Source organism: Paracoccus onchidii (assembly GCF_028294535.1).
In the GTDB taxonomy this organism is placed as follows: domain Bacteria; phylum Pseudomonadota; class Alphaproteobacteria; order Rhodobacterales; family Rhodobacteraceae; genus Paracoccus; species Paracoccus onchidii.
Genome location: NZ_JAQBIE010000015.1, coordinates 1 through 57,671 on the forward strand (window position 1 = coordinate 1; position 57,671 = coordinate 57,671).

Annotated in this window: 50 protein-coding genes and 1 riboswitch (1 of these 51 running past the window's edge); of the genes, 23 read left to right on the forward strand and 27 right to left on the reverse strand. The window is 59.4% G+C overall.

Going from position 1 to position 57,671, the window contains the following annotated elements:
- Positions 1-80 precede the first annotated feature (80 nt).
- Positions 81-326 carry a hypothetical protein gene (locus PAF17_RS12410; RefSeq protein WP_271889421.1) on the reverse strand — a complete coding sequence of 82 codons (246 nt, stop codon included), beginning with the start codon at positions 324-326 and terminating at the stop codon, positions 81-83.
- 669 nt (positions 327-995) lie between these two features.
- Here PAF17_RS12410 and PAF17_RS12415 point away from each other — a divergent pair.
- On the forward strand, positions 996-1,871 hold the full coding sequence (locus PAF17_RS12415; RefSeq protein ID WP_271889422.1) for a glycosyltransferase family A protein: 876 nt from the start codon (positions 996-998) through the stop codon (positions 1,869-1,871).
- An 874-nt stretch (positions 1,872-2,745) separates the two neighbouring features.
- On the opposite strand, the gene PAF17_RS12420 is transcribed toward PAF17_RS12415, so the two are convergent.
- From PAF17_RS12420 to nrdH, 4 genes are all read right to left on the reverse strand, one after another.
- The gene (locus PAF17_RS12420; protein WP_271889423.1) at positions 2,746-2,919 is read right to left on the reverse strand and encodes a BrnA antitoxin family protein; all 174 of its coding nucleotides are present in this window, start codon (positions 2,917-2,919) and stop codon (positions 2,746-2,748) included.
- A gap of 369 nt (positions 2,920-3,288) precedes the next feature.
- Complete coding sequence (nrdE, locus tag PAF17_RS12430) at positions 3,289-5,412, reverse strand: class 1b ribonucleoside-diphosphate reductase subunit alpha (RefSeq protein ID WP_271889425.1); 2,124 nt, start codon at positions 5,410-5,412, stop codon at positions 3,289-3,291.
- Entirely contained in the window at positions 5,397-5,810 is a 414-nt protein-coding gene (gene nrdI, locus PAF17_RS12435) for a class Ib ribonucleoside-diphosphate reductase assembly flavoprotein NrdI (RefSeq protein WP_271889426.1), read from the reverse strand. The genes nrdE and nrdI overlap by 16 nt, the downstream gene beginning before the upstream one ends.
- Positions 5,811-5,819: 9 nt before the next feature.
- Positions 5,820-6,041, reverse strand: a complete 222-nt coding sequence (gene nrdH / locus PAF17_RS12440; RefSeq protein ID WP_271889427.1) for a glutaredoxin-like protein NrdH — start codon at positions 6,039-6,041, stop codon at positions 5,820-5,822.
- Between the two features lie 89 nt (positions 6,042-6,130).
- Positions 6,131-6,314: riboswitch (cobalamin riboswitch) on the reverse strand.
- Positions 6,315-6,530: 216 nt separating this feature from the next.
- Here nrdH and PAF17_RS12445 point away from each other — a divergent pair.
- Positions 6,531-7,820, forward strand: coding sequence for a PQQ-dependent sugar dehydrogenase (locus tag PAF17_RS12445; RefSeq protein WP_271889428.1), 1,290 nt, complete (start codon positions 6,531-6,533; stop codon positions 7,818-7,820).
- Here PAF17_RS12445 and PAF17_RS12450 read toward each other — a convergent pair.
- A complete protein-coding gene (locus PAF17_RS12450; RefSeq protein ID WP_271889429.1) occupies positions 7,807-9,972 on the reverse strand; it encodes a heavy metal translocating P-type ATPase in 2,166 nt (721 codons plus the stop codon). The two genes, PAF17_RS12445 and PAF17_RS12450, sit on opposite strands and share 14 nt — an antisense overlap.
- Positions 9,973-10,135: 163 nt before the next feature.
- Between PAF17_RS12450 and PAF17_RS12455 the strand changes: the two genes are divergently transcribed.
- Together PAF17_RS12455 and iolG are read left to right on the forward strand one after the other, a co-directional pair.
- A complete protein-coding gene (locus PAF17_RS12455; RefSeq protein WP_271889430.1) occupies positions 10,136-12,595 on the forward strand; it encodes a heavy metal translocating P-type ATPase in 2,460 nt (819 codons plus the stop codon).
- Positions 12,596-12,804: 209 nt separating this feature from the next.
- A complete protein-coding gene (iolG, locus tag PAF17_RS12460; protein WP_271889431.1) occupies positions 12,805-13,791 on the forward strand; it encodes an inositol 2-dehydrogenase in 987 nt (328 codons plus the stop codon).
- Between the two features lie 12 nt (positions 13,792-13,803).
- Here the strand turns inward: iolG and PAF17_RS12465 are convergent, their stop codons facing one another.
- Complete coding sequence (locus tag PAF17_RS12465) at positions 13,804-14,706, reverse strand: LysR family transcriptional regulator (protein ID WP_271889432.1); 903 nt, start codon at positions 14,704-14,706, stop codon at positions 13,804-13,806.
- The gene (locus PAF17_RS12470) at positions 14,703-15,755 is read right to left on the reverse strand and encodes a YeiH family protein (RefSeq protein ID WP_271889433.1); all 1,053 of its coding nucleotides are present in this window, start codon (positions 15,753-15,755) and stop codon (positions 14,703-14,705) included. The genes PAF17_RS12465 and PAF17_RS12470 overlap by 4 nt, the downstream gene beginning before the upstream one ends.
- A gap of 172 nt (positions 15,756-15,927) precedes the next feature.
- On the opposite strand from PAF17_RS12470, the gene PAF17_RS12475 reads away from it, so the two are divergent.
- Both PAF17_RS12475 and PAF17_RS12480 read left to right on the forward strand, forming a co-directional pair.
- Complete coding sequence (locus tag PAF17_RS12475) at positions 15,928-16,347, forward strand: MerR family transcriptional regulator (protein ID WP_271889434.1); 420 nt, start codon at positions 15,928-15,930, stop codon at positions 16,345-16,347.
- 34 nt (positions 16,348-16,381) lie between these two features.
- A complete protein-coding gene (locus PAF17_RS12480; RefSeq protein ID WP_271889435.1) occupies positions 16,382-17,329 on the forward strand; it encodes a GlxA family transcriptional regulator in 948 nt (315 codons plus the stop codon).
- Positions 17,330-17,391: 62 nt separating this feature from the next.
- Here PAF17_RS12480 and PAF17_RS12485 read toward each other — a convergent pair whose 3' ends face one another.
- The 4 genes from PAF17_RS12485 to PAF17_RS12500 all read right to left on the reverse strand — a co-directional run bounded on the left by PAF17_RS12485 (position 17,392) and on the right by PAF17_RS12500 (position 22,186).
- Positions 17,392-19,188: an IlvD/Edd family dehydratase gene (locus PAF17_RS12485; RefSeq protein ID WP_271889436.1), complete on the reverse strand. Its 1,797-nt coding sequence runs from the start codon at positions 19,186-19,188 to the stop codon at positions 17,392-17,394.
- Between the two features lie 15 nt (positions 19,189-19,203).
- The gene (locus tag PAF17_RS12490) at positions 19,204-20,520 is read right to left on the reverse strand and encodes a TRAP transporter large permease (RefSeq protein ID WP_271889437.1); all 1,317 of its coding nucleotides are present in this window, start codon (positions 20,518-20,520) and stop codon (positions 19,204-19,206) included.
- A complete protein-coding gene (locus PAF17_RS12495; RefSeq protein WP_271889438.1) occupies positions 20,520-21,083 on the reverse strand; it encodes a TRAP transporter small permease subunit in 564 nt (187 codons plus the stop codon). Before PAF17_RS12495 ends, PAF17_RS12490 begins: the two co-directional genes overlap by 1 nt.
- Before the next feature lie 74 nt (positions 21,084-21,157).
- Positions 21,158-22,186, reverse strand: a complete 1,029-nt coding sequence (locus PAF17_RS12500; RefSeq protein ID WP_271889439.1) for a TRAP transporter substrate-binding protein — start codon at positions 22,184-22,186, stop codon at positions 21,158-21,160.
- A gap of 271 nt (positions 22,187-22,457) precedes the next feature.
- Between PAF17_RS12500 and PAF17_RS12505 the strand changes: the two genes are divergently transcribed.
- The gene (locus PAF17_RS12505) at positions 22,458-23,489 is read left to right on the forward strand and encodes a LacI family DNA-binding transcriptional regulator (RefSeq protein WP_271889440.1); all 1,032 of its coding nucleotides are present in this window, start codon (positions 22,458-22,460) and stop codon (positions 23,487-23,489) included.
- Here PAF17_RS12505 and PAF17_RS12510 read toward each other — a convergent pair.
- The 5 genes from PAF17_RS12510 to PAF17_RS12530 form a co-directional block, all read right to left on the reverse strand.
- Positions 23,486-24,484: a LacI family DNA-binding transcriptional regulator gene (locus tag PAF17_RS12510; protein WP_271889441.1), complete on the reverse strand. Its 999-nt coding sequence runs from the start codon at positions 24,482-24,484 to the stop codon at positions 23,486-23,488. The two genes, PAF17_RS12505 and PAF17_RS12510, sit on opposite strands and share 4 nt — an antisense overlap.
- Positions 24,485-24,814: 330 nt before the next feature.
- The gene (locus PAF17_RS12515) at positions 24,815-25,345 is read right to left on the reverse strand and encodes a hypothetical protein (protein ID WP_271889442.1); all 531 of its coding nucleotides are present in this window, start codon (positions 25,343-25,345) and stop codon (positions 24,815-24,817) included.
- Entirely contained in the window at positions 25,342-26,109 is a 768-nt protein-coding gene (locus PAF17_RS12520; protein ID WP_271889443.1) for a DUF2092 domain-containing protein, read from the reverse strand. The genes PAF17_RS12515 and PAF17_RS12520 overlap by 4 nt, the downstream gene beginning before the upstream one ends.
- A gap of 189 nt (positions 26,110-26,298) precedes the next feature.
- Positions 26,299-27,384 carry an ABC transporter ATP-binding protein gene (locus PAF17_RS12525; protein ID WP_271889444.1) on the reverse strand — a complete coding sequence of 362 codons (1,086 nt, stop codon included), beginning with the start codon at positions 27,382-27,384 and terminating at the stop codon, positions 26,299-26,301.
- Entirely contained in the window at positions 27,381-28,184 is an 804-nt protein-coding gene (locus PAF17_RS12530) for an IclR family transcriptional regulator (protein ID WP_271889445.1), read from the reverse strand. The genes PAF17_RS12525 and PAF17_RS12530 overlap by 4 nt, the downstream gene beginning before the upstream one ends.
- 106 nt (positions 28,185-28,290) lie before the next feature.
- Between PAF17_RS12530 and PAF17_RS12535 the strand changes: the two genes are divergently transcribed.
- The 9 genes from PAF17_RS12535 (at position 28,291) to PAF17_RS12575 (ending at position 38,596) form a co-directional block, all read left to right on the forward strand.
- Complete coding sequence (locus PAF17_RS12535) at positions 28,291-29,535, forward strand: ABC transporter substrate-binding protein (RefSeq protein ID WP_271889446.1); 1,245 nt, start codon at positions 28,291-28,293, stop codon at positions 29,533-29,535.
- A 70-nt stretch (positions 29,536-29,605) separates the two neighbouring features.
- Complete coding sequence (locus PAF17_RS12540; protein WP_271889447.1) at positions 29,606-30,496, forward strand: carbohydrate ABC transporter permease; 891 nt, start codon at positions 29,606-29,608, stop codon at positions 30,494-30,496.
- 3 nt (positions 30,497-30,499) lie between these two features.
- Positions 30,500-31,345, forward strand: a complete 846-nt coding sequence (locus tag PAF17_RS12545; protein WP_271889448.1) for a carbohydrate ABC transporter permease — start codon at positions 30,500-30,502, stop codon at positions 31,343-31,345.
- Positions 31,342-33,423, forward strand: a complete 2,082-nt coding sequence (locus PAF17_RS12550) for an alpha-galactosidase (RefSeq protein WP_271889449.1) — start codon at positions 31,342-31,344, stop codon at positions 33,421-33,423. Before PAF17_RS12545 ends, PAF17_RS12550 begins: the two co-directional genes overlap by 4 nt.
- An 84-nt stretch (positions 33,424-33,507) precedes the next feature.
- Positions 33,508-34,278: an SDR family NAD(P)-dependent oxidoreductase gene (locus PAF17_RS12555; protein ID WP_271889511.1), complete on the forward strand. Its 771-nt coding sequence runs from the start codon at positions 33,508-33,510 to the stop codon at positions 34,276-34,278.
- Positions 34,275-35,216: a 2-dehydro-3-deoxygalactonokinase gene (locus PAF17_RS12560; protein WP_408636419.1), complete on the forward strand. Its 942-nt coding sequence runs from the start codon at positions 34,275-34,277 to the stop codon at positions 35,214-35,216. Before PAF17_RS12555 ends, PAF17_RS12560 begins: the two co-directional genes overlap by 4 nt.
- On the forward strand, positions 35,206-35,814 hold the full coding sequence (locus PAF17_RS12565; protein WP_271889451.1) for a 2-dehydro-3-deoxy-6-phosphogalactonate aldolase: 609 nt from the start codon (positions 35,206-35,208) through the stop codon (positions 35,812-35,814). The genes PAF17_RS12560 and PAF17_RS12565 overlap by 11 nt, the downstream gene beginning before the upstream one ends.
- Positions 35,811-36,659: an SMP-30/gluconolactonase/LRE family protein gene (locus PAF17_RS12570; RefSeq protein WP_271889452.1), complete on the forward strand. Its 849-nt coding sequence runs from the start codon at positions 35,811-35,813 to the stop codon at positions 36,657-36,659. The genes PAF17_RS12565 and PAF17_RS12570 overlap by 4 nt, the downstream gene beginning before the upstream one ends.
- Positions 36,660-36,664: 5 nt before the next feature.
- Entirely contained in the window at positions 36,665-38,596 is a 1,932-nt protein-coding gene (locus PAF17_RS12575) for a beta-galactosidase (RefSeq protein WP_271889512.1), read from the forward strand.
- Positions 38,597-38,616: 20 nt separating this feature from the next.
- Here the strand turns inward: PAF17_RS12575 and PAF17_RS12580 are convergent, their stop codons facing one another.
- Positions 38,617-39,606, reverse strand: coding sequence for a Fic family protein (locus PAF17_RS12580; RefSeq protein WP_271889453.1), 990 nt, complete (start codon positions 39,604-39,606; stop codon positions 38,617-38,619).
- Between the two features lie 99 nt (positions 39,607-39,705).
- Positions 39,706-40,725, reverse strand: coding sequence for a LacI family DNA-binding transcriptional regulator (locus PAF17_RS12585; protein WP_271889454.1), 1,020 nt, complete (start codon positions 40,723-40,725; stop codon positions 39,706-39,708).
- A gap of 204 nt (positions 40,726-40,929) precedes the next feature.
- Between PAF17_RS12585 and PAF17_RS12590 the strand changes: the two genes are divergently transcribed.
- The 7 genes from PAF17_RS12590 (at position 40,930) to PAF17_RS12620 (ending at position 48,290) form a co-directional block, all read left to right on the forward strand.
- The gene (locus tag PAF17_RS12590; RefSeq protein WP_271889455.1) at positions 40,930-42,195 is read left to right on the forward strand and encodes an ABC transporter substrate-binding protein; all 1,266 of its coding nucleotides are present in this window, start codon (positions 40,930-40,932) and stop codon (positions 42,193-42,195) included.
- Between the two features lie 79 nt (positions 42,196-42,274).
- Positions 42,275-43,117: a carbohydrate ABC transporter permease gene (locus PAF17_RS12595; protein WP_271889456.1), complete on the forward strand. Its 843-nt coding sequence runs from the start codon at positions 42,275-42,277 to the stop codon at positions 43,115-43,117.
- Complete coding sequence (locus tag PAF17_RS12600; RefSeq protein ID WP_271889457.1) at positions 43,114-43,947, forward strand: carbohydrate ABC transporter permease; 834 nt, start codon at positions 43,114-43,116, stop codon at positions 43,945-43,947. The genes PAF17_RS12595 and PAF17_RS12600 overlap by 4 nt, the downstream gene beginning before the upstream one ends.
- 9 nt (positions 43,948-43,956) lie before the next feature.
- A complete protein-coding gene (locus PAF17_RS12605) occupies positions 43,957-45,003 on the forward strand; it encodes an ABC transporter ATP-binding protein (RefSeq protein ID WP_271889458.1) in 1,047 nt (348 codons plus the stop codon).
- A gap of 11 nt (positions 45,004-45,014) precedes the next feature.
- Positions 45,015-46,301 (forward strand): MGH1-like glycoside hydrolase domain-containing protein, encoded by a 1,287-nt coding sequence (locus tag PAF17_RS12610; protein ID WP_271889459.1) that lies wholly within the window; start codon positions 45,015-45,017, stop codon positions 46,299-46,301.
- The gene (locus PAF17_RS12615) at positions 46,298-46,984 is read left to right on the forward strand and encodes a D-lyxose/D-mannose family sugar isomerase (protein WP_271889460.1); all 687 of its coding nucleotides are present in this window, start codon (positions 46,298-46,300) and stop codon (positions 46,982-46,984) included. The genes PAF17_RS12610 and PAF17_RS12615 overlap by 4 nt, the downstream gene beginning before the upstream one ends.
- 4 nt (positions 46,985-46,988) lie before the next feature.
- Positions 46,989-48,290 (forward strand): glycerate kinase type-2 family protein, encoded by a 1,302-nt coding sequence (locus tag PAF17_RS12620; protein ID WP_271889461.1) that lies wholly within the window; start codon positions 46,989-46,991, stop codon positions 48,288-48,290.
- Here PAF17_RS12620 and PAF17_RS12625 read toward each other — a convergent pair.
- The 8 genes from PAF17_RS12625 to PAF17_RS12660 all read right to left on the reverse strand — a co-directional run.
- Positions 48,287-50,668: an aldehyde dehydrogenase family protein gene (locus PAF17_RS12625; RefSeq protein WP_271889462.1), complete on the reverse strand. Its 2,382-nt coding sequence runs from the start codon at positions 50,666-50,668 to the stop codon at positions 48,287-48,289. The genes PAF17_RS12620 and PAF17_RS12625 overlap by 4 nt on opposite strands.
- 10 nt (positions 50,669-50,678) lie before the next feature.
- Positions 50,679-51,638 (reverse strand): deoxyribose-phosphate aldolase, encoded by a 960-nt coding sequence (deoC, locus tag PAF17_RS12630; RefSeq protein WP_271889463.1) that lies wholly within the window; start codon positions 51,636-51,638, stop codon positions 50,679-50,681.
- A gap of 10 nt (positions 51,639-51,648) precedes the next feature.
- On the reverse strand, positions 51,649-52,599 hold the full coding sequence (gene rbsK, locus PAF17_RS12635) for a ribokinase (protein WP_271889464.1): 951 nt from the start codon (positions 52,597-52,599) through the stop codon (positions 51,649-51,651).
- Positions 52,599-53,711 carry an aldose 1-epimerase family protein gene (locus tag PAF17_RS12640; protein WP_271889465.1) on the reverse strand — a complete coding sequence of 371 codons (1,113 nt, stop codon included), beginning with the start codon at positions 53,709-53,711 and terminating at the stop codon, positions 52,599-52,601. The genes rbsK and PAF17_RS12640 overlap by 1 nt, the downstream gene beginning before the upstream one ends.
- The gene (locus PAF17_RS12645; RefSeq protein ID WP_271889466.1) at positions 53,708-54,718 is read right to left on the reverse strand and encodes an ABC transporter permease; all 1,011 of its coding nucleotides are present in this window, start codon (positions 54,716-54,718) and stop codon (positions 53,708-53,710) included. The genes PAF17_RS12640 and PAF17_RS12645 overlap by 4 nt, the downstream gene beginning before the upstream one ends.
- A 14-nt stretch (positions 54,719-54,732) precedes the next feature.
- Entirely contained in the window at positions 54,733-55,710 is a 978-nt protein-coding gene (locus PAF17_RS12650) for an ABC transporter permease (protein ID WP_271889467.1), read from the reverse strand.
- A 10-nt stretch (positions 55,711-55,720) separates the two neighbouring features.
- Positions 55,721-57,217 carry a sugar ABC transporter ATP-binding protein gene (locus PAF17_RS12655; RefSeq protein WP_271889468.1) on the reverse strand — a complete coding sequence of 499 codons (1,497 nt, stop codon included), beginning with the start codon at positions 57,215-57,217 and terminating at the stop codon, positions 55,721-55,723.
- Between the two features lie 91 nt (positions 57,218-57,308).
- On the reverse strand, positions 57,309-57,671 hold the end of the coding sequence (locus tag PAF17_RS12660) for an autoinducer 2 ABC transporter substrate-binding protein (RefSeq protein ID WP_271889469.1). Its footprint extends 684 nt past the window's final position; the window shows 363 of its 1,047 coding nt (coding positions 685-1,047); its start codon lies beyond the right edge, outside the window; it ends in the stop codon at positions 57,309-57,311.

Below are 57,671 nucleotides of genomic sequence, written 5' to 3' on the forward strand. Positions count from 1 at the left end.
TCACGGACTTCGGATAATGTACGCCCTTGAACTCGATCACGCCAACCGCCTTTTTCCAACTCCCTGACAACGCTGACATATCATGCGCGCCCAGAAAGTCGAAAGTTTGCGACAAAACCGCCAATTACTGCGATGACGCGGAATTGCTGGCTCATATCGAAATCGATACCACGCATGGTACCGCCCTGGACTTCAGCGTCGACGCGGCTACCGCGGACAAGATTGCCAACGCCGCACGAGTCGACGCCGATATCGTGCGGTCGTTGACCTTTCCGACAATGACGCCAGAAGAAGCCTTGTTGACGGCCCAGATTCAATTCCAGCATTGCCCGCTGTGCTCTCGACAGGGTCTTTCGCTCAAGCATTGGAGGCGGGCTTGGGCATTTGACTGTCAGGTTTGCCGGACGAGACTTGTGCAGACCCATGGCAAACCCGGAGAGGAACAAATATCCGAAAAACTGATGTACCGAGCGCGCCGCGGGGCAGGGATGTTGGAACACGCTGTGCGACAACGCTGCCCAAGGCGACTTCGGCGCGCTATGCGAGCTGTTACATTTGCCATGTCACTGAAGACCATCCGCGGGGATCCGTCATTCGCACTACAAAACCTCAGATCGGAAGTGAGGCTGTTTTGTCTCGCCGCGATCGCTGCCGTTCACTCTCGCCCATTGGCTAAGGCAGCCATCGTGAGCCAAAGTATCGACGACTATGCAAGGGTTGCTCTCTTGCGCGCCTTCGAGAACGAGCCTCGAGTGCTTGCCGCGGTTGATCACATCGCGCAAAGGCGCGCGACCAGCGCAGGACTAATGACGGTCAAATCTCACAATTAAGGACAAAACATGTCGCTGAACGCGTCCTATCTCAGATTTAAGGGCAACGCGACACAAAGCCATCACAGCTCGACAATGTTAGCTTTGAGGTCTCGAAAAAACCTTTCATATTCACATCGAATCATCGAGACAGTCGATGCAAGCCAAATCGCGCCAGGAGTCTGAATGACAGGGCTAGTTATCTCCCTGACGACCATACCACCACGGTTGAACAGGATTCACCCCACCTTAAGGGATCTACTCAATCAAACTGCCCCGATAGACGAAATTCGCCTCTATCTACCGCGCCGGCATCGTAGGTTCCCTTTGCTTGAGGCAAAAATCCCCGAACTTCCCAACGGGATCAAATTGATCTTGATCGACGACGACTGGGGTCCAGCGACCAAAGTTCTTCCCGCCGCGCAGGATCTGCGCGGGCAAGATGTCGAACTGATATTCTGTGATGACGATCAGAAATATGATCCGGATTGGGCCATGCGGTTTCTGGAGGCACGAAAGCAGCTCCCCGACGCCTGCCTGGTTCAGAAGGGGTATAACCTTGAGGATCGACCAAACGGTACGAAGTATTTTCCACTGCACGACGCGTCACAGTATCCCCGCGCACAACGGTTCCGTCGCGATATGTGGTATCGCTTGCGACGCGCCGCAAGCTTTGGATCGTGGCGTCCTGCCCAGCCCTTTTCCTGCGGTGGCTATGTCGATATTCTTGAAGGCTATCGGGGCGCAATGATCCGCCCGGACTTCTTGCCCCAAGAGGCGTGGAACATTCCAGACGTATTGTGGACCGTCGACGATCCGTGGCTGTCAGGGCATCTGTTGCGAAACAATCATCCCATCTGGTTGATTTCCGATTGTCCGCCGCCAATCGCCACTCACGACGCACATCACGTGAGTGGGTTGCGGGATTTCGTCTATCAAGGGCATGGTCGTCGCGAGGCAGATACTTTGGCTATCGAATACTTTCGTAAGCATCATCGACTTTGGCCGGACAGGCTGCCGCCGCAGCAACGTGTTCGGCCTATCCCTCCCGATATGGCTTAGCGTCCGCTGAGGATTGCCAACTTGGTCGCGGTGTGTTGGTTGGCTAAGCCTTGAGCGTGAACATGCCTTCCATTTTGCCCCCCTGAAAAGGATCCCGTTGTCCAGTCAGATAGTGGCGGATGCCATCTGGACCTGCCATCGCTTCTCTTTCGGCGGCGCAAGTGCTGAGGGCCTTCTGGTTGAGAGGGGTAGGATGGGCAGCTGGAAAACTGTGCGGCAATGGGTATGAGGTACACCCCATCTCGTAGACAGGAACTGACGTCATCTAGGTTTTGTCAACTTCATTCGCTGTGCGCGACGAGATGGCCGGTGTTTGGGCGTCAGATGCTTGCGGCCTCCTTCCAGGCGTCGAAGGCGTCCTTTCTGTGATAGCGTGTTGCGTTTGCAAAAAAGCGCCGCCCGGTCTGCCCATGGCCGGGCGGTGGTACTGGTCTTGTTGCTTCGACGATTTCGATGCCGTGCCCTGCATTGCCCTGCCGGGATATTCGCGGAAAGGTTTCCGCCTGCCGCCGTAACCCGGCCACAACCGCCGCGGCCCCCGCAGCTTGTTCAGGCGCAGATTCTTGCGACAAAGCCGCCCTTGCCCCGTGAGAACTTCAACCTGCCCTAACTTCGTGACAATCTCTTCTGGCGTTGGTCGCTTGTTTGCCATGTGTTTGCTCCGTTCTCTAAACATAGCGGAGGGCCACTTCAGTGGGGGAAGATCACCAGCCTACTGAGAACGTTGACATATCAGTCGAAAGCGAGGAACGGGAAAGTTTGCGACATTACCGATACGCGCCATTTCGCAAAGATGCCTTGTTAATGTGACAACGTCAAAGCCGGTCAGTCTGCTCTTTTAAATCAGTTCAGCCCTGCAGCCTTTCGCAACGCTTCATTCATGCGCGTCTGCCAGCCCGGCCCCCTCGGATTTGAAGCGGGACACCACTTCAGGATCAAGGCGCAAAGATACGGCGACCTTCGGGTTCTCGGCCTTCGGACGACCACCCGCATTCTTGCGCATTTTCTCGGCCAGCGCCGGAAACGCCTTGGCGAAGGGCTTCGCCAAGGCGAGCTGTGTGTCAGTAGCCTCCGGTGCATCCGGGTCGCTGGCGATTGAACCCCACCGGGTTTGCCGGAGGCTCCAACTCCTGAGTAGGATGGAGCATCATGAGCAAGACGACGAACAAGTTTTCCCCTGAGGTTCGCGAGCGCGCGGTGCGGCTGGTTCTCGATACGGGCGGTGCAACGCAGGTTGTCGCGTTACAGGCTGGAATGCCTGCATGAGCTGAAAGGCAGAACACGACCTGACCGCGGTACGCGCTAGCTGCCCGAGGCCCTTATCTTCGAGCTGCAACTCAAGATGCTTTCCCCAATTCTTTAAATCTGTCTTGAATGCACAGGCCCGTTTGTAGAAACGAACGGGCCCCGGCCTTGTTTACAAGGTGCAGGACACGCAGCCCTCGACCTCGGTCCCTTCCAGTGCGGCTTGGCGCAGCCGGATGTAGTAGATCGTCTTGATCCCCTTCTTCCACGCATAGATCTGGGCGCGGTTGATGTCGCGGGTCGTGGCCTCGGCGGGGAAGAACAATGTCAGCGACAGGCCCTGGTCGACATGCTCGGTCGCCGCGGCATAGGTGTCGATGATCGCCTCGGGGCCGATCTCATAGGCGTCGCGATAATAATGCAGGTTCTCGTTCGTCATGAACGCCGCCGGATAATAGACGCGACCGATCTTGCCTTCCTTGCGGATCTCGATCTTGCTGACGATCGGGTGGATGGAGCTGGTCGAGTTGTTGATATAGCTGATCGATCCGGTCGGCGGCACGGCCTGCAGATTGCGGTTATACAGCCCGTGTTCCATCACCTGCGCCTTCAGCGCGGACCAGTCGTCGCGCGTGGGCAGGGTGATCCCGTCAAAGACGCGCGCGACATCGGGCAGCGCGGGCAGCCAGTCGCGTTCGGTATATTTGTCAAAGAAGCTGCCATCGGCATAGGTCGATTTCTCGAACCCTTTGAAGGTCGCACCCTTTTCACGGGCCAGCAGCATGGATGCGCGGATCGCGTGATAGGCGATTGCGGCGAAATAGACGCTGGTGAATTCGACGCCTTCCGGGCTGCCATAGTGGATATGCTCGCGCGCCAGGAACCCGTGCAGGTTCATCTGACCCAGACCGACGGCATGCGCCTCGTCATTGCCCTTGCGGATCGAGGGCACGGAATCAATCGCCGACATTTCCGACACGGCAGTCAATGCGCGGATCGCGGCCTCGACCGTGGCGCCGAAATCGGGGCCGTCCATGGTCTTGGCGATGTTCAGCGACCCCAGATTGCAGGAAATATCTGTACCCATATGGGCATAGCCAAGGTCGTCGTTGAATGTTGACGCCTCGTTCACCTGCAGGATTTCCGAACACAGGTTCGACATGGTGATGCGCCCGTCGATCGGGTTGGCGCGGTTCACCGTGTCTTCGAACATGATATAGGGATAGCCGCTTTCGAACTGGATCTCGGCCAGCGTCTGGAAGAAGGCGCGGGCATTGATCTTTTTCTTGCGGATGCGCTTGTCATCGACCATCTCGGCATATTTCTCGGTCACCGAGATTTCCGAGAAGGGCACCCCATAGACACGTTCGATATCATGGGGCGAAAACAGGTACATATCCTCGTTCCGCTTGGCCAGATCGAAGGTGATATCGGGGATCACCACGCCAAGCGACAGCGTCTTGATGCGGATCTTCTCATCCGCGTTTTCGCGCTTGGTATCCAGAAAACGCAGGATGTCGGGATGGTGCGCGTTCAGATAGACCGCGCCCGCGCCCTGCCGTGCGCCCAGCTGGTTGGCATAGCTGAAGCTGTCCTCCAGCAGTTTCATGATCGGAATGACGCCCGAGGACTGGTTCTCGATGCCTTTGATCGGCGCGCCGGATTCGCGGATATTGGTCAGCATCAGGGCGACGCCGCCGCCGCGCTTGGACAGTTGCAGCGACGAATTGATCGCCCGACCGATCGATTCCATGTTGTCTTCAAGACGCAGCAGGAAACAGGAGATCAGCTCGCCGCGCGATTTCTTGCCCGCGTTCAGGAAGGTCGGCGTCGCCGGCTGGAACCGGCCCGACAGGATTTCATCCATGAAGCTCATCGCCAGATCCTGATCGCCGCGCGCCAGCGCCAGCGCGACCATGACCACCCGATCCTCGTAACGTTCCAGGAAACGCTGCCCGTCGCGGGTCTTCAGCGTGTAGCTGGTGTAATATTTGAACGCGCCAAGAAAGGTCGGAAAGCGGAACTTCTTGGCGAAGGCCGCAGCCCAGATCCTGTGCAGGAAGTCGCGCGGATAGGCGTCCAGAACCTGCGGTTCGTAATAGCCTTCGTCGACAAGGTAATCCAGCTTCTCGTCGAGGCTGTGGAAGAACACCGTGTTCTGGTTCACATGCTGCAGGAAATACTGCCGCGCGGCCATGCGGTCGGCGTCAAAACGGATATGACCCTTATCGTCATAAAGGTTCAGCATCGCGTTCAGCGCGTGGTAGTCGAGGTCGGGCTTCACACTGTCAAGCATTCCATTTCCTGCAGCTTGTTCAGCCCGTCACGAACACGGGCAATATCGGTTGGGGTTCCCGCCAGCTCGAATCGATACAGCACGGGAACGCGGCATTTATCGGCAATGACGCGGGCCGCCAAGGCAAAGGTCTGGCCAAAGTTGCGATTGCCCGCGCCTATCACGCCCCGCAGCCCGGCGCGGCGTGATTCAACATTCAGAAACCGGATGACCTGTTTGGGTACAGCCCCACGCCCCTCGCCATCGGCATAGGTCGGGCAGATCATCACATAGGGCTGGTCGGGTTCCGGCATGGGCTGGTCCATACGTACCGGGATGCGTTGCGCGGGCATATCCAGCCCGGCGACAAAACGGGCTGTGTTGCCCGAACCCGATGAATAATAGATCAGCCCGACCATCGGAACGGATCAGGCCAGCTGGCCGATCATGTCGGGACGGAAACCGGCCCAATGGCTTTCGCCGGCGATCACGACCGGGGCCTGACGATAACCAAGCGAGGTAACATGTTCCATGGCCTCGGCATCTTGTGTCAGGTCGATGATGCTATAGTCCAGACCACGGGCGTCCAGGGCGCGGGTGGTTGCAGTGCATTGGACACAGGCGGGTTTGGAATAGACGGTTATGGTCATGTGCTCGGCTCCTGGTTTCTGGTCCGGAAGCGGGCACAGGGTTGATCGCTGGCAACACCAGCAACCACGCCGCCGGACCCGCCGTCCGATGTCGTTTCTGTGCTATGGCAGGTCTCCTGGCTTGCAGCTTCTTACGACTGGCCTTCCCGGATTTCCCCAGTGGCATATCAGCCGATCTGACCGCTTACAGTTGCGGGGGCAGCGCCGGCATTGCACCGGCTTCCCTTTTCACCTTAGACGCGAGTCACCGGCACCATAGCCACATCACTTAGCCATCTAAACCATGTTAGTGTCAATATCTGGTGGTCGGGCCGAGGGGAACTTTCTTTGCTTGACAGCGTTGCGCCCTGCAATCGCGACGCCTTTCCATGCATGTGTCCGATCGGATCTGCGACAAAGCGATACCTTTGGCGGGGGTGCGTTTCAACGGGCGTTGTTGTGCATATCTGTTAGTCGTTAGGATCATGGCAGTCAGGCAAAAGGTGAGACATGGAACTTATCGCAAAGGCGACGGCCCTTATTGGCGGCACGGTGGCATTGATGCGGCGTCTGGGTGCGCCCCAACATCAGGCCGTTGGCGCAAGCCCACAAATCCCCGAGGCCAGAAAGCAAGGCATCATGACGTTGAAAATGCCGGTGGCAGAAGGCTGGAAAGACGGGCATCTGCCGACCTGTGCGCAGGGCTTGAAGGTCAATGCCTTTGCGACCGGACTGGATCACCCGAGGTGGATCGAGGTGCTTCCCAATGGTGATGTCCTCGTTGCCGAATCAAAGGAGCAGGCGGCGCCACCCAAGACATTAATGGATCACGCTGCTCAGGCGACCATGCGCCGGGTGAAAGCGATCGGCGAGAGCGCCAATCGCGTCACCTTGTGGCGGGATCAGGATGGGGATGGTGTGGCCGAAATCCGCGAGGTTTTCGTGCAGGATCAGAACCAGCCGTTCGGAATGGCGTTGGCCGGTGACAGGTTCTTCCTGGGGAATACCGATGGGATCGTCGAATTCGACTATCAGCCGGGCGCGACATCTCTTGCAGGGGTGAGGCGCAAGCTGGTCGAGTTCAAGCCGCATGGCCATTGGACCCGCAGTCTGATCCTGTCACCTGACGGATCGAAGCTATATGCAGGTGTCGGTTCACTGACCAATATTGCTGATCAGGGCATGGAGGTCGAGGAAGGCCGGGCCGCCATCTGGGAACTGGATCTGGCTTCGGGCGCTGCGCGTATCTATGCGTCTGGCCTGCGAAACGCTGTCGGCATGGCGTGGGAGCCAGAAAGGTCCGTGCTGTGGACCGTGGTCAACGAACGCGACGGGCTGGGCGATGAAACACCGCCGGACTATCTGACATCGGTCAGGGATGGCGGGTTTTACGGATGGCCCTATTCCTATTGGGGCGGAACCGTGGATGACCGTGTGCCCCAGGACCCCGATCAGGTAGCGCGTGCAATAGCGCCGGATTACGCCTTGGGTGGGCATACCGCGTCCCTTGGGCTGTGCTGGATGCCGGCAGGCACACTTCCCGGGTTCGGCGATGGCATGGTCATCGGGCAGCATGGATCATGGAATCGTTCGAAATTAAGTGGTTACAGGCTGATCTTCGTTCCGTTTGACAAAGGCGAACCCAGCGGGCCGCCGCGCGACATTCTTAGCGGTTTTCTGTCTGATGATGAAAAGCTGGCCTATGGCCGGCCCGTTGGCGTGACGATCGGGCCGGACCGGAAATCCTTGTTGATGGCGGATGACGTCGGTGACGTGATCTGGCGCGTTACGGGTGCCTGACCTCTCTTGTCTGGCTTGCGGGTGCCTGGCCGATGCCGGTGCGCCTGTTGGCCAGCAGGCGCATCGAGTTCAGTGTAACCAGCACGGTGGCCCCCGTGTCGGCCAGAATTGCTGGCCAAAGCCCGGTTAGCCCGGCAATGGTGGTCACCAGAAAGACCAGCTTCAGCCCCAATGCCATGGCGACATTCTGACGGATCACGTCCATTGTGCGTCGGGCTTTGGTAATCATGCGCGGCACGTCACTGATCCGGTCGCTCATCAAGACCGCATCCGCTGCCTCCATCGCGACATCCGTGCCAGAGCCGATGGCCACCCCGACCTGTGCTGCCGCCAGCGCCGGTGCGTCATTCACGCCGTCACCGACCATGATCACAGTGCCAGCCCCCGCCAATGCGGCCACGGTTTCAGCCTTTTCCTCGGGCAGCATATTCGCCTTGAAATCAATGCCCAATTTGGTGGCAATGGCTGTGGCCGTACCCGAATTGTCGCCTGTCAGCATCAGCGCGCCAAGCCCAAGTCTGCGGATTTCCTGCATGGCTGTGGCGGATTCGGGCCTTGGCTCATCGCGCAAGGCAACCAATCCGATCAGTTCTTGCCCCAGACAAATGGTGGAAACCGTCTTCCCCTGTGCTTCCATCGCGCTGATCTGCGCTGAAATCCGAAGGTCTTCGCGCAGATGTTCAGGTGCGGCACTGGTCTTGCCGACATAGACCTTTGCGCCGTCAATGGTCCCTTCCATGCCGATGCCGGGCAAGACGCGAATGTCGCGTGGCTGATAGCGCCGCGTCGAGGCCGTTTCGCCATAGGAAATCAGCGCGCTGGCCAAAGGATGTGCGCTTTCGCGTTCCAGCGCCACCGCAAGGCCGAGCGTGTCATGCCGTCCCTGAGCGAGATCGATGAAATCGGTCACATGTGGACGCCCGGCGGTCAATGTTCCGGTCTTGTCCAACACAACGCGTTGACCATGCGCAAGCGTTTCCAGAACAGCACCGCCCTTGATCAGCACGCCATCACGGGCCAGAGCAGCCAGACTTGAGGCAATCGCGGCGGGCACCGAAATCACCAACGCGCAGGGACAACCGATCAACAACAAGGCCAACCCGCGATAGATCCAGTCCTGCCAGTCTTGGCCCAACAGCACGGGCGGCACGATGGCGACCAGCGTGGCGATGGCGATCACGATTGGCATATAGGCAAGTGAGAACCGGTCGATGAAACGTTCGGTCGGGGCCTTGGCCCCCTGAGCGTCCTCGACCAGTGTGATGATGCGCGAGATCGTGTTGTCGGAACTGTCACGATCAACGGCGACCCGCAGCGTTGCTTCATGATTGATTGAACCCGCGCTGACGCGATCTCCGGGCGTTTTCGCCACGGGGATACTTTCGCCGGTAAGGGTCGATTCATCGACCGCACTTGCGCCCGACGTGATGATCCCGTCGGCGGCGATACGGTCACCTGCGCGGATCACGATCTGGTCCCCGATAGCAAGATCGCGCGTCGCGACCGGCCGCAATTGCCCGTCACGGTCTTCGACAAGGGCATGGTCTGGCAACAGCGCGGCCAGGGCGCGAATCCCGGATTGGGCCTTTCTGGCCGCCAGACCTTCCAGCATTTCACCCAGAATGAACAACAGGATCACGAATATGGCTTCGGTCTGTTCGCCGATAATGACCGCACCCAGCGCTGCGATCGTCATCAACATCTGGATTGTGAAGACAGCACCCATACGGGCTGCTGCCACCGCACGACGGGCAATCGGCGCAAGCGTCAACAGGGCCGCTATTGAAAATGCCCATGCCCCGAATTCGGGTCTCACGGCGGCAAGCGCATATGCACCAGCAACCGACAGGACCGCCAGGGCAAGATGCGCCGCCTTTTGTGATCGCCACGGTGCAGGTCCCGGGGCCGGCTGAGTTTCCGTGACGCGCTCTGCCACATATCCAAGCCGTTTCATGATGCGCTGGACATCGGCGGGTGTCGTCGCCGATGGCGACAGCTCCAACCGCATTTCCTGGCGGGGGACGGAGATGTCGATTTCCCTGATCCCTTGCATGCCTTCAAGTGCCGTGCGGATCGTGGCGGCACATCCACCACAATCCATGCCCTGGACTTTGAAAAGAAATTGGTGCTGTGGGTCTGAAACATTGGTCACGGCGCGATCTCCTGCGGATTCGCCAGTATAGATAAGACCTCTAGCCGCTATAGGTTCAAGGGGTTTCTCGCCGGTAAGTATTTTTTTGATGGGACGTTGACCCTCTAGCTACTGGAAGCATTAAGTGAAGCGCTGAACAGCAAGGCGGGAAAGGAATGTCACCATGCAGCCGCGTCAGGTAATCAAGGTCGGTATTGACGGTATGAACTGCGCGTCCTGTGTCGGACGTGTGGAAAGAGCGCTTGGTTCCCGGCCGGCCGTTCGGGGCGCAGATGTCAATCTGGCTACGGCAACCGCCACGATTACCCATGACGGCAACCTGACAATAAGCGATGTCGAAACATTGTTGCGGGATGCCGGGTATCCGGCCCGGCTGAACACTTCGGTCTTTGATATTGAAGGAATGTCTTGCGCGTCATGTGTCGCCCGAGTCGAGGCCGCCCTGATGGCCGCGCCGGAAATCGCCAGTGCTCAGGTCAATTTTGCCGCCGGATCCGCAAAGGTCAGACATGCTGAACAGATGGGCACGGGTCAGATTGCAGAACTCATTGAAAGATCGGGCTACAAGGCAAGCCCGCATCAGGCGGGGCAGGCCGAGCCAGGGGGGGATCGGACAAGCGTTCTGAAGCGCGATACCGTTCTGGCGTTTCTGCTGGCATTGCCGGTATTCCTGCTTGAGATGGGGGGGCATGTCGTCCCCGCATTTCGTGATCTGATCGTCGGGGCGCTTGGCACGCAGAACCTGAGGTTGCTTCAGTTCGTGTTGACGACGCTGATCCTTATGGGGCCGGGCCGTCAGTTCTTTCGCAGCGGCGTTCCTGCATTGCTGAAAGCAGCGCCTGATATGAACTCTCTTGTCGCGTTGGGGACGGCGGCAGCCTATGGGTATTCGACGGTCGTCACCTTTTGGGGTTCGGCGCTGCCGGAAGACAGCCGGCATGTATATTTCGAAGCGGCTGCGGTGATTGTCGCCCTGCTGCTGCTTGGGCGCTACCTCGAGGCGCGGGCCAAGGGACGTACGGGAGAGGCGATCCGCAAGCTGGCCGGGCTGCGCGCCAGATCGGCCCGGATCGAACGTGATGGGTCTGTAGTCGAATTGTCGATCGAGCAAATCAGGGTCGATGACGTGGTTCATGTTCGCCCCGGTGAAAAGATCGCCGTCGACGGCGAGGTCATATCCGGCCAGTCATGGGTCGATGAAAGCATGATCTCCGGAGAGCCGGTGCCAGTGTCGAAACAGCAGGGTGCTGACGTGACCGGCGGGACCATCAATGGCAATGGCACCTTGACCTTTCGCGCGATGCGGGTCGGCAGAGATACGGTTCTGGCCCGCATCATCGCCATGGTCGAAGATGCACAAGCCGCTCGTTTGCCCATTCAAGGGCTGGTCAATCGGGTGACCATGTATTTTGTACCAGCGGTCATCGCAATCGCCGCACTGACCGCCGTGTTGTGGTTCGCCCTTGGTCCTCAGCCGCGATTGACACATGCCTTGGTCGCAGGTGTCGCGGTGCTGATCATTGCCTGCCCATGCGCGATGGGGCTGGCAACGCCGACATCGATCATGGTCGGCACGGGGCGCGCGGCGGAAATGGGCGTGTTGTTTCGCAAGGGTGATGCTTTGCAGGCCCTGCAGGGGGTAAAGGTCGTGGCATTCGACAAGACCGGCACATTGACGCAGGGGATTCCGGTCATGACCGATTTCGAGGCCGTGGCGGGGGTGGATCGCAAGGGGTTGCTGGCGCAGGTGGCTGGGGCCGAGGCCGCGTCTGAACATCCGGTTGCCACAGCGATTTTTGCCGGCGCGAAGGATGAAGATATACAACCCATGCAGGCCACCGGGTTCGAGGCCATCACCGGCATGGGGGTCAGGGCCCGCATTGGCGATCACGATCTGCTGATAGGAGCGGAACGGCTGATGTCACGATCAGATCTCGATGTCGGGCCATTGGCCGAAGGCGCCCGCGTTTTGTCGGAACAGGGGAAAACGACCATGTTTGTGGCTCGTGACGGGCGGGTTGTCGGTTTGGTCGCAGTGGCCGACCCGGTGCGAGACAGCGCCCGGTCCATGGTCCGGCAATTGCATGGTCGCGGAATTCGGGTCGCGATGATCACGGGCGATGGTCGCAAGACCGCCGAGCGGGTGGGCGCGACGCTTGGCATCGAGGATGTCGTCGCCGAGGTCATGCCGGATGGCAAAGTAGCCGCGATCGAGGAATTGCGCCAACTCGGGCCTGTGGCCTTTGTGGGGGACGGTATCAATGACGCCCCGGCCTTGGCCTCGGCGGATGTCGGTGTCGCGATTGGAAACGGGACCGATATCGCAATCGAAAGCGCCGATATCGTGTTGATGGGACATGATCTGGGGGGCGTTTCGAACGCCTTTGCTATCAGTGCGGCAACGATGAGCAATATCCGACAGAACCTGTTCTGGGCATTTGGTTACAACACGCTGTTGATTCCGATTGCAGCCGGGGCGCTGTATCCGGTGAATGGCATGTTGCTGTCGCCTATGTTGGCGGCGGGGGCGATGGCATTGTCCAGTGTGCTTGTCGTAACAAATGCCTTGCGGCTTCGTCTGGTGCGCCCCGTTGCGACGCAACCGATGCCTGCGGCGGCGTGATTGTTTCACTGGGAACCACGCCCCGCCGGAGATCATTGCAACCGATTGCAAAATCTGTAACCTCGCCGCGATGCCATGGCCCGAATCGGGGATGACAAACCTGTCACGCCACCGGTGTCGCTTGGTTGGAGGAGACAGGCAGGTGTAGCAACAGCCGGGCGCTGACACGGGGCGCGGCAGCCTGCATATCGCGAAAAAAGGAGCGCGGGATGATAGGGATAGGAATACTGGGCTGCGGCCGTATCGGGCAGGTTCATGCCCGAACATTGGCGGGGTTGCCCGATGCATGTGTGACGGCCGTTTCGGATGCATTGCCAGAAGCAGCCGCATCATTGGCCGAGACGACGGGCGCGGCAATTCGCGACCCTCAAGACCTGATTGAAGCAAGTGATGTCGATGCGGTGATCATCGGCACACCGACCTCGACCCACGCCGAATTGATCGAAGCTGCCGCGCGTGCGGGAAAGGCGATCTTCTGCGAAAAGCCTGTGGATTTGTCAGCCGATCGGATTCGCGATCTGATCGGCGTGGTCTCGGATGCCGGTGTGCCGTTCATGACTGCGTTCAACCGTCGATTCGACCCCAGCTTCGTAGAGCTGAAAAGGCGATTGGCCGACGGCGCGCTGGGACAGGTCGAGATTGTCACGATTCTGTCCCGCGACCCGACCCCGCCCCCGATCGGCTATGTCCGGACATCGGGCGGCCTGTTCCGTGACATGATGATTCACGACCTTGATATGGCCCGCTTCCTGCTGGGAGAAGAACCGGTGCAAATTCACGCGGTCGGCTCGTCTCTGGTCGATGCCGAGATCGGTGCCGCCGGTGATGTCGATACTGCAGCGGTGACCATGACGACCGCAAGCGGCAAGATTTGCCAGATCAGCAATTCGCGCCGTGCAACCTATGGATATGATCAGCGGATAGAAGTTCATGGCGAAAAGGGAATGCTGCGCGCTGCCAATCAGCTTGAGCACAGTGTTGAACAGGCAGGGCCGCAAGGTTTTGCAACTGCGCCGGCACAGCATTTCTTCCTGCAACGCTACGCGGCTGCCTATTCGGCCGAAATGCGCCACTTTGTCGATGCGCTGAAGTCAGGCAAGGCGCCGCAGCCAGGAATCGAAGACGGGCTGAAAGCACAGATCCTGGCCGATGCCGCAACTGAAAGCTGGCAGAGCGGCAATGTTGTAAAGCTATGATGACGGGGCGGGTCAGCCGTTGGGCTGGCCCGCCGTTTCCGGGGTGGCACAGTCCAGAAACCGGGCTTCGGCCAGGGACAGCCTGCGTTCTTTGTGGCGCAAGGCGAAGAACTTGCGCACGGGCAGGTCCAGATCGACGCAGGCGATCCGGCCCGTCTGGCGTGATGGCTGAATGACCAGAGTAGACAGAATCGCCGCGCCACCGCCGGCCTCGACAGCGGTGCGAACCGCCTCGTTCGAGGGCAGTTCATAGGCGATCCGCATCATGGCGGCATCCAGCCCATGCTGGCCCAGCAATTCATCCCACACCGCGCGGGTTCCCGAACCCGGTTCGCGCAACACCCATTCCGTGGCGCGCAGTTGGTCGGGGCCGTGCGGTGCGGTGTGTGCCCATGGGTGATCCGGCGCGACGACCAGAGCCATTTCATCGCCCGTCAGTTCGGTTAGCGACAAAGCGGGCATATCCACAATGCCTTCGACAAATCCCAGGTCGATGGTCGCGCCCAGGACCATTGCGGCGATTTCCTGCGTGTTTCCGGTCTCAAGGCTGAGCGAGAATCCGGGGTGATCGCGATGAAACCTCTGCATGACCTCTGGCAGCCAGTAATTCGCGACCGTCTGGCTTGCACCCAGGCGCAAGGTGCCGCGACGCAGCTGAGCCAGATCCGCCAGCAATCGTTCGGCTTGTTCCGCGCGTCCCAATACCGCACGGGCTTCGTTCAGAAACTGACGGCCCGCATCCGTCAGGACGATCCGCCGGCCAACGCGGTCAAACAATCTGACCGCATGTCGCTGTTCCAGCGCCGCAATCGCGGCGCTGGTCGCGCTTTGGGTCAGATTGAGCGAGGCCGCCGCCTGCGTCATATGCTGACGCTCGGCGACGGCGATGAAGATGCGTAGCTGTTCCAGGGTCATGTTGTCATAAGCACCAAGATCAAACTGAACGCAGAGATGAACAACCAGGCACCTGCCCCCAGCAGGGCGGGGCGCGGACCTTCTGCCACCAGCTTGCGCAGATCGGTTTCAAGTCCCATGGCGGCCAGTGCCATTGCAAGCAGGAATTGCGTCGCGCCGGTCGAGAACGGTTCCAGACCTGCGGGCAGCCATCCGGTGCTGGCCACGCCAACCATGGCAACAAAGCCCAGCACGAACCACGGAACCGGAACGCTGCCGCCCTCATGTTGCTGACCCGCGCGCCGCATGCGTTGTGCGGCGGCCACCCCAAGCAGCAATACCATCGGCGCCAACAGCATCACACGGGTCAATTTGGTGAGCGTGCCAAATTCACCGGCCTCTTGTCCGCGGGCATAGGCAGCGGCGACGACTTGTGCCACCTCGTGGATGGACGCACCGGTCCACAGGCCGAATGCATGTGAATCCATCCCCATGAAACCACCAACCAAAGGCATCAGGACCATCGAGAGCGAACCGAAAATGGTTACGCAGGCAACGGCATAGGCAACATCTTCATCGCGCGCGCGGGTAACGGTATTTGTGGCGATCACCGCCGATGCGCCACAGATCGAGCTGCCCGCCGCGATCAGCTGGGTCAGGCCTGCCTCAACCTTCAACATCTTTCCAAGCCAGGTCGTGAACGCAAAGGTCGCCAATAGCGACAGCACGATTACAATTACGCCAACACCGCCGACCTGCACCACCTGCTGCATGGTCAGTTGCAGGCCAAGCAGGACGATGCCTGCCCGCAACACCCGCTTGAGACTGAACTTGATGCCCGGTTTTGCAATCGCCGGTGCGCCGAAAAGATTATGGATCACCATGCCGATGATGATGGCAAGAATGAGCGGGCTAAGTGCGGAAATCCCCGGGATTAACCGTAACCCAAAGGCTGCAGCGGCAATCAGGGCAGTCAAGATCAACCCGGGAACGGTTTTCTGAAATTCGGGACCGGTTCGGTGATGCGGGGCGTCCTGGTCCTGGTAACGCGTGCTGTCCAGATTGCTCATGCTGCGTTGTCCCTATGTCCTTAGAAGATTGGTCTGACAGCTAGACCACCTGAAACAATCAATCCAATTGATTATAATATCCGAAATGTTCGTATTTATCGATTGATTGACAATCCGTTGACCTCCTGTTTCCGATAGTGGTCTTGGCAGCCGTGCAAACAGGGAACTCAACATGCAGATCGGTATCGGGGCGCTTTCGCGCGAGACGGGCATCAAGGTTCCGACAATTCGCTATTACGAAAAGATCGGCCTGATCAGGCCGGGCGAACGAACCGAAGGGAATCAGCGCCGCTACGATCAGGCCGATGTAGACCGGCTGCGTTTTATCCGGCATTCGCGCGACCTTGGCTTTGATCTTGCCGCGATCCGGGAATTGCTGTCGATGTCGGAGACACCTCAGGCGTCCTGCCACGAAGTTGACAGCATCGCCCATGAACATCTGGCCGAGGTCGAACGGCGTATCGCGCAGTTGCAGGCGCTTCGGGAAGAGTTGAGCCGCATGATCGCCGAATGCAGCCATGGCCGGGTCTGTGATTGCAATGTGATCAACGTTCTGGCCGATCACGCGAATTGTCTTCATGACCAGCATTGATCCGGTCGGCCCGTGCCCTGACAAGGATGATCTCATGTCAACGACCGGCGAGGTTCATGTCAGCGTATTGCTGTTCGACTATTTTTCGAACCATTGTCTTGCCAATGCGGTGGAACCACTGCGCGCTGCCAACACCCTTTCGGAAAAGCGCCTGTTCAGTTGGCAATTCCTGACCCCTGATGGCAGGGCTGTCCGGTCATCCAGTGACCTGCCCGTGCAGCCATCCGGAAAGCTGGGGCGGGACGGTGGCGGGGATTATTTGCTGTTGCTGCCCAGCTATCGCTATCTTGGCCATGATGACGCGACAATGCGGCGGTCCCTGCGGGCGGCCGCGGGCCGGTATGGCGCTGTTGTCGGGCTGGATACCGGCGCCTGGCTGATGGCATCGGCGGGGCTGCTGGACGGGATCGAGGCCACGATTCACTGGGATGAGTTTTCCGAGTTTTCCGAACGGTTCCCGGATGTTCAGGCGCGTCCGGCCCGATATGTGATTGCCGGAAATCGTATCACATGTGGCGGCGCGGCTGCGACCTTCGAATTGGTGATCGAGCTGATCCAGCGCCGTTTTGGGGCTGCGTTGGCGTTGAATGTCGGTGCGTTATTCATGCATGGCGAATGGCCGGCGCAGATGGCCCATGATCTGCCGGTTTCCGGGCGGGGGCGCGTGGATCGAGCCACGGCATTGATGCGGCGCCATATCGAACATCCCTTGGCGATCTCGGATATAGCGGGACAGGTCGCCGTAACGCAGCGGATGTTGGAGTCCGAGTTTCGTCAGTATCTGAAAATGTCGCCAAGCGCGGCGTATCGCCAATTGCGCCTGGAAGCCGCGCGGCGTCTTCTGGAAACGGGTCAAGACCCAGTGTCCGAGGTTGCGACACGCTGTGGTTGGGCGGATCACAGCGCCTTTGCGCGGGCGTTCCGGCAGCAATTTTCCATGACACCGCGGGAATGGCGTCTGGCGCGGTGCAGTGCGCATTAGGTCCGGATCAGGTGAGGAGGCGGGCGGATACGCGATCCGCCCGGTCCCCTGTATCATCCGCGCTAATGGCTGTGGCGTGGCATCGACTTGTTCGCGATGTCCTGAAATTTATCCGCGCCGTCCAGAACCATCCCGTCACTGAACTGCCGGACCCGATCCCGGAAGATCGCTTGCCACGGCGATTGGCTTTCTGGCACCTGATAGCCCCCCGCAGCATCCAATGACGCGCGGCGTGCGGCAATTTCCTGATCGTCCAGAAGCAATTCGACCTTGCGGGTGTTCAGGTCGATGCGCAGACGGTCGCGATCTTGCAGAATGGCCAGGTTCCCACCATCCGCAGCTTCGGGAGATGCGTTCAGGATCGACGCCGACCCGGACGTGCCCGATTGCCGCCCGTCGCCAAGGCAAGGCAGGCCGCGAATCCCCTGTTTGATCAAATAGGATGGCGGGCGCATGTTCACCACCTCGGCACCGCCGGGATAACCTTTCGGGCCTGCGCCGCGCATGACAAGAATACTGTCTGCGGTGATGCCCAGTTCTGGGTCGTCAATGCGCTTGTGGAAATCCTCTGGCCCGTCAAACACGAATGCCGGACCCTCAAACGCCATTGGATCATCCGCGTGCGACAGGTAGCGATCGCGGAAATCCTGCGTGATGACCGATGTTTTCATGATCGCCGTGTCAAACAGGTTGCCCGTCATGTTCAGAAAGCCGGCCTTGGCTGTCAGGGCGCGATCGATCGTTCGGATCACGTCATCGTTTTCACAGGGCGCGTCAGCATAGAGCGAGCCGAATTTCTGACCGGTAACCGTGATGGCATCGTCATGCGGGATCAATCCGCCCCGCAACAACTCTGCGACGATGGCGGGCAGGCCACCGGCAAGGTGGAAATCTTCGGACAGATATGCGCCGGCAGGTTGCACATTGGCCAGAAGCGGCACGTCATAGCCGATGCTTTCCCAATCGGCATTCGTAATGTCGATGCCCAGATGCCTTGCAATCGCGACCAGGTGGATCGGTGCGTTGGTCGATCCGCCAATGGCGGAATTGACAACGATGGCGTTTTCGAAGGCGGCGCGGGTCATGACATCGGATGGGCGCAGATCTTCATGAACCATTTCGACGATGCGGGTGCCGGTGTGATACGCCATCTGCCCGCGTTCGCGATACGGGGCCGGGATGGATGCCGAACCGGGCAGCTGCATGCCGAGCGCCTCGGCCAGCGAATTCATGGTCGAGGCGGTTCCCATCGTGTTGCAATAGCCAACCGACGGGGCCGACGCCGCCGCCATGTTCAGAAAGCCCTCGCCGTCGATTTCGCCCGTGGCGTATTTCTCGCGGGCTTTCCAGACGATCGCACCCGATCCGGCGCGCTCGCCCTTGTACCAACCGTTCAGCATCGGGCCTACGGAAAATGCAATCGCCGGAATGTTCACGGTGGCTGCGGCCATCAACAATGCAGGGGTGGTCTTGTCGCAGCCGATGGTCAGCACCACGCCGTCGATGGGATAGCCATACAGGCTTTCCACCAGGCTGAGATAGGCAAGGTTGCGATCCAGCATGGCCGTGGGGCGTTTGCCGGTTTCCTGGATCGGATGGACCGGGATCTCCAATGGGATACCCCCGGCGGCGATGATGCCGTCGCGGGTCCGCTTGGCCAGCTCGACATGGTGCCGGTTGCAGGGGGACAGGTCGGATCCGGTCTGGGCGATGCCGATAATGGGCTTCCCGGACCGCAGCTCCTCCAGCGTCAGTCCGTAGTTCAGGTAACGCTCCAGATACAGGGCGGTCATTTCAGGATCGGCCAGATCGTTGAACCAGCTTTCGGACCGAAGTGATTTACGTTTGCTATCTGTCATGGATGGCTCCGAAAATTAGTGCCCGGTGATGCCTGGAAAGGCGATGAGAACGGCAACCGCAAGGATCTGCATGCCGATGAAAGGAAGCAGGGAGCGGAATATCTCGCCCAGTGAAATATCGGGCGGGGCAACCGATTTGAGATAGAAGGCCGCAGGACCGAAGGGCGGCGACAAAAAGCTGACCTGCATGTTCATTGCAAAGACGACACCGAACCAGACCGGATCATAGCCCATGTCCCGTACGATCGGCACAAAGATAGGCATGCACAGCAAGGCAATCCCGACCCAATCGAGGAACATCCCAAGGACGAACAGGATCAGCATCATGAACAGGATCACGACGGTCGGATTGTCGGAAATGCCGGTGATCAGGTTCGACACGAAGGTGATGCCGCCCATCAGGTTGAACACACCGACCAATGCCGACGCGCCGATGCCGATCCAAACGATCATGCCAACGGTGCGTAGCGTTTGTTTGGCGGCACCGATCATCAGCTCGGTCGAGAACTCGCCACGGATAATGGTCGACAGGGTGACGCCGATCACGCCGATGGCCGAAGCTTCGGTCACCGATGCAATCCCGCCATAGATCGAACCAAGCACAAAGATCACCACCAGGATCGGCAGGAACAACCCTTTGAGCAGGCGAAGTTTCTCGGCGCGGGTGATATCCTCGGGCTCGGCGATGGGCGCAAGTGCGGGGTTGGTATAGGCGCGGATCAGGATATAAGTGGCATAAAAACCCGCCAGCATCAGCCCCGGCAGGAAGGCCGCCGAGAACAGGTCTCCGACCGAAACATTGGCCGTCAGGCCATAGATGATCAGCACGATCGATGGCGGCACCATGGTGCCAAGCGCGCCGCCTGCACAGCAGACCCCGATGGCCAGCTTGCGGTCATAGCCCAGTCGCAACATCTGTGGCAACGCCAGCAAACCCAGCAGGATGACCTCGCCGCCGATGATGCCCGACATGGCGGCCAGCACAACCGCGACCAGCAGGGTCTGGATCGCGACACCGCCGCGAATACGGCCGGCCAGCACCTTCATGGCGTCAAACAGGTCGCGCGCGATCCCCGAGCGGTCGAGTATCGCCGCCATCAGGACAAACATCGGGACCGAAACGAACACGAAGCTGTTCACAAAGCTGAAGATCCGCGAGGTGATCAGTGGGACCGCCATCGGCCCGAACCAGCCCAATGCAAAAATCAGCGCAACCAGCAAGGTGACGAACGCCAGGGGCATGCCGGTCAGCAGCAGCGCCATCAGCATGACGAACATCGCCAGAGTCGCGCCGCCGATTCCAAGCGACTGGAAATCAAATAGAAAATCCATCAGTGATCGCCTTTTTTGCGCAGATAGTTGACGGTAAAGATGGAAAATTGCACGACCAACAGGATCAGGATGACGAAAAGAAAGATCTTGAGCAGCCCGGGATAAGGCGGGTTCCACGCCGAGCCTGACGTTTCCAGCCGGAAATCGCCTTGTGGTGTCCATGCAGCCCGCTGCACGCTGAGCCATGCCGCCCAGGAAAAGAACAAAGATGCGATCAGGCAAACCAGCGAAATCGCGACATTGAACACGCGTTTCAAACCTGTCGACAAGCGATCATAGAAGATGACCACCCGGATATGCTTGTCGATTGCCGCCGCATATAGGCCGCCATAGACAAAGGCCAGCGCACTCAGAAACACGACGGTTTCATGCACCCAGCGTGTCGGCGCGTTAAAGACGTACCGCATCACGACCTCGTAGAAAAGCAGCCCTGCAGCCGCAAGGATGCCGATGGCGAACAACACACCCAGCGCGTTTACCGCGCGGCCAAACAGGCCGGCTTCGGGCACGGGGTCGGGGGTTTTGTTGTGACTGGCAAGGGTTTCGTCGATGACGTCGGTCATGGGCACGCGCTGACTATGGGTTGAATGTGGAAAACCCCCGGCCGGGCCGGGGGTCAGGATCGTAAAGGGCGGTGTTACTGTTCCGACATCAGCCCTTTTTCGACCAGATAGGTGGTCAAGGTGTCATAGACCTTTTGCGAGTTTTCCGAGGCCTCGGCCGCCTTTTCCCATTGGCTGCGCGCAATGGCACGGAACTTTGCGCGATCTTCATCGGACCAGTCATGCACGGTGATTTCGCCGCCCGCCTTGGCCTCTTCGACGGCTTCCATGTCGCGCTTCAGAACCGTTTCGGATTGATAGGTCGCGAATTCGCGAACCGAATCCTCCATTGCGGTTTTCAAGTCGTCCGGCAACGAGTCCCATTTGGTCTTGTTCACCGATACCTCGATCAGCGGCATCGAGTGGAACCCCGGATAGACCGGATGCTTGGCCACGTCGTGCAGACCCTGCGCCGCGTTGGTCGAGAAGGTGTTGTAATCGGCCGCGTCAATCACGCCCTTGTCCAAAGACGTGAAAACTTCGGAGCCGGGCAGGTTCACCGGTGCGGCCCCCGCAGCGGCAAAGACATTCTGGACCATGCCTTCGGGTGCGCGCAGCTTCAGGCCTTGCAGGTCGTCCACGCCTTCCAGCGGCACCTTGGAAACGAACGCTTCTAGGCCGGGCGTGGTGGCGCCGATGAAATGCAATCCGTATGGTTCGAGCATTTCATTCATCAGGGCCTTGCCGCCGCCATTTTCCATGAAATCGAACATCTGATCGGGCGAAGACCACGCACCCACCGGATTGGCGATCAGGCCAAATGCCGGATCCTTGCCCGAAGCATAGGAAGTATCAGTGAAATGTCCGTCCAGAATGCCTGCGGCGACGGCGTCCATCGTTTCGGAATGCGCAACGATGGTTTCCACCGGCAGCATCTCGACCGCGATGCGGCCATCGGTCTTTTCCGAAACCATCTCGGCCCATTCTTTTTGCAGCACGAAGTTCGTGTTGCCTGCGGGGTCCGAGGACTGGATGCGGAAGGTGAATTCCTGGGCCTGCGCTGTGCCGGTCAAGGCAAAGGCAATGGCGCTTCCCAAGAACAGGGTGCGACGTGTCAGGGTCATGCTGTGTTTCCTCCCCAAGGTGATCAGTCTGTGGCGCGGTGCTTGGACTGCGCCTCAATCCCTGATCACATTACGTGACATAAAATGACAGCGCAATCATCTTTATTTCAAATGAACTGCATGCCAATATCGCGGCAGCGCGGATGTTTCCCGGTATGCGGCGACCGCTTGCCGGGAATTCAGAAAGGCCTATGATGTAGGATATTGTATTTATTTTATATATTTTATTCAGACGCAGGTTGGATCTTGCGAATAGGAAAGCGGTTCACGGATGGCACGTAAAAGCACAGACCGATCGGGTCGTCCCACTTTGGTCGATGTCGCAAAAGAGGCGGGTGTTAGCGCGATCACAGTGTCACGCACGATTCGCTCGCCCGAAATCGTTTCGGCGGCGGCGCGGCAAAAGGTCGAAGCAGCCATCCGAAAGCTTGGCTACACACCAGACCCCGCAGCCTCTGCACTTGCATCGCACAGCACATCGACCATAGGGCTGCTGGTTCCGTCCCTGACGAATAACGTGTTCTCGGATGTCTTGCGCGGGGTTTATGACGGGGTCGAGGGGACGCGGTATTTCGTTCAGATCGGGAACTATCGTTACAGCGCACTTGAAGAAGAAGGGTTGATTCGCAACTTTCTCAGCCAGCGACCGGCCGGGTTGGTCATTTCGTCGATGGACCAGACACCGGCGGCGCGGGCATTGCTGGAATCGGCACCTTGTCCAGTGGTGCAGATCATGGAAATTGCCGATCGCGCCGTTGATATGAGCGTCGGGTTCGATCAGCTGGCGGCGGTGCGGGCAGGGGCGCGGCATTTGTTTGATTGTGGTTATCGTCGGCCCGGTTTTCTTAGCGCCCGAATGGACCCGCGTGCGCAACGCAGGCTGGCTGCCTTTCGTGATTTCAACGAAGCGGCCGGGGTGTTGGATGACCGACGGATCATGACCACGCCTCAGCCTTCTTCGGTGGGCATGGGACGCCTTTTGATGGAACAGTTGCTGTCGCGAGCGCCGGAAACCGATGCGGTCATGTGCAACAATGACGACCTTGCCGTCGGCGCATTGATGGAGGCCAAGCGCCGGAACATCCCTGTCCCCTCAATGTTGGGGATTTGCAGTTTCAATGACATCGAAATGGTCCGTCAGATGGTGCCTTCGTTGACTGCGGTGGCATCCCCGAGACGAGAGATCGGGGTCCGGGCCATTGCCATGCTGCTGGCGGAAATCGCCGAGCCCGGCTCGGTGGCCGACAGGCATGTCGATCTTGGGTATCAGATGATCGCGCGTGAATCGACGTCGCGCCGCTAGGCGATCGGGCGCAATGTTGCGCGCTCGACCACGTGGCAGGGGAACAGGCGGGCTTCTGGATAGCGATCGGGTTCGCTCAGCATGGCTGACATCAGCTCGATGGATGAATTGACGATCTGTTGGATCGGTTGATGGATGGTCGTCAGGTCAATTCCGGCCCAGGCCGCCATCTCCATGTCATTCAGTCCGATGATGCCGACGTCCTGACCGGGGGTCAGCCCGTGATCGCGCAGTGCAGACAGGGCGCCAATCGATAGAACGTCATCGGCGCAGAAATAGGCTTCCGCGACACCTTCCTGCAATTGTTGCTGCATGGCCCGACGGCCGGCTTCGAACGAGTAATTGTCGGCAAAACAATGGCTCGCGGTCAGCGCGGGGTGTTTTGCGGCCTCTTCCATGAAGCCGCTCAGACGGTCCTGGGTCGAGGTTGCCGTTTCTGGGCCGCCCAAAAAGCCAATCCTGCCATACTGCCTTTGTGTCAACGTGCGCAGCGCCATTCGGCCGCATTCGACATTGTCTATTCCCACGATATGGACTTTTGGCGAGCTGTCATATTTACCAAAGGCATGCACAACCGCGATCCCCGCGTCCCGGAAGGCCAGCGCAAAATCGGTGGGCAGGGTCGAGGATGCAACGATAACGCCATCTACCGAATACTGGCGCAGCATGCGGACCGATTTTTCCGGGTCGGTTTCTTCTGACAGGTTCACCAGCAATGGCCGCAGGTCGCGATCTTGCAAGCCCCGCGTGAACAGGTCGAACATCTGCAGGAACATCGGGTTGTGAAAGTTGTTCGAGACCAGGCCAATCAGGCTGGTGCGTCCGGTATTGAGACTGCGGGCCAATACATTTGGCGAATAACCCAGTTCACGCGCAGCTTTCTCGACCTTGCGCCGGGTCTTGACGGATACAGAGGCACCGGTGGTGAAGGTGCGAGATACGGCTGATCGCGATACGCCTGCGCGTTCTGCAACTTCTTTCAGGGTAACGACCATTGGGGCTCCGATATTCTGTCTGGGTGCAGGCGGGAATGCGACAGGCACGAGATGAATCTACTTCAAATGCAACCGCTTGCAAAATAGTCTTTTCAGTCAGTGCCGGGGTAGACACCCCAGCAAGGTTCTGGCCGCAACCCGTGGCCGGGTGCCATGGTGGCTATGGGCCGCAGGGAACTGCGCGATCTCGTATGGATTGATCCAAGGCAGAAATCGCCGCGCAATGCGGCGAACGCGACGTTTTGCGTCAATCGGGCTTTGTGCTGAAATCGTGAAAGTCAGCGGTCACGGCGCTATACGGCTGGCCATTCCGCTTTGGACTATGCCGTCTCAGCGGGGATCTTCGACCGATATATAGACCAGCTGGTGCCCGGAATAAGCCGCCTGAAACCAGCTGTTGCCGCATTGCTTGTACAGGTGTTTGTCGACCTGGACATCGCGGCAATCGGCCGGAACGCTGTCGACCATGCTGCCGATTGCAAGCCCGGCGGTCGCGCCCCAGAAGAAATCATCGCCGTCATCCCAATAGCCCGGCCAATAAGGGGCAGGGGCTGGTCCGTGGTGATGGTGGTGATCGTCGTCGTGGTGATGATCGTGATGGTGATCGCCCCCGTGATGGTCCCCGTCGTGGTGATCCCCGCCGTGATGGTCGCCGCCATGGTGCCCCCCGCCATGATGTCCGCCGCCCGCATGCGCACCCCCGCCGAAATGAGAGCCTCCGCCCATATGGCCTGCGCCACCCATATGCATTCCGCCCATGCGGCCGCCTCCGAATCCGCCGCGCGCTTCGGCGATGGACGAGGTTGCGACAAGTGCCGACAGCAAGGCAATCAAGGTTGTTCCGCCGGTATTGATGATCATTCGTCCTCTCCTTCGTTGGCGGTCGCGGCAAGGTCGCTTTGGGCAAATTCGATCAGCTGCATGTCGTCGGACGGCATATAGGCAAAGCTGTCGGCGTCGATTGTCGCCTCGGGGGTCCATTCATAGGTTGCGCTAAACCGTGGCAGGGCGGGATCGGTTCGATCAACATAGGAAATGCGCAGCGGCAAAGGGTCGCCTTCGGCCTGTAGCCAGACCTCCCAGTCCTGAGATTCGGTGCGATAGGCCCAGTGGTTCACCGATTGGCCCGCGATTGTTGCGGGGCCGACCAGAAACCCTTCCGTGATCTGGTCAACCGGCTCATGTTCCGTGCCCCAGATGAACAGGTCTGCGGCTGGAAAATTCAGGCCGTATTTCTGCGATGCCAGCTCAAGCAACTCGTGGATGCTATCCGGCGCTTCGGGAATGACGGCATAATAACCCTGATCGGGTGAAACATAGATTGCGGTCTGGCCGTCGTAATAAAATTCGCGCTGCAAGACGTCGGTATCCAGCGCCACCCGCAATCCGTCGGGCCTGCGGACATCATACATGATTTTCCCGCCGATGGTCAGCTTCTGGTCGCTGTCCAGAACGACCTCCATTTCGGTTTCGGCCGAAAGGTGAAAGCTTTCCAACCCGCTCAGGGCTTGTCCCATTTGCTCGAGTGCTGCCACCGCTGCAGGCTCGACCAGTTGCTCGGCGGCATGGGCGTAACTGATGCTGGACAGCATGATTGCGGTCGCGGCGCAACATTTCAAATTCACGGCTTTCTCCTTTGCGTGGTCGCGGGCGCATGAGTGGGTGGATCACAGGGACCATGACCTGCCTGACGGTACCAGCATTGCCCGAACCGTCCGCAAAGTGAAGGCAATTCCTTTTCTTTACAGGGGTGCATTCAGCGCGATCGAATAACTGGGGCCGAGATATTCTGGAATATCCCGGCCCTGCTTGCGCTAGGCCATTGCCGCCTCGGTGATGGGGCGCAATCTCTGTTCGGTGTCCGGGTCGAAATACAGCGCCTCAGCCGGATCAAAATCAATGATGACGTTGGTGCCTTCGTCCAGTTTGGCGTCATCGCGGGATTCTGCCACCAGGCGTGTGCCATCGGTGCAGTTGACGTAATCATAGGATACCCCGCCCAGGCGCTCTCTCAAATCCAACCGCAGGGCGGAATCTCCTGGGCTTACGCGAAGATGCTGGGGGCGCAGCCCGACCAGAACCTTGCCCGAAGCAGTGCCGGGCAGCGATGGTGCGGCGATTTTTCTGTCGCCCAAGGCGGGAATGCGGATGCTGTCACCTTCGACCACGCCATTCAGAAAATTCATGCTGGGTGAACCGATGAATCCGGCCACGAATTTGTTGTCCGGGTTCTGATACAGTTCCATCGGAGTGCCGACCTGTTCGATGGATCCGGCGCGCAGCACCACGATCTTGTCGGCAAGGGTCATGGCCTCGACCTGATCATGGGTCACGTAGATCATCGTCGCGCCGATTTCCTTGTGCAGCCGGGCAATCTCGACCCGCATATCGACCCGCAATTCGGCATCAAGGTTGGACAAGGGTTCATCGAACAGGAAGACCTCGGGACCGCGCACGATCGCGCGGCCGATCGCGACGCGCTGGCGTTGCCCACCGGACAGCGCCTTTGGTTTGCGGCTGAGATAGTCTTCGAGTTTCAGGATTCGCGCGGCCTCCGAAACCTTGGCCTTGATTTCATCCTTGGGCTGGCCGTTCATCTTCAGGCCGAACCCCATATTTTCTTCCACGGTCATATGCGGATACAATGCATATGTCTGGAAAACCATCGCAACGCCGCGCTCGGCCGGGTCGGCATGGGTCACATCGCGCGACCCGATGCTGACATTGCCTCCGGTGGTTTCCTCAAGGCCGGCGATCATCCGCAGCAATGTTGACTTGCCACATCCAGACGGTCCGACAAAGACGCAGAATTCGCCGTCGTCGATTTCCAGATCGACGCCATGGACGACCTGAACAGGCCCGTATTTCTTGATGACATTCCTAAGCGTGACGCCGGTCATTGGTTGGTCTCCTCCGTGTTGCGTTCCGGAAAACGCCAGTTTTCTGCATTGCGGGCGATTTCAGCCGCGATCCGCTTTAGTTCAGAAGCGTGTTCTGCCAGATCGTTCAATGACTTGCGGGCAGTATGCGCCGTCAGGGACAACCCGCCAAGCACGGATCCGCTGCGGGCCAGAATGGGAACCGCACAGCAGATGATGCCCGGTTCATGTTCTTCCCGGTCAAAGGCATGCCCGTCTTGGCGGATCTGTTCCAGTTCCGCCAAAAGGGCATCGGTGCTGGTCAATGTATGGGCCGTGTGGGGGTGAAAACTTTGCGCGGTCAGTGCGCGCTGAAGTGCATCGGCGGAAAGATAGGCCATCATGGCCTTGCCGACGCCGGTGCAATAGGCGGGGCCGACACGTCCGGCCTGCGAGAACATCTCGATGCTTTGAATGGCGCTGCGCTTGTCGACATACAGAACCTGCCCGCGATCAAGCTGTGCGACATGGACGGTTTCACCGGTCTGTTGCGCCAGGGCATCGACCAGGGGCCGCGCCAGCGGGGCCAGCGAGGATTGCGCCCATGCGGAATGGGCCAGTCGCACCAGGCGCACCCCAAGCGCATAAGTCCCCTGATCGGGTTCGTGGTGCAGCATCCCCTGATTCGCGAGGGTCTGCAGCAGGCGATAGAGTGTCGCCTTGGGATAGGGCGATTGTGCCAGCAGGTCGATAAAGCGCACGGGACGGCCATGATTTGCCACCATATCAAGGACATCCAGCGCCTTGCCTACGGTTCCGTCCGAATGTCCTTCGGCACCCATTTCCCCGGTCTCCTCCACCCTGCTCTTGACAGGAATAGCAATGTTGCAGATAGTTTTCAATATTCAAGACCAAGTTTCGAATAATGGAACCATAAGGGAGGAATTCATGGTTCATTATCGCACTGGCGCATTGGCGCTGACCGCGGTTCTGATGATGTCCACGGCCGCTATGGCGCAGGACAAGCGTATCGTAACCTATAATGCCGACTTCGATCCCGCGCCCCTTGCCGCGATGGAACAGGTGATCGCGTCCTTCGAGGAGGCGAATCCCGATATCGACGTGCAGCTGAACAATTTCGATCACGAAGGTTACAAGACCTCGATCCGGAATTTCCTCAGCGCGGATGCCCCTGACCTTGCCAATTGGTATGCAGGCAACCGGATGAAGCCCTTTGTCGATGCAGGGCAGTTCGCGGATGTTTCCGACGTCTGGGAGGAAAACGGCCTCAAGGAATCGCTGGCCTCGGCCTTGCCGTCGATGACCTTTGACGACAAGCAATGGGGCGTTCCCTATACCTATTACCAGTGGGGAATTTACTACAACAAGGACGCTTACGAAGCCGCCGGCGTCGAACTGCCCGGCCCCGAAGGCGTCACATGGGATCAGTTCGTTCAGAGCTGCGAAAAGTTCCAGGCCGAGGAAATCGATTGCGTGACCACCGGCACCAAGGCGCTGTGGCCGGGGGCGGGGATCTTTGACTATATGAACCTGCGCACCAATGGATATGAATTCCATATGCAGCTGACAGGTGGCGAAGTTGCCTGGACTGATGATCGCGTCAAGGCGACCTTTGCGGAATTCGCCAAGGTCCAGCCCTATATCACCCGTAACCACGCTGCGCTTGACTGGCAGGATGCGGCGGCATTGCTGGTTCAGGGCAAAGCCGCGAACTATGTGATGGGCAATTTCGCGGTGGCTGTCTTCAAGGAAGGCGGGATGACCGACGAAAACCTTGGTTTCATGGGATTCCCGACCATCACCGAAGGCGTGCCTCGTGCAGAAGACGCGCCGACCGACACGGTTCACGTTACCTCGGGCGCCAAGAACCCCGAAGATGCACGCAAGTTCCTTGCCTATCTTGCAACAGCAGAGGCGCAGACCACGATCAACAACGCGATGGGGCAGTTGCCGATCAACAAGGACGCGACTGTCGGCGACGATCAGTTCCTGCAGGCGGGCTTTGAAATGTTGTCCACCGCCGATGGCGGCATAGCGCAGTTCTTTGACCGTGATGCCCCGGCCGAAATGGCCAAGGCCGGCATGGAGGGTTTCCAAGAATTCATGGTCAAACCCGAGAATGTCGACCGTATTCTTGAGCGGCTCGAGAAAATTCGCGGCCGGGTCTACTGATTTCACTAGCCGTATCGACAGGCTGTCCCATGTTCTGGGGCAGCCTTAACCGAATGACCGGGGACTGAAGATGGCGAATACCGTCTGGAAGGCAAACCAACGGAGTCTTGCTCCGTGGCTGTTCCTTGCGCCCGGGCTGATCATGTTTATCGTTTATGTGATCATCCCGATTTTCCAGAGCATGTGGATCAGTTTTTATGACTGGGACGGGCTTGGCGAAAAGACTTGGCTGGGTTTGGCCAATTATGCCGAGCTTCTTGACGATGATGCATTCTATACATCGTTGAAGAACAATGTGATCTGGCTTGTGTTGTATATGCTGGCGCTGCCGGCCGGCCTTTTGATCGCGATCTTCCTGAACCAGTCGATCCGGGGAATGCGCCTGTACAAGTCGTTGTTCTTCTTTCCCTTCGTGATCTCGCAGGTCGTTGTCGGCCTGATGTTTTCATGGTTCTACGCACCTGATTTCGGATTGTTCTACAACCTGATCGAGTCGTTGACAGGGCAGGGGATTGCGATTCTGGCAGATGATCGGTTCGTCACATATGGGATCATTGTCGCGGGGCTGTGGCCGCAGATTGCCTATGTGATGATTCTGTATCTGACCGGATTGAACAATGTCGCCCCGGATCAGGTCGAGGCCGCACGCCTTGACGGTGCCAAGGGCTGGAAGATGCTTTGGTATGTCGTCCTGCCACAACTGCGTCCCGCGACATTCATTGCTGTCGTGGTCACCGTGATCGGCGCATTGCGGTCGTTCGATCTGGTGTCGGTCATGACCGATGGTGGGCCATATGGGTCTTCACGGGTGCTGTCATTCTACATGTATGAACAGGCACTGTCTGAATACGGATATCGCATGGGTTACGGCGCCGCGATTGCCGTCGTCCTGTTTGCGATCATGATGATCTTCATTTCGGGCTTCATCTGGAAGATGTGGCGCGACGAGAGGGGGCGCTGAGCCATGTTTCCACGTCCAATCGAACAGACATCTCCGCTTGGTCAATGGGCCTACAAGATCGCCGTCCCGGTCGCTCTGGTCCTGTGGTTGTTGCCCTTGCTGGGGGTTGCGCTGACGTCGGTGCGGCCTGCCTCTGATCTCGCGCAGGGCAATTACTTTGGCATGCCTTCGGCCATTGCGCTTGGCAACTATGTCCAGATTTTCACCGATTCACCCATTGCCGGCTATATGCTGAATTCCTTCAAGGTCACGGTGCCCACAGTTATCGGTGCGGTCGCATTGTCCTGCATGACGGGATTTGCACTGGCGATCTATGGGTTCCGGTCGAACATGATCATCTTTTTCATGTTCGTTGCGGGAAATTTCGTGCCCTTTCAAATTCTGATGGTGCCGGTGCGCGACCTGACGCTGAAAATGGGCATGTATAACAGCTGGACTGGTCTGGCGATGTTCCACATCGCGTTTCAAACCGGGTTCTGCACGCTGTTCATGCGAAACTTCATCAAGGCCCTGCCGCATGAGCTGATCGAGGCCGCGCGGGTCGAGGGGGTAAGCGAGTGGCAGATTTTCTGGCATGTCGTCTTGCCGTTGATGCGACCGGCCATCGCGGCGCTGTCGGTGCTGATCTTCACCTTCATCTGGAACGATTATTTCTGGGCCACCGTGCTGACCACATCGGCGGATTCCCAACCGATTACGGCAGGGCTTTCATCGCTGAACGGGCAATGGATCGCGCAATGGCATCTGGTCAGTGCGGGTTCTATCCTGGCGGCATTGCCACCGGTCCTGATGTTCTTCCTGATGCAGCGTCACTTCATTGCCGGCCTGACGCTTGGAGCCGTGAAATGAGCCACGCCTGGCATCTTCGCCAAGATCGGCAAAGTCTTGTCCTGGCCTCATCCGGGACGGGCTTGCCCAGGGTGATTTACTGGGGCCCCCCGTTGCCGGAAGATGAATCTACCGATGCCATGCTGGCAGCGGATGGGCTGGATTATACCGGTGGAATGATGGACGGTATCCCCGACCTGTCCATTTGCCCCGAGGCGCGGCGCAGTTTTCCGGGACAACCGGGGCTGGGTATCCGCGATGAAAACGGCAAGCCCTTGGCGCCGGTTTTCGAATTCGCTGGTTGCGATGAACATGACGATGGGATTGTTCTGACTTATGTGGATGCCGGTCTTGGTCTGACCTATACCGCGACATTCGGATTGCATCGCTCTGGGATCATCAGGACAAGTGCGGGCCTGTCATCGCAACGTCCGCTACGCGTGGAATGGCTGGCGGCCCCGGTCATGCCCGCGCCACAGCTCTCGGATGAGCTGATTGATTTCGCAGGACGCTGGGTTGGTGAATTCCAGTTGTGCCGCAGCGGTTGGGGCGCGGGTATACGCATGCGCGAATCCCGCACCGGTCGTAGCGGGCATGAACATTTCCCCGGCTTGATCCTGCCGGTTCGTGGGGCCACGAATACGCAAGGCCAGGCCTATGCGTTTCATTATGGCTGGTCCGGCGGCCATCGCATGATCGCCGAGGAACTGCCTGACGGCCGGCGCCAGATCCAGTTTGGCCATGCCGCAGGCACCGAGTTGGAGGCGGGCACGCAGTTTCAGACCGCGCCACTTCTGCTGACCTTTTCCGATCAAGGGCTGAATGGCTGCGCGGTAGCGTTTCAGCGGCATTTGCGCAACGAGGTCGTGCGCTTTCCCGACCCCGACCGTGCGCGCCCGTTGCATTACAACTGCTGGGAAGCAGTCTATTTCAAACATGATCTGGATGAGCTGAAGAAAATCGCGACGATGGCCGCCGATCTGGGTGCCGAGCGTTTCGTGCTGGATGACGGCTGGTTTGGAAATCGCGACGATGACCTGCGCGCCCTGGGTGATTGGGTGGTGGATACGCGAAAATATCCGGACGGTCTCGATCCTCTGATCGCCCATATCCACAGTTTGGGAATGAGTTTCGGGATCTGGTTTGAGCCCGAGATGGTAAATCCCGACAGTGACCTGTATCGCGCCCATCCGGATTGGGCGCTGGGTGATCCGGATCAGCTGCTGGGGCGGCAACAGATGGTTCTGGACATGTCGCGCACCGATGTACGGGATTACCTGTATGATCGCATCGCGACTGTTCTGGCGGATCACGCGGTGGATTATGTCAAATGGGATCATAACCGTTTGTTGCCCATGCCGGATGCTGCGCAGACGCGTGGGGTCTATGCATTGATCGACCGGCTGCGCGCGGATTTCCCCGGGGTCGAGATCGAAAGCTGTGCGTCGGGTGGCGGGCGCATCGATGCCGGTATTCTGTCGCGCACCCATCGTGTCTGGCTGTCCGACAGCAATGATGCACAGGAACGATTGCGTATCCAGCACGATGCCGCGCTGTTCTTGCCGGCCTGCATTACCGGCAGCCATGTCGGACCACGAGAATGTCATACCTCGGGGCGCGTGCTGGACATCCGTTTTCGCGCATGGGTCGCCGCGCAGCGGCATATGGGTTTTGAAATGGATCCACGAGAGCTGACTTTGGACGAGGCAGATGTGCTGCGCGAGGTGACCTCTTGGTGGAAGCGCAATCGCGATTGGATGATGGGGGCCGATATCCTGCGGCTGGACGGCGCGGACCCTTCCGTGATCGCGGAACAGCAGGTCGCGGCGGATGGTTCACAATTCGTGCTGTTTGCCGGTGTCGCTCAGACTTCGCCTCAGATCTCTCAGCGACCGTTGCGATTGACCGGATTGCAGCCTGATGCACGCTATCGTGTCGATCTTTGCAATCGGGGGGAAGCCGGACCTGCATCCCGGGGTCGCCCGGCGCTGAAGGAGGCGCCACTGGAACTGAGCGGCCGCTATCTGATGAACCACGGCATTGTCCTGCCCAACAGCTTCCCGCAACGGATCTGGGTGGTCGAGGGCAAACGGCTGTGATCATGGCGCGGCCGGGCAGGCTGCGCCGATCTGAATATTCCGGCGGGCGTGAAAGACCCGCCTTGCCACAACGGAGAGCCAATGATGAACGATATTGCGACCTATCACGATCTGAAAGATGCGTCGGTATTCATCACCGGGGGTGGGTCGGGCATAGGTGCCAGCCTGACCGAAGGCTTTCTTCGCCAGGGGGCTAAGGTCGCCTTTGTCCAGCGGTCTGACTGCTCTGAATTCGTCGAAGAGATGTTTCGCAAGACTGGCATCCGGCCCCTGTTCATCAAATGCGACATTACCGATACCGCCGCGCTGAAATCGGCGATCGATCAGGCTGGTCAGGCGCATGGGCCAGTGCAGGTGCTTGTGAACAACGCCGCCAATGACAAGAGGCACAACACCCTCGAAGTCGAAGAGGAATTCTGGGACTGGTCCATGTCCATCAACCTCAAGGCCTATTTCTTTGCGGCCCAGGCGGTTCTGCCCCAGATGATCGAGGCCGGTGGCGGATCGATCATCAATTTTTCGTCCGTCAGTTACATGATGGGCAATGCCGGTTATCCCGCTTATGTCGCGGCAAATTCCGGTATCAACGGGTTGTCACGGGCCTTGGCACGAGAATTCGGCCCGGATCGGGTGCGCGTGAATTCATTGGCGCCGGGATGGGTGCTGACCCAGAAGCAGAAGGATCTTTGGGTGACACCCGAAGGTCTGTCCGCGCATCTGGACCGCCAATGCCTGAAGGATACGCTTGATCCAGACGATATCATCGGCGGGGTGCTGTTCCTTGCGTCGCGTGCGTCGAGAATGATGACAGGTCAGGCGCTGGTCATTGATGGCGGCGTCGTGGTCACAGGATGAGCGTGGCCGAGACCTGCGATCTGTCCGCTGTCGATTGGATTGCCGTCGACTGGGGGACATCGAACCTGCGCCTGTGGTTGATGGATCGTGATGATCGGGTGCTGGCGCAACGCAGCAGTGATCAGGGTATGTCCGGCCTGACCCGCGCCGAATTTGAACCTGTTCTGCTTGACCTGATTTCTGACGTGGCAACCGTTGCGGACAGGATTGACGTCATTTGTTGCGGTATGGCGGGATCCCGGCAGGGCTGGGCCGAGGCGCCGTATCGTACGCTGCCCTGTTCGCCGGTCGATTTTATGGCCGCGACACGTGTTTCGACACGCGATTCCCGCTTGTCGGTGCGTATTCTGCCGGGGTTGCGTCAGGATCGTCCCGATGACGTCATGCGCGGAGAGGAAACCCAGATCGGGGGGTTTCTTGCGCATCGGCCCGATTTCAAGGGCACGATATGCCTGCCCGGAACCCATTGCAAATGGGTCCATGTTTCCGATGGTCAGGTGAAGGGATTTACCAGCTTCATGACCGGAGAGCTGTTTGCCCTGCTATCGAAATCTTCGGTTCTGCGTCACTCGGTTGATAGCGATCAGGTCGATCATGACAGCTTTCTGGCCGCGGTTTCGGACGCACTTGCCACGCCCGAGCTGTTGACCAGCGCCCTGTTTTCGCTGCGCGCGGCATCGCTGTTGCGCGATGTTGGGCCTGCGGAATCGCGATCGCGCCTGTCGGGGTTGCTGATCGGCACCGAACTGGCGGCGACGCGGCGTTTCTGGTTGGACCAGCCAGTGGCAATCATCGGTGCCTCGGGGCTGGGGCGGGCCTATCAGTCCGCAATGCACAGTCAGGGTGTCGAAGCCGAAATCGTTGATGTCGCCGAACAGACAATTCGCGGGCTGTGTGCCGCGCGCACCGCATGGAAGGAGTTTACCCATGAATCGTGAGATCATTGCAATTCTGCGTGGAATTACGCCCGATCAGGCCGAGGAGGTCGCCGCCGTCCTGATCGATGCGGGTATATCCAAGATTGAGGTTCCCCTGAATTCACCGCGCCCCTTCGAAAGCATTCAGCGCATTCTGAGCGTCGCGGGTGAAAGCGCGATCGTCGGCGCGGGGACCGTGCTGACGGTCGAGGATGTGCAACAGCTTTCCGCGATTGGCGGACAGATGGTCGTGTCACCCGATTGCAACCCCGAAGTGATCGCGGCGACCAAGGCCATCGGAATGCAATCCTATCCCGGCGTGATGACCCCAAGCGAATGCTTTTCGGCGCTTCGTGCCGGGGCAGACGGGTTGAAACTGTTTCCGGCCAGCCTGATTGGAACTGCCGGACTGACGGCCATTCGTGCGGTGTTGCCCGAAGGCACGCGCACCTATGCGGTTGGCGGTGCCGGACCGGACAATTTCGCCCAGTGGCAGCAGGCCGGAGTGGTCGGGTTCGGGATCGGCACCGGGATCTTCAAGCCCGGCTTTACCACCGCCGAAGTCGCCACCCGCGCAAAGGATATCGTCAGCGCCTATGACAAGGCGTTTAAGGCATGACCGCGAGGGTCTTTTCCGACACCCGGTGCCAGCTGGGCGAGGGGCCATTGTGGCACCCGCTGCGAGAGGAATTGTTCTGGTTCGACATATTGGGCCAATGCCTGATGGCCCGGCCCATGCAAGGCGAGGAACGCCGCTGGCAGTTCGACGAATATGTCAGCGCGGCAGGTTGGGTCGATCATCAGAGCCTGTTGCTTGCATCAGAGACCGGATTGTATCGTTTTGACATAGCGTCAGGACAACGCAGCCTGATTGTCCCGCTTGAGGCCGACAACCCCGTGACGCGCTCCAATGACGGGCGGGCCGATCCATGGCGCGGGTTCTGGATAGGCACGATGGGCAAGAATGCCGAACCGGAGGCTGGTGCGATCTATCGCTTTTACGAGGGTGAACTGCGCAAGCTGGTTTCGGGCATGACGATCACGAATGCGATCTGTTTCGCGCCGGACAAGACGCAGGCATATTATGTGGATACGGCCAAAGGTCAGGTCATGCGACAACCCCTGAACCGGGAAAACGGCTGGCCCGATGGGGCCCCGTCGGTCTATCTCGATTTCTCGGGTCAGGATGTCGGGGCAGACGGGGCCGTCACGGACCGGGACGGATGTTTCTGTGTGGCGCTTTGGGGGGGCGCGCGCGTCGAATGCTATGATGGTCAGGGGATCTTGCGCAATCGTGTCGAGCTACCGGCATCGCAGGCGACCTGCCCGGCCTTTGGCGGCGAAGGCATGAAGACGATGTTCGTGACCAGCGCCGCCAAGGATGACGAGATGCAGGGCGCAGGCATGACCTTTGCGGTCGAAACCACGGTCGCGGGCAATCCCGAGCCGCGGGTAAGGCTGTAACCATGATGAACAGAGAGCTGGGGGTTTGCTACTATCCCGAACACTGGCCGCAAGAGCAATGGGCCGAAGATGCCCGCCGCATGTCGGATCTTGGGTTGAAATGGGTGCGTATCGGGGAATTTGCCTGGTCACGGATCGAGCCAAGGCCGGGGCAATTTGATTGGGAATGGCTGGATCGGGCGATCGAGGTGCTGGGCGCGCATGGCTTGCGTGTCGTATTGGGAACGCCTACGGCGACGCCTCCGAAATGGGTCCTCGATCGACATCCGGACATGCTGGCCGTTGATGCGGATGGCAGGCCCCGGAAATTCGGGTCGCGCCGACATTACTGTTTCAGCCATCAAGGCTATCGCGAGGAATCGGCCCGGATTGTCACCGAATTTGTACGCCGATACGGGCGCAGCCCCCATGTCGGGGCATGGCAGACGGACAATGAATACGGATGCCACGATACCGTCCTGTCCTATTCGGAAGCGGCGCGCCGGGCATTTCGCGACTGGTTGCGCGCACGCTTTGCCGCGCCAGATCGCAACGACGGAGACATCGGCGCGCTGAACCGGGCGTGGGGCAATATCTTCTGGTCGATGGAATATGACGATTTTGACGATATCGACCTGCCCAACCTGACGGTCACCGAACCGAACCCTGCACATGCGCTTGCGTTCAGGCGGTTCAGTTCCGATCAGGTGGCCAGCTACAATCAGATGCAGGCACAGATCATCCGCCAGCATTCCGATGCGCCGATTTCACACAACTATATGGGGCGCGTGACCGAGTTTGATCACTACAAGGTCGGGGCGGATCTGGATATCGCGACCTGGGACAGCTATCCGCTGGGGTTTCTGGAAGATCGCGTCGGTGCCACGGCCGAGATGCAGCGCCGGTTCGCGCGTCAAGGGGATCCGGATTTTCAGGCGTTTCATCACGACCTTTACCGGGCGGTCGGACGTGGCCGTTGGTGGGTGATGGAACAGCAGCCCGGACCGGTGAACTGGGCACCATACAATCCGGCGCCTGCGCCCGGAATGGTGCGTCTGTGGACCTGGGAGGCGTTTGCACATGGCGCCGAGGCCGTCTGTTTCTTCCGTTGGAGGCAGGCCCCTTTCGCGCAGGAACAGATGCATGCCGGCCTGTTGCGTCCAGACAATGCCGAGGCCGAGGCGCTGCCCGAGATACGTCAGGTCGCCGCCGAGATCGCCGAGGCCGCCCGGGTACAGCCTTCTTCGGCTTCAGTGGCGTTGATCTTTGACTATGATGCGGAATGGGCGTGGGACGTGCAGCCTCATGGCAAGGGTTTGTCCTATTTCGGGCTTGTGCTGGATCATTATCGGGCGTTGCGCCGCGCCGGCCTTTCGGTCGATATTGTCCCCCCCGAGGTCGATGCGATCGAGGGATATCGGCTGGTTCTCGCACCGGGTTTGATGCATACGCCCCCGGCATTGAAAGAGGCATTGAAGGGCAGCGATGCGACCGTATTGCTTGGGCCGCGTAGCGGAGCGCGTGATGCCCATATGTCGATACCGGTGCCGCTGCCGCCCGCGATGCCGGGGTTTGATGTCACCGTCAGCCGATGCGAAAGCCTGCGACCTGATATGCCCGAGGCGATTGACGGTGGCGGATGTATACTGGGATATCGTGAACATCTGGACAGTTCCGCGCCGGCGTTGTTGTCAGATGAACTGGGGCGCGCCGTTGCCATCGAAGAAGGCAACCTGATCTATATGGGGGCGTGCGGAGATCGGGCCGCGCTGGATCGGTTGGTCGCCATCTTGTGTGAACGCGCCGATCTTCCTTGTGCCAACTTGTCCGATGGGGTGCGTTGTCGCGACACGGCGGCTGAACGTTTCTGGTTCAATTACAATCTGGAACCCATTGATCTTGACGGGGTGGGGCATCTGCCCGCCTGCGGGGTTCTGCGCCAAAAGCTGTGGGCCTGATTACGTGATGGCGGCTGCCATCATGCGGCGGCCGTCCAGAGCCGGAAGCGCTTGGTTCCGGTGACCTCGCGGACAAGACCCATTGCCAAAAACCTGCCCAGCAGACGTTCGGCGGTGTCACGGCTGATGCCGGCATGTTCTTCGACCATCGCCGTGGTCATCAGGGGTTGCGCGGCCAAAGCGTGAATGACGCGCAGGGGATTGCTGCCCTTGATGCGGTCCGTGCGCTCGGCCGCCGTTCTTGCCCAGCTGTTGACGCGTTGCAGCTGTTGTCTTGCTTCGGCGGCGCCTTCAGTAACGGCGGAAAGGTGGCGCAACAACCTGTCATCAGGGTCGCCGCCATCGATCCAAACCCTGCGGCCATGTCGCCCAAGCGGTACGAAGCTCAGCGTTTCACAGCATTCGGCCATCGCCCGCCCTGTCCAGACCGCCGCTTCGGTCAGGTCATCTGTCGGGGACAGATCGGCCAATCGCCACAGGATTCGTGTCACCGGTGATCGGGCCAAAGGATGTAATTCGGTAAATTCCGCAAGCTTTTCGGAAAATTCATGCGCGGCCTCGTCCAGTTCTTCCCCGGCGGGGCGCAGCGCCATTGCCTCGGTCAGACGGCTGACTTCGGATTTTCGCAATCCGAGGAAATCGCGAATGTCCTCTAGCCGTCCTTGCCCTTCAAGCCGCCGCAAGGCCCATCTTGCCAGATGCATGGCGTCCAGATCGGTATCCACCCGTGCCTGCATGATGTCACGGCCGATCTCTTCGCGCCGTACCGGGCTGCCTTGCGCCCATAGCATCGCCTCGACTTCCGTAAGGGCGAGGCGGCGGATCGCACCGGCGCGATTTGCGGCGGACATTTCGCTGATCAGCGCATCCAGGCGCCCAACCGCCAATGCTGCCGCTGCAAGCTGAGTTGCACATCTTGCCTGCGCAGAAAACCATGGCGTGGCGGGCACCGCATCTTGATGCTGCGCAAGTGGAAGCGGTGGCGCGAAGGGCGGGGTGTCGTGATCCATCAGGTCCGATCGGTCATTTTGGCGACCGACATGATAGCGGTTTTGCGGGCAAGCGAAATGCCTCACTGATTTGTGGGTTATCAATATCTCCGCCTGACCTCAGGCGGCAGGATGTTCCCTGACCGCACAGCTTGTGGCGCCCTGGGTCAGTTCTCCATGCACCAGCAATTCCGCATATTGCGCCATGGGTGCGCGAATGCGGCGGATCAATGTTTCGGCAAGGGTCTGGCCCAGTGAATAGGGCCGGATCGAAATTGTGGTCAAGGGCACGGCTGCCAACGCGGCTTCTTCGATGCCGTCAAAGCCGACGATGGAAATATCCTCGCCCGGCCGCAGCCCGGCCCGGGAAAGGGCCAGTGACGCCCCAAGGGCGATCATGTCGCCGTTGCACACAATCGCCGTGATCTCGGGGTGCTCGCGGTGGAGCTGTTGAAAGGCGACCATTCCTGCCTTGCGGCTATCCTCGCATGGCCAGACAATTTGCGCGGCCAAGCCGCGCTGGGTCATGATCTCGCGATATCCGGCAATGCGGTCGCGGCGGGATTCCACGTCAAGATTGCCGCCCAGATAAGCGATGTGGCGATGTCCCAGATCGGCAAGATGGGCGGTGGCGATGCGCGTAGCGGCGCTGTTGTGCACACCTACGTGATCCGCGGCATGATTGGGCGCGTGGCGCAGAAAGGTGACATTCGGCACAGCATGGGCACGCAACAGGGCCACGGTTTCCGGGGGCGTGTCCAGTGCGGGCACCCACATCAGACCGGCGCGGGTGTTGCGAACCAGCAGTTCGATCTGTCGGCGCTGGCGCGTGGCGTCGTCCCGGCTATCAAGAACCGATGCCAGATACCCCTGACTGTCCAGATAATCGGTCACGCCGCTGACCACTTCGGCGTTGAACGGGTTTGACACATGGTGAACCAGCAACCCCACTTCGCGAACCTCGCCCGAACGCATCGATGCAGCCCGACCGTCCGGGACATAGTTCAGACGTTGCGCGGCATTCAGGACCTTTTCACGTGTCTCTTCCGAGATACGCCCAACGCCGCGCAGAACCTGGCTGGCGGTGGCAACCGACACGGCAGCTTCGGCGGCAACAGATCTGAGCGTCGGTTTCTTCATTCTTGTCCAGCAGATTTATCGTTCTATCACCGTGAGCGAAATTTTCGGTCAATACTAGCGGTTATCCTGACGAATATCCAACAATGAAAGTATTTGACAGTGGTATAACGTTATACCATGCTTAAAGGCATGGGAATCGCTGCTCGGGGCAAAGGGGGCGGTGATCGTGACTGTTGCGGCATATGGCCGCTTGGGAGGAAGAAGATGACTTCATTCAAGACATTTCTTGGCGCTGTTTCGGGACTGGCGCTGACCTTTGGCGCGGTTTCCGCCCAGGCCGAGGTTCTGTTCTGGTCCACGCAGGCTCAGCCGGTTGAGGAAACCCAGAAGATGCGCGACGAGGTGGTCGCGGGTTTTGAGCCGGGCGTTGATTATCAGGCGCCGGAAACCGGCCCATGGCTGACCCGCGCCCAGGCCGAGCTGTCGGCGGGTTCGGGTGCGGTGGGCATTCTGGGCGGCCTGCATGGCGACCTGACGGCGGTTCGGGGTGGGCTGTCGGATTTGGGCGATATTGATATTTCGGCAATTCCGGCTGATCTTGCCGCATTCGGCAAGCTGGAAACCGATCAACAAAAATACATTCCCTGGATGCAGGCCACCTTCCTGATGGTCGCCAACAAGAAGGCGTTGGACTATCTGCCCGAGGGGGCTGATCTGAATGCGCTGAGCTATGATCAGCTGATCGAATGGTCCAGGGCGATGGCGGAAGGCGAGGGATCACCCAAGTTCGGCTTTCCGGCTGGCCCCAAGGGGCTGAAACACCGGTTTTTCCAAGGGTTCCTGCTGCCCAGCTATTCCGGCTCGACCGTGACGGAATTCCGCTCGGCCGAAGCGGAAGAGGCCTGGGGCAAGTTCCGCGACCTGTGGCAGTATACCAATCCTGCCTCGACCAACTACAATTTCATGCAGGAGCAACTGGTCAATGACGAAGTCTGGCTGACCTTTGATCATATTGCCCGGATTTCCGAGGCGTTCAATTCGCGGCCAGATGATTTCGTTGCCTTCCCCGTTCCCTCGGGACCGAAAGGCCGTGGTTTCATGACCGTGGTCGCGGGGATGGGTGTGCCCGAAACCGCGCCGGACAAGGATGAGGCCAAGGCATTGATCGAATACATGCTGAAGCCGGAAACCCAGATCGCGACCCTCCGCGCAACCAATTTCTATCCGGTGGTTGCGGTGGATCTGCCTGAAGATGTTCCGGCATCGGTCAAGGCCTCCGGTCCGGCGATCGAGGCGATGACATCGGCCGAAGATGCGCTGCCGGTCTTGCTGCCGATGGGGATGGGGGATCTGAACGGTCAGTTCAATCAAGTCTATGTCGACACGTTCGAGCAGATCGTTCTGGCCGGTCGCGACATTCGCCCGACCCTTGAACAACAGGCCGAGGCCCTGCGCGCGCTGATGAACCAGGCCGAGGCACCTTGTTGGCTGCCGGACGCGCCTTCCCAGGGGGCTTGCCCGGTCAACTGATCTCCGGACCGGCGGCGCGGCCCTGACCGGCCGCGCCCGACAACCCGAAACCCAGCCAGCCTGACATCACGGGGTCATCATGCCGCGCTATCTACCGTATTTGCTGTTGCTGCCGGCAACAGTGTTTCTGATCATCTTTTTTCTGTATCCCTTTACGCAGGTCGCCATAGAGAGCGTGACCTCGAACGGGGAATGGAGCCTTGCCAATTTCCAGAAGGCGACAAGCCACTGGAAGTTCGGCGAAGCCTTCAAGAACACGATGCTGCTCGCTGCGCTGGTGGTGCCGATCCAGCTTGTGATGTCGCTGACAATGGCAACGGTCGTGCAAAAGTTGCAAAAGGGCCGCAGCGCGATCCTGTATATCTTTGCAATTCCTCTGGGGATTTCGGATCTGGCCGCCGGTCTTATCTGGCTGTCCATCTTCGAGCAATCCGGGTTCCTGAACAGCATGTTGGTGGGGCTTGGCCTGATCGAACAGCCGATCCTTTACCTCAGCTATCAATCGCCCTGGATCATCCTGTTTGCTATCGTTCTGGCCGAGGTCTGGCGTGCGACCGCCATCATGATGGTGATCATCGTCGCGGGGCTGGGACTGATCCCGCGAGAATATGGCGAGGCAGCCGAGGTGTTTGGTGCCACGCGCTGGCAGCGGTTCTACAAGGTCACGTTGCCGATGCTGCGCCCGTCACTGCAAACGGCGCTGATCTTGCGGGTTATTCTGGCGTTCGAGGTGTTTGCAGTGGTCATTGCCTTGGGCGGCACCCAGATGCCAGTGCTGATGAGTGAAACCTTCAACTGGCAGTTCAACTTGCAGGACCGTGGAGTTGCCGCAGCCTATGCCATGGTGATCCTGGCGGTTTCGGTTCTGTTCACCCTGATCATTCTGCGTGCATTGCACGTCCCAAAGGAGGCACGGACATGAGCGATACCGCCACTGTCGCGCCCTCGGTCCGCAAGGCTGGCCGCTGGGTCTTTGTCAGCGGGATCGTGCTGCTTTGCGTCTGGACGCTACTGCCGATCTATCTATTGATGGTCAATGCGCTGTCCACACCCGAAGAAGTGAACGGATTCCCCAAGTCGTTCATCCCGTCTTTCGATTTGTCGTCACTGCGCTTTTTCCTTGAATTCGAGGGGGTTCTGAACGCGCTGTGGAATTCGATCCGGGTCGCGGTCGTCACCATGATCCTGTCGATCGGCTTTGGTGCCCCGGCCGGATATGCACTGTCGCGGTTCGATTTTCCCGGCAAGGAGGTCTTTCGCTTTCTTGTGGTCATGACGCGGGCCTTCCCGCTGCCCTTGTTGGCGCTGCCCCTGGCGGTCATGTTCCTGCGCGTCGGCCTTGATGACTCGGTGCTTGGATTGGCGCTGGTCCATACGACACTTGCGCTGCCATTTGCCGTGCTGATCACCTATTCGCTGTTCTCGGGTATTCCCTTCGAACTGGAAGAAGCCGCTTTCACACTGGGTTGCACGCGTTTTCAGGCGTTTCGCAAGGTTGTGCTGCCCCTGGCGGCCCCCGGCATCGCCGCCAGCGCGGTCTTTGCCTTCGTGATTTCCTGGAACGAGGTTTTCGCGGCCGCCGTGCTGACGATCAAGAACCGTACCCTTACCGCCTTTCTCATGCAATCGCTGGACTGGTCCCCGCTGCACCTAAAATTTGCCGGTGCCGCCGCGCTTGTCCTTCCCGCCCTCATCTTCATCTTCGCAGTCAGGAAATACCTGTTCGCGATGTGGGGCATAGCAAACCGATAGGAGCCGAACATGGCCGAGATCCAGATCAAGGGCGTCGCCAAGTCATTCGGGGCCTTTACCGCCCTGCACTCTGTCGACATGACCATTTCCGACCGCGAATTCATGGTGCTTTTGGGTGCCTCGGGATGTGGCAAGACCACATTGCTGCGCATCATTGCCGGACTTGAGACCCCGACCAAGGGCGAGGTGTGGATTGGCGGGCGGCGCGTTGACCACCTGCCGCCGAAGGAACGCGGCATCGCCATGGTGTTCCAGAACTATGCCGTCTTTCCGCATCTGACCGTGTTCGAGAACATCGCCTTCGGGTTGCGGATGCAGAAAATGCCACAGGCCGAGGTGCAGCGCCGCGTGCACCGCTGCGCTGAGCTGATGCATATCGAACAGTTGCTCAAGCGGTATTCGGGTCAGCTGTCGGGGGGGCAACGTCAACGTGTGGCAGTTGCCCGCGCGCTGGCCATGGAACCGGAGGTGATCCTGATGGATGAGCCATTGTCCAATCTGGACGCGCTCTTGCGTCTTGAAATGCGTTCGGAACTGAAAGGGGTGCTGGCTGAATCCAAGACGACAGCAATCTATGTGACCCATGATCAGGTCGAAGCGATGAGCCTGGCCGACAGGATTTCTGTCATGAATGGCGGGCATATCGTGCAATCCGCCGACCCCGTCGAAGTGTATCGCAACCCGGCCGCACGTTTTGTCGCCGGGTTCATCGGCAATCCGCCCATGAATTTCCTGCCGGCGGAAAAGGTCGGGTCAGGGCGCTATCGCGTCGCGGGAACCGATGTAGCGGGGCCGGACACAGATACCCGGATCGATTACGCGATTCGCCCCGAGGATCTGACCCTTGCCGAGCCCGGGCAGGGACTGGCCGCAACCATTCGCGTCGTTGAACCGCTTGGCGCCCACACATTGGTGACCTGTGATGTCGATGGCGCCTCGTTCCGCGCGGTGATCGACAGCGATTCCCGCGTTAATCCGGGCGACAGGCTAAGCCTGGCCCCCATGGCTGACCGTGTGCGCTGGTTTGACAAGGAAACCGGCCTTTCGGTCCAATAAAGATGACCAACATGCCTGAAAATGCCGATCAACTGATCGCCCGCGCCATCGAGATCGTGACCGAAAACGACCGTGGCAGCTATACGGTTCCGACCAAGGGGCTGTATCCGTATCAATGGAACTGGGACAGTTGCCTGACCGCTCTGGGGCAGGCACATTTCGATGAAGCGCGTGCCTGGGCCGAGATTGAAACACTGATGGCGCATCAATGGCCTTGCGGAATGGTGCCCCACATCATCTTCCACGAAGAAAGTGATAGCTATTTCCCCGGCCCGGATGTCTGGCGCACGGGGCGGCCCGTGCCAACAACGGGCATCACCCAGCCGGCGGTCGCAGGTTTTGCGATGGCGCGGTTGTTTGCACGTGCCAAGGATCGTGCGTTGGCAACCCGTTCGGTGCGAAAGCTGTTGCCCAGAATTTCGGCCTGGCATGACTGGTTCTATCGGACGCGCGACCCCGAAGCGACGGGCCTTGTCGCGATCATCCACCCTTGGGAATCCGGGCGCGACAATTCGATTGATTGGGACGCCGCGCTGGCGCGTGTGCCGACCGACGGGCTGGAACCCTTTACGCGCCAGGACATCTTGCACGCCAATCCCGATCACCGGCCGACCCAGGCCCAGTATGATCGATATATCTGGTTGGTGCAGCATTTCCGCAGCCTGGGTTGGGACACCGAAAGGCTGCATGATGCCTCGCCGTTTCGTGTCGTGGATCCCGGCTTTAACGCCATCCTGATCCGGGCCTGCGACGAATTGGCGAATGTGGCCGAGGAATTGGGCGAAGCCGAGCTGGCGGTTCGAAACCGCACCTATGCTCAGCGTGGTCGCGCTGCGCTGAACAGCCTGTGGAATGCGGATCTGGGGCAGTATCTGTGCTTTGACAGGGCAATCAGCGAACAGGTGAACAGCCCATCAGTCGGGGGTATTCTGACTGTCTTTGCCGGCCTGCCGAAAACCCGCGTCGCACATTTGGCCACGCGGGTGGAAGAGTTGGCATCGCGTTGCGGGTATCTGGTGCCCAGCCACGACCCCGCCGCCGCGGCCTTCGAAGCACTTCGATATTGGCGCGGGCCAGCCTGGTTGGTGGTCAACTATCTGATCGCTGACGGTTTCCGTCTGGCCGAACATGCGGAAATGGCAGAACGAATTGATGCGGATAGTCTTCGACTGATTGCCGAGTCGGGTTTTGCGGAATATTACGATCCCATTACCGCAGAACCATGTGGCGGTGGGCGCTTTACCTGGACTGCAGCGATGGTTCTTGAAATCCTGAATGGACAAAAGGCAGACGCATGAAACGTTCCCGCATCAATGCCATCATGGCGCAAGCTGACCAGATGATCCGTGAATACGGGTTTGTGTTGCCGCCCTTCGCTCGTTGGAGCCCCGATGAATTCCGCGCGCGTGCCCCACAGGCGCGTCACGTCATAGAGGCCCGCTGCGGCTGGGACATCACCGATTACGGGGCCGGGAATTTTGACGAAATGGGTCTGTTCCTGTTCACGTTGCGCAACGGTTTGCTGTCTGACCTGCAAAACGGCACGGGCATGTGCTATGCGGAAAAGCTGTTGATCTCTCGTCAGGATCAACTGTCACCCATGCATACCCATGTCATCAAGGCCGAAGACATCATCAATCGCGGCGGCGCCACCCTGGTGATCGAGCTGTTCGGCAGCGACGATCAGGGCAACTTTGCTGAAGACCGTGGTGGTCGGGTCTGGTGTGATGGGATCGCGCGCGACTATGCGCCGGGCGAGAAGCTGAAGCTTGCGCCAGGCGAAAGCGTGACCCTGCGCCCCGGCGATTGGCACGCGTTCTGGGGCGAGGGCGGCGATGTGCTGATCGGCGAGGTTTCGACTGTCAATGACGATGAGGCTGACAATATCTTCCGCGAGCCGATCGGGCGTTTTTCGACCATCGAAGAGGACGAAGATCCCACGCATCTTCTGGTCAGCGATTATGCCCGTCTGCTGAGCTGACGTGATGGACCGGCCCCCGATCAATGATCCGGAATCCTACTTGCGCGGCCTGTTCGACCTTGCGGTTGAAACAGCGGATCCGATGCGCGTCGTTCCCGCGCATCTTCCGCCGCGGCCAAAGGGGCGGCTGATCGTCATCGGGGCCGGCAAGGCCAGCGCCCGCATGGCCGAGGCCGTCGAGGCCCATTACGGTGAATGCGAAGGCCTAGTCATTACACGATATGGCTATGGCCGGCCCTGTCGCGGAATACGCATTGTCGAAGCTGCGCATCCGGTGCCTGATCAGGCCGGGGTGGACGCCACGAACGACATGCTTGAACTGCTGCGGGGGCTGGCGCCCGATGATCTGGTCCTTGCGCTGATTTCAGGGGGCGGATCGGCATTGCTGTGCGCGCCGGCTTTCGGATTGGATCTGGACCAGAAACGCGCCATCAACGATGCCTTGCTGGCATCCGGTGCGCCTATTTCCCAGATGAATCTGTTGCGCAAGCATCTTAGCCGGGTCAAGGGTGGACAGCTGGCCGCAACCGCCCATCCGGCAACGATGTTGTCGCTGCTGATGTCGGATGTGCCCGGAGATGATCCGGCCATGATCGCCTCTGGCCCGACGGTGGGAGATGACAGTACCCCGGAAGCGGCGCTTGCGATTGCCGAGCAGTGGAAGATTCCCTTGCCCGATGTTGCGCGACGGGCGCTGACCCAAGGCCATAGCGGGGTCGTGGCATCAGGATCGGCGCGTCTTGAAGCTGCCAGCACGGTCATCGTCGCAGCTCCGTCGCAATCCCTGGCCGCCGCGCGCGATGCCGCCCGGCGCGATGGGATCGAGGTGCGGTTGCTGGGGGATCAGGTTGAAGGTGAAGCCCGCGATGTCGCCGCAGATCAGGCCGCACAGGCGCAGGAAATCGCCACAAACATGGGCGCGACCGACACGCCTGTTCTGTTGCTGTCCGGAGGAGAGCTGACGGTGACCCGAAACGGTTCGGGGGTGGGTGGACCCAATGCCGAATTTGTTTTGTCGGCCGCAATCAACTTGCAGGGGCATCCGCGGATATTCGTTCTGGCCTGTGATACCGATGGGGTGGACGGAGCTGCCGAAATCGCGGGCGCCGTTGCGGGGCCGTGCACGCTGGCGCAGGCCCAAGCAAAGGGCGTTTCGCCACAGGCGGCCTTGGCAGACAATGACGCCCACCGATTTTTCGGTCAGATCAATGGGCAGGTCGTCACCGGTCCGACCCTGACCAATGTCAATGATTTCCGGGCATTCCTGATCCTGCCGCCGGAACGGCAGGATCAGGACGAAAGCTAGGCACCATATGGCACCCAGATCGTCTTGATCTGGGTCGCCATGTCCGTCCATTGACGTCCGCGCGCAACGTTGTCATCGAACCAATCGGTTGCGGTGCCGGCATTGGTCCAGACCTGTTTCAGATTTCCTGCCGCGCCGGCCTCGACAGCGGCGGCACCTGGTGCAGAACCGTGATACCAAAGCGCATCTACCGCATCATGTTCCGCCAGCGTTTTGGCAAGCACGTCGCGATCACCGCTGATCAGGTTAACGACTCCGGCGGGCAAATCCGAGGTGTCGAAAATCTGATACAGAGCCTGAGCGATCAAGGCATGCGCCGGCGATGGTATGGCGACGACCCTGTTTCCTGCAGCGATCAAGGGCAATATCAGCGACATCAAACCCAATAGCGGCGCATTGTCGGATGCCAGCACACCGACCACGCCGATCGGTTCCTTGACCGCCAATGTCAGATGTCGTGGTTTGGTGGCATGAATCGCGCCGTCGTCCTTATCCGCCATTCCGGCATAATAGAAACACCGTTCCAGCGTTTTTTGAACTTCGGCACCGGCTTCGGATTTCCCGGTGCCGGTCATGTTTTGCAAAAGGCTGATCAGCTCTGACGCGCGGGCGGCGATGTTTTCAGCCAGAAAGAACAGGACCTGCGCCCTGCCATGGGCGTTCGCGGCCCAGGCACCGGCCTTGGTCGCGGCCTCCACGGCGTTGCGTATATCCTTTCTGGCCGAAAGCGGTGCCAAGCCCAATGGCCGGTTCTTGTGGTCCCGCACCACATAGCTTGCCCCCCCGTCGGGACGGGCCTGTTTGCCACCGACATAGTTTTTCATGGTGCGGTCAAGCGCGTCATCGAGCGGGCCTTCGCCAAGCCGTGTGGGGCTGAAATCGACATCGACCGGCTTGGCGGGTTTGCTGCGCGATGTGGGAATGGCTTCGAGATAGGCTTGCATGCCTTCCCGTGCGCCTTCCCGGCCGAACCCGCTTTCCTTGACGCCGCCAAACGGAGCATTGGCGTCAAAGACATTGGTGGCGTTGATCCAGACCACCCCTGCCTTGATCCGCGCGGCCAGTTCAGTCGCGGCATTGATGTTTTCGGACCAGATCGAGGCCGACAGGCCGTAACCCGTATTGTTGGCCAGATCGACTGCTTCGTCGATGGTTCGAAAGCTGGTCGTGACGGCGATCGGGCCGAAAATCTCGACCTGCGAGATTTCAGATGCCGGCTCGGCATCGGCAAAGAAGCCCGGCGAAACAAAATGCCCCTGTTCGGGCAGGGCACAGCTTGATTGTTCAAGCCTGTTGCCCTGTCGGGACGCATTGGCCAGCAGGTTTTCGATGCGTGATTTCTGGCGCGCGGATACGATGGCCCCCATATCCGTCGATTTGTCCAATGGATCGCCGACGCGGATCTTTTCCACGCGCGCCCTCAGCTTGTCCAGAAAACGCGGGGCGATCCCCTCCTGGACCAGCAGCCTTGATCCCGCGCAGCACACCTCGCCCTGGTTGAACCAGACGCCTTCGACAACACCTTCTACCGCGGCATCCAGATCTGCATCGGTGCAGATAACGAAAGGAGATTTCCCGCCAAGCTCCAGCGTCAGGCGTTTTCCCGAACCCGCGGTTTCGCGGCGGATTTCACGCCCCACGGCTGTCGATCCGGTAAAGGCAATCTTGGCGATGTCCGGGTGGCGCACGATCAGGGCACCGGTTTCCGCGCCTCCTTGCACGATATTGACGACCCCTTTGGGCAAGCCGATCTCGACAAGCAGTTCCGCGAAGGCGACCGAGGTCAGGGGCGTCAGATCTGCCGGTTTCAGAACGACTGTATTTCCGGCCGCCAGCGCGGGGGCGACTTTCCAGGCCAGCATCAGCAGCGGAAAGTTCCACGGGATGATCTGGCCGCACACCCCAAGCGCCTGTTGGCCCGAGAATTCGGTTTCCGCCATCGCGGCCCAACCGGCATGATGATAGAAATGGCGCACCGCAAGCGGCAGATCGGCGGTGCGGCTTTCGCGGATTGCCTTGCCGTTATCCATCGTCTCGAGAACCGAGAAAAGTCGCTCGCGCTTTTGCAGACCGCGCGCCATTGCGTATAGAAACTGGCTGCGTTCATACCCCGATTTGCGCGACCAGGGACCGAAGGCGATCTTGGCGGCCTTGACGGCGGCGTCGACCTCTGCCTGTCCCGCTTGGGGAATATGGGCAAGGGTTTCACCCGTAGCGGGGTTTTCGACGGCCAGATCTGCGCTTGCCGCCCCTTGAAACGCGCCATTGATGAAATGTCCCAACCGGCGGTCATGGGCATCGAGCCAGGCCTGTGCGGCGCCTTGATCTTCGGGCGAGGGTCCGTAATCCATGGAAGCCATGATATCCTTGATGTTCATCGGGTTTGCCTCAGCTCAGAGCGTGGTGATCGGCGCTGGCATAGCGGCCGGTGACGTGATGTTCGAGCTGGCGCTCGATATCGGCAAGCAACGAAGATGCCCCGATCCTGAACAGGTCGGGGCGCAACCAGGGGGCGCCCAGTTCCTCTTTCATCAGGGCAAGCCAGGCCATCGCGTCCTTGGCGGTGCGTAATCCGCCGGCCGGTTTGAAGCCGACATGATGCCCGGTCTGTTCACCGTAATCGCGGATGGCGCGCAACATGGTCAATGAAACGGGCAGGGTGGCATTCACCGGTTCCTTGCCCGTCGAGGTCTTGATGAAATCCGATCCGGCCTGCATCGCGACCATTGACGCACGATAGACATTGGTCAGGGTGCCCAGCTCTCCTGTGGCGAGGATGGCCTTCATATGGGCATCTCCGCAGGCTTCGCGCATGGCGCATATTTCGTCATACAGGGCCTGCCAGTTGCCAAGCAGCACATGCTCGCGGGTGATGACAATGTCGATTTCAGCGGCACCTTCGTCGACCGCGTAATGTATTTCGGCCAGACGCTGCGTCATGGGGGTCAAACCCGCCGGAAACCCGGTGGCCACCGAGGCCACGGGAATGCCTGATCCCTGCAACGCCTGAACTGCGTGGCGCACCATCGTTGGATAGACGCAAACCGCGCCGGTGGTCATGCCGATATCCTGCACATCCATTGCGGACAACAGGTCGTGGCGCACTGGCTGACGTGCCTTGGCGCACAGGCGCCGGACCCGCCCCGGGGTGTCATCCCCCGCCAACGTCGTCAGGTCGATACATTGAATGGCGCGCAGCAACCACGCGGCCTGGTGCTGTTTCTTGACGCTGCGGCCGGACGCGATGTTCGCGGCCCGCCGTTCGGCTGCAGTCCGGTTGATATTAACGTCCTCGAACCTGTCGCGTTGCAGCGCGGTGCCTGGATTGCGTGCCCAGTTTTCTGACATTGCGTTCCTCTCAGTCCGCGGATGCGGCGGTTTTCGTGCAGAAGAGTGCGAATTCTGCCGCAGTTGCATAGGATTTCTGTGTGCCGCGGCGCGTGACCGAATAGGCGGCATAGCGCGCGGCCTGCTTCAAGGCATCTTCGGCTTGCCCCGAGCGTGCCAGAAAATGCGCGAAAGCACCAATAAACGCATCGCCCGCGCCCGTGGTGTCCACAGGTGAAACGGTGATGGCGGGGATGGGCGTCACATTTTCGGCGGTGATCAGGCGCGCACCGCGTCCGCCAAGCGTCACGATCACGGTCCCGATACCCTGCGCGATCAGGCTGCGTGCCGCCTGGGTGATCTGTTCTTCGGTGTCCGTTGGCTGCCCCGACAGCAATGCCAGTTCGGTTTCATTGGGAACCAGATAGCTGAGATCGCGCAGATCCCCGACCTGCAATTCAGGGCTGGCAGGGGCCGGATTCAGGATCGTGCGCACGCCCCATTCGGCGGCGCGCCGGACCGTGTGGCGCACCGTTTCAAGGGGGATTTCCAGCTGCATCAGGATCAGATCGGCGGTTGCCAGAACATCCTGGGCGGCGTCGACATCTGCCGGCGACAAGGTAGCGTTGGCGCCCTTGACGATCAGGATCGAGTTTTCTCCGGATGGCTCGACGAAGATCGGCGCGACCCCTGAGGTCATGCCGGGAACCTTGGCGACATGGCGGGTGTCGATGCCATGCGCTGCAAAGTTCCCAATGGTATTGTCGCCGAACATATCATCGCCGACCTTGCTGACCATTGCCACGGATGATCCCAGCAATGCGGCTGCGACGGCCTGATTTGCACCTTTGCCACCACAACCGATTTCAAAGCTGGGCGCTTCGAGGGTTTCGCCCGGAGCAGGCATGCGGCTGGTATAGGTGACCAGATCGACCATGTTCGATCCGACCACAGCGATACGTCCGGTGCCGTTGTCGGCCATCAGTTTTTCTCCCCTTGCAATGTCGCGATCTGGTCGAATGTCCGGGCCGCCTCTGCTGGATTCAGGTGGCCAAGCGTGACCGGAAAACGAGCGATCTCTTTCGGGGCCAGCATCCTGACATGACCTTTGGCTTTCTCGGCGGTGTACCCTTCGGGTTCGCAGGTCGATGGCAAGGCAAAAGCCGCCACCTGCGCATCGCCATCATTCAGGATCCAACGCACGCAATGAGGAAAGTCACGGGTTGAATAGGCAACGCTGACGGCATCGCCCTGTGGAAATTCCATCGCAAGCCGGGTGTTTCCGTCCTGATCCGTGCCCGGTGATTTGATGTAGAACACCTGTTCCGGGCTATAGATCTCGGGTTCGGACAGGTATTCCATGCGCGCCGGGTTTCGCGCCAGATCGGCAAGCAGGGCCGTGAACTCGGCCGATGGCGTGACATGACCGGGCACCGTGTCGCGCACGCGCGTGTGTTCGGGATCAAATGGCGCGGGTTGATGAATGCGTGCATCGGCGGCAAAGTCGAAATTCGCGTGCAGCATATACATCAGTTCCATGGGGTGCGCAGACAGGTTTTCGACCTGCATTTCGATGTCCATCACCCCTTGATCGGCCCCCAGACGGATGCGTGGACTGGCCAGATAATGTGCGCCAAAGCCCATGACATATTCGTATTGGCTGCGCAGCTCGATATAGGTGCCCGACCGGTCGCGCCCCAAATGCAGCGAGGCGCTGTCCATGCGGGCGACGGGCATTTCACCATGCAGCGGATGTGAATCTTCGGGGCCCGGCGTCCCGTTGCGCAGCAATCCGGCGTGATAGGCGAACGCCCCATAGGCTTCCAGAATAGAGGCGCCGTGACGCGGGGCGGAAAACGAATTGCCCATCCCAAGGGACCGACCATCGAAGGTCGCGCTCCAGATCATTTGCCCAAGATAGGGCAAAGCCACGATCTCGCCCCGCCGGTTGCGGATCTTCAGACCCTCGATGCCCGTGATATAGCGAAAGGCCTCGACGGTGAAATCTGCGTTCCGAAGCAGGGTTCTTGTGGCATCCGCGGGGAAAAGATCAGGCGCAAGCGGTATTGTCGTGACGTCGAAATCATCGCTCATTTCGCGGACCTCAGATAGTTGATAGCGATTACAAGCACCAGAAAGCCACCCCAGACAGCATCGATCATAAAGTTCGACACCCGCATCATCTGCAGCCCCGATGACAGGAAGGTCAGCGCCAGCAGGGCCAGAAGAACCCCCAGCACGCGGCCTTTGCCGCCAGCGGGGTTGGTGCCGCCCAATACGGCGATCAGCACCGCTTGCAACAAATAGGAAGATCCGAAATCCGCCTTGGCCGAATTTGTTCGTCCCGACAGCAAGATTCCCGCAATCGCCGCCAGCACGCCGGAAAGCGCATAGCTGTAAAGGATCATGCGGCTACTGCGAATGCCGGCGAAAATTGCGGCGCGTGCGTTCGTGCCGATCAGCATCAGATTGACACCCAGATTGGTGCGGCGCAGCAAAATTGCGACAACGCTGGCCACGATGATCATGATCCAGAACGGCGTCGCCACCCCCAGCAGCTTGCCGGTTCCGATCCAGTTCCAGGTGGGGGGGTATCCGACGATCGCCGGGCCGCCGGTCAGAACCAGTGCCAGCCCGCCAAAGACCTGTCCGGTGCCGAGCGTTGCCAGAATGGGGATGATCCGCAGGCGGGAAATCAGGATGCCGTTCAGCAACCCCGCCGCCAACCCAACCATCAGGGCAATCATGACACCGGCAATGGTGTGCAGGATCAGCGCGGCACCGCCCGCACCCATCGTTTCGGCCACGATTGGGTTGCGAAAATAAACCCCGGCGGTGATCGCGGCCAGATTTGCAATGGCAACAACGGAAAGATCGATCCCGCCGGTCAGCATCGCGATCATCATGGCAATGCACAGGATGCCCAGTTCCGGCATCAGATAGGTCATGGATTCAAAGTTGTAATAGCTGAGGAACCGGCCTGAATTCAGAACGGTCATCAACACAAAGATCACCAACGTGACAATGATCAGCTGCGCGATCGCCGCGTCTCGGCCAAGAATTCGACCTAGCAAACGGGGTTCTGCGGATTTCGTGCTCATGCGTCTGCTCCCGTTCAAACCAGTTTCTTGCGGTCGCGCCAGGCGGTGATCGCAGTGGCCGCAATGATGATCACCCCGACGACAACCCGTTGCCAGGTCGTGTCGACCTTCATCAGGATCAGCGAATTCTTGACCATCACCAGGGTGAACACCCCGATCATCGTGCCCAGCACCGATCCGCGTCCGCCAAATATCGATGCTCCGCCCAGGACGACCGCGGCAATCACATCCAGTTCCAGCCCGATAAAGTCGCGCGGATTGGCCTGCCAGATCATCGAACTGTGCAGAAGGCCCGCAAACCCGGCAAGAAGACCCGCAGTGCAATAAACGAAAAAGATCGTTCTGCGGGTATTGATGCCTGCACGGCGTGCGGATTCCGCGTCGCCCCCATAGGCATAGATCGACCGCCCGATCATCGTGTATTTCAACATCAGATGGACCACGACCGCGATGGCCAGATACACCAGAACCATTGCCGTAAGACCAACGGTTGCGCCGTTCTGGGCGGTTACGCTGACCAGATCCTGCTTGCCGAACTCGATCAGTTCCTTGGGCATCTTGTTGATATTCACGATTGATGTGCCCAGCAGGCCAAGGACCAGCCCCCGGATGATCGATGCCGTCCCCAAAGTGACGATCAGCGGGATCATCTTGAATCTGTCGATGATGACCGCGTTCAGCGCCCCAAGCGACATGCCGATGACGCAGGCCGCGATGAAGGGCAGCATTACCCCGTCATATCCAAGCGCCACCATGCTGCGGACGGTGATGTAAAGCGCCGCCACCGAGATGGCCGGGAATGAGACATCAATGCCGCCTGATATCATGATCAGCAAGACCCCAAGCGCCATGATGCCGATGACGACATTGGATTTGGCAAGGCTGAAAAGGTTGCTGACCCCCCAGAATGCCGGATTGACCAATCCGATTGCGAACATCACCAAAATCAGCACCAGGGCGATTACGGCTTCTGTCGATTGAAATATTCTCATCCGGGCCGCCTCAGTTCAGGGATTTCAGACTGTCGTTGATGCCGGCCTCGGTCATGTCGGCACCTGACAATTCGGCAACGAAGCGGCCTTCATGCATGACATGGATGCTGCTGCAATTTCCCACCAGTTCGGGCACATCGTCGGAAATCATGATCACCGCCAGCCCCTCGTTCCGGGCCAGGTCGCGGATGATCCGATGGATCTTGGCCTTTGATCCGACATCGACCCCGACCGTGGGCCCGTTCAGGATCAGGATCTTCGCACCGGTCAACAGCCACCGGCCCAACATCACGCGTTGGGCATTGCCGCCCGACAGATTGCCGACAGCCGTATCCGCCGACGGTGCCGCGATCTGCATGGCGTCAAACATTTCCTCGGTGCGGTTGCGCATCCGTGCATGATCAAGAAACAGACCTTTTCTCAGGCGTTCCAGAATACTGACAACCATATTGCGTTCGATCGATTGCGTCAGGAACAGCCCCTCGCTCAGCCGATCTTCGGGGACATATGCCACCCCAAGAGCGATTGCCTGCTGGACCGAACGTGGAAACTGGTCTTTGCCGTTGATCACGATCTGGCCGCTGGCGGCTGGCTCCATTCCGAACAACGCGCGCGCAAATTCCGTGCGACCGGACCCGATCAGGCCCGATATGCCGACGATTTCCCCCGGCCGGATCGTCAGATCCACATCCGAGACGCTATCTGGAACACGCAAACCCGAAACCTGCAGAACCGGCGCTTTGTTCGAAGACAGCTGTGCCAGATAGGGTTCATCATTCAGTTCCAGCCCGGTCATGGCATGGGTGATCGATGCTTCGTCAAAGTCGCGCATATCGCCCTCGGCCACTTTGCGGCCGTTGCGAAAGACGGTCAGGCGTTCGGATATTTCCAGCATTTCCCGCATCTTGTGGCTGACAAACAGGACCGCGATTCCATGTGATTGGAGATCGCGCACAATATCGAACAGGGCATCCACCTCGTGGCGGGTAAGGGCGGTGGTCGGCTCATCCATCACGATAAGGCGGGCCTCGGCCAGAATGGCGCGGGCGATCGCCACGATCTGCTTGCCAGAGGTCGGCAAGGTTTCGACATCGGCATCGATATCGATGCGCACCCCCAGACGCTCCAGCACGTCGCGCGCCATTTGCCTTGCGCGGCGCCAATCCATCCGGGAACGCCCTTCAAGAATATAGGTGTTGAGGGCGAGATTTTCGGCCACGGTAAGATTTCCAAACAGCGAAAAATCCTGATAGATCACCTGCACGCCCTTTTGCACCGCCTGGATCGGGTCAAGCTGGGTCACTGGCGTGCCATCAATAATGATTTCGCCTTCATCGGGCTGATAAATTCCGGACATCACCTTGATGATCGTGGACTTTCCAGACCCGTTCTCGCCGGCAAGACAATGGATTTCGCCGGGCCTGATCGATATCGACACATCGTCAAGGGCGCGCACGCCGCCAAAACGCTTGCTGATGTTGCGCAGTTCTATCAAGGGTTCTGACATGGAACTTCCGTGTTGTTGTGGCAGGCACCGCATTCACGGGGGGCACTGCGATGGCGGGTCCGGCTGACGGACCCGCGCGTCATCAGAAAGATCAGAAGTCGTATTGATCCATGTTCTCGGCGGTTACGCCGACCCAACCAGCGCCATAAAGCAGGTTGGGTTTTTCGGCATCGGGCGCAATCAGGGATTCATACCCCACAAGACCCAGGTCCAGTCCGGCGGCAATCTGGTCCTGCTTTCCTTCAAGCGCAGCAACAGCCAGCATGTTCATCGCATACCCTGCGACCGCCGGGTCCCAGAACTGAATGTACTGGATATCGCCATTTGCCAGATATTCACCCGCGACCGAGGGCAGGCCGGTTCCTGAAAAGAACACCTTGTCCTTCAATCCGCTTTCCGCGATCAGGCGCCCCGCACCTGCCGAAGTCGGCATCGGCGCACCCAGGATCCCCGT

Excerpts from the sequence above, each read along its gene's own strand:
- PAF17_RS12410 (WP_271889421.1), bottom strand. The coding sequence starts at position 326 with ATGCTGGAATTGAATCTGGGCCGTCAACAAGGCTTCTTCTGGCGTCAT.
- nrdE (WP_271889425.1), bottom strand. The coding sequence starts at position 5,412 with ATGCTTGACAGTGTGAAGCCCGACCTCGACTACCACGCGCTGAACGCG.
- nrdI (WP_271889426.1), bottom strand. The coding sequence starts at position 5,810 with ATGGTCGGGCTGATCTATTATTCATCGGGTTCGGGCAACACAGCCCGT.
- PAF17_RS12495 (WP_271889438.1), bottom strand. The coding sequence starts at position 21,083 with ATGACCGACGTCATCGACGAAACCCTTGCCAGTCACAACAAAACCCCC.
- PAF17_RS12605 (WP_271889458.1), top strand. The coding sequence starts at position 43,957 with ATGGCCGAGATCCAGATCAAGGGCGTCGCCAAGTCATTCGGGGCCTTT.
- PAF17_RS12480 (WP_271889435.1), top strand. The coding sequence starts at position 16,382 with ATGTCAACGACCGGCGAGGTTCATGTCAGCGTATTGCTGTTCGACTAT.
- PAF17_RS12470 (WP_271889433.1), bottom strand. The coding sequence starts at position 15,755 with ATGAGCAATCTGGACAGCACGCGTTACCAGGACCAGGACGCCCCGCAT.
- PAF17_RS12600 (WP_271889457.1), top strand. The coding sequence starts at position 43,114 with ATGAGCGATACCGCCACTGTCGCGCCCTCGGTCCGCAAGGCTGGCCGC.
- PAF17_RS12610 (WP_271889459.1), top strand. The coding sequence starts at position 45,015 with ATGCCTGAAAATGCCGATCAACTGATCGCCCGCGCCATCGAGATCGTG.
- PAF17_RS12550 (WP_271889449.1), top strand. The coding sequence starts at position 31,342 with ATGAGCCACGCCTGGCATCTTCGCCAAGATCGGCAAAGTCTTGTCCTG.
- PAF17_RS12415 (WP_271889422.1), top strand. The coding sequence starts at position 996 with ATGACAGGGCTAGTTATCTCCCTGACGACCATACCACCACGGTTGAAC.
- PAF17_RS12475 (WP_271889434.1), top strand. The coding sequence starts at position 15,928 with ATGCAGATCGGTATCGGGGCGCTTTCGCGCGAGACGGGCATCAAGGTT.
- iolG (WP_271889431.1), top strand. The coding sequence starts at position 12,805 with ATGATAGGGATAGGAATACTGGGCTGCGGCCGTATCGGGCAGGTTCAT.
- PAF17_RS12535 (WP_271889446.1), top strand. The coding sequence starts at position 28,291 with ATGGTTCATTATCGCACTGGCGCATTGGCGCTGACCGCGGTTCTGATG.
- PAF17_RS12510 (WP_271889441.1), bottom strand. The coding sequence starts at position 24,484 with ATGGTCGTTACCCTGAAAGAAGTTGCAGAACGCGCAGGCGTATCGCGA.
- PAF17_RS12590 (WP_271889455.1), top strand. The coding sequence starts at position 40,930 with ATGACTTCATTCAAGACATTTCTTGGCGCTGTTTCGGGACTGGCGCTG.
- PAF17_RS12525 (WP_271889444.1), bottom strand. The coding sequence starts at position 27,384 with ATGACCGGCGTCACGCTTAGGAATGTCATCAAGAAATACGGGCCTGTT.
- deoC (WP_271889463.1), bottom strand. The coding sequence starts at position 51,638 with ATGTCAGAAAACTGGGCACGCAATCCAGGCACCGCGCTGCAACGCGAC.
- nrdH (WP_271889427.1), bottom strand. The coding sequence starts at position 6,041 with ATGACCATAACCGTCTATTCCAAACCCGCCTGTGTCCAATGCACTGCA.
- PAF17_RS12545 (WP_271889448.1), top strand. The coding sequence starts at position 30,500 with ATGTTTCCACGTCCAATCGAACAGACATCTCCGCTTGGTCAATGGGCC.
- PAF17_RS12455 (WP_271889430.1), top strand. The coding sequence starts at position 10,136 with ATGCAGCCGCGTCAGGTAATCAAGGTCGGTATTGACGGTATGAACTGC.
- PAF17_RS12465 (WP_271889432.1), bottom strand. The coding sequence starts at position 14,706 with ATGACCCTGGAACAGCTACGCATCTTCATCGCCGTCGCCGAGCGTCAG.
- PAF17_RS12650 (WP_271889467.1), bottom strand. The coding sequence starts at position 55,710 with ATGAGAATATTTCAATCGACAGAAGCCGTAATCGCCCTGGTGCTGATT.
- PAF17_RS12490 (WP_271889437.1), bottom strand. The coding sequence starts at position 20,520 with ATGGATTTTCTATTTGATTTCCAGTCGCTTGGAATCGGCGGCGCGACT.
- PAF17_RS12565 (WP_271889451.1), top strand. The coding sequence starts at position 35,206 with ATGAATCGTGAGATCATTGCAATTCTGCGTGGAATTACGCCCGATCAG.
- PAF17_RS12505 (WP_271889440.1), top strand. The coding sequence starts at position 22,458 with ATGGCACGTAAAAGCACAGACCGATCGGGTCGTCCCACTTTGGTCGAT.
- PAF17_RS12515 (WP_271889442.1), bottom strand. The coding sequence starts at position 25,345 with ATGATCATCAATACCGGCGGAACAACCTTGATTGCCTTGCTGTCGGCA.
- rbsK (WP_271889464.1), bottom strand. The coding sequence starts at position 52,599 with ATGGCCGACAACGGCACCGGACGTATCGCTGTGGTCGGATCGAACATG.
- PAF17_RS12500 (WP_271889439.1), bottom strand. The coding sequence starts at position 22,186 with ATGACCCTGACACGTCGCACCCTGTTCTTGGGAAGCGCCATTGCCTTT.
- PAF17_RS12595 (WP_271889456.1), top strand. The coding sequence starts at position 42,275 with ATGCCGCGCTATCTACCGTATTTGCTGTTGCTGCCGGCAACAGTGTTT.
- PAF17_RS12540 (WP_271889447.1), top strand. The coding sequence starts at position 29,606 with ATGGCGAATACCGTCTGGAAGGCAAACCAACGGAGTCTTGCTCCGTGG.
- PAF17_RS12530 (WP_271889445.1), bottom strand. The coding sequence starts at position 28,184 with ATGGGTGCCGAAGGACATTCGGACGGAACCGTAGGCAAGGCGCTGGAT.
- PAF17_RS12655 (WP_271889468.1), bottom strand. The coding sequence starts at position 57,217 with ATGTCAGAACCCTTGATAGAACTGCGCAACATCAGCAAGCGTTTTGGC.
- PAF17_RS12640 (WP_271889465.1), bottom strand. The coding sequence starts at position 53,711 with ATGAGCGATGATTTCGACGTCACGACAATACCGCTTGCGCCTGATCTT.
- PAF17_RS12560 (WP_408636419.1), top strand. The coding sequence starts at position 34,275 with ATGAGCGTGGCCGAGACCTGCGATCTGTCCGCTGTCGATTGGATTGCC.
- PAF17_RS12620 (WP_271889461.1), top strand. The coding sequence starts at position 46,989 with ATGGACCGGCCCCCGATCAATGATCCGGAATCCTACTTGCGCGGCCTG.
- PAF17_RS12580 (WP_271889453.1), bottom strand. The coding sequence starts at position 39,606 with ATGGATCACGACACCCCGCCCTTCGCGCCACCGCTTCCACTTGCGCAG.
- PAF17_RS12645 (WP_271889466.1), bottom strand. The coding sequence starts at position 54,718 with ATGAGCACGAAATCCGCAGAACCCCGTTTGCTAGGTCGAATTCTTGGC.
- PAF17_RS12555 (WP_271889511.1), top strand. The coding sequence starts at position 33,508 with ATGAACGATATTGCGACCTATCACGATCTGAAAGATGCGTCGGTATTC.
- PAF17_RS12575 (WP_271889512.1), top strand. The coding sequence starts at position 36,665 with ATGAACAGAGAGCTGGGGGTTTGCTACTATCCCGAACACTGGCCGCAA.
- PAF17_RS12570 (WP_271889452.1), top strand. The coding sequence starts at position 35,811 with ATGACCGCGAGGGTCTTTTCCGACACCCGGTGCCAGCTGGGCGAGGGG.
- PAF17_RS12585 (WP_271889454.1), bottom strand. The coding sequence starts at position 40,725 with ATGAAGAAACCGACGCTCAGATCTGTTGCCGCCGAAGCTGCCGTGTCG.
- PAF17_RS12625 (WP_271889462.1), bottom strand. The coding sequence starts at position 50,668 with ATGAACATCAAGGATATCATGGCTTCCATGGATTACGGACCCTCGCCC.
- PAF17_RS12485 (WP_271889436.1), bottom strand. The coding sequence starts at position 19,188 with ATGACAGATAGCAAACGTAAATCACTTCGGTCCGAAAGCTGGTTCAAC.
- PAF17_RS12445 (WP_271889428.1), top strand. The coding sequence starts at position 6,531 with ATGGAACTTATCGCAAAGGCGACGGCCCTTATTGGCGGCACGGTGGCA.
- PAF17_RS12615 (WP_271889460.1), top strand. The coding sequence starts at position 46,298 with ATGAAACGTTCCCGCATCAATGCCATCATGGCGCAAGCTGACCAGATG.